The organism is Flavobacterium sp. KY-23415 (assembly GCF_055384985.1).
Window position 1 is genome coordinate 4,415,172 of sequence record NZ_AP044001.1, and the last position, 57,671, is coordinate 4,472,842.

The 57,671-nt window shown below is 30.1% G+C and carries 52 protein-coding genes and 1 CRISPR repeat array (1 of these 53 only partly in view); of the genes, 23 read left to right on the top strand and 29 right to left on the bottom strand.

The annotated features are described in order from the left end of the window. From ACZ49Z_RS19380 to ACZ49Z_RS19410, 7 genes are all read right to left on the bottom strand, one after another. A protein-coding gene (locus ACZ49Z_RS19380; RefSeq protein ID WP_464305941.1) for a DUF6000 family protein crosses the window boundary here: on the bottom strand, positions 1 to 361 show its 5' end (the start). 380 nt of this gene lie to the left of the window's left edge; 361 of the gene's 741 nt are visible here — the first part of the coding sequence; it begins with the start codon at positions 359 to 361; its stop codon lies beyond the left edge, outside the window. 14 nt (positions 362 to 375) lie between these two features. Next, positions 376 to 1,017: a hypothetical protein gene (locus ACZ49Z_RS19385; RefSeq protein WP_464305942.1), complete on the bottom strand. Its 642-nt coding sequence runs from the start codon at positions 1,015 to 1,017 to the stop codon at positions 376 to 378. 10 nt (positions 1,018 to 1,027) lie between these two features. Then, positions 1,028 to 2,023: an SAM-dependent methyltransferase gene (locus tag ACZ49Z_RS19390; protein ID WP_464305943.1), complete on the bottom strand. Its 996-nt coding sequence runs from the start codon at positions 2,021 to 2,023 to the stop codon at positions 1,028 to 1,030. A gap of 108 nt (positions 2,024 to 2,131) precedes the next feature. Beyond that, positions 2,132 to 2,854, bottom strand: a complete 723-nt coding sequence (locus ACZ49Z_RS19395) for a J domain-containing protein (protein WP_464305944.1) — start codon at positions 2,852 to 2,854, stop codon at positions 2,132 to 2,134. A 69-nt stretch (positions 2,855 to 2,923) separates the two neighbouring features. Next, positions 2,924 to 3,502, bottom strand: coding sequence for a hypothetical protein (locus tag ACZ49Z_RS19400; RefSeq protein WP_464305945.1), 579 nt, complete (start codon positions 3,500 to 3,502; stop codon positions 2,924 to 2,926). Positions 3,503 to 3,511: 9 nt separating this feature from the next. Further along, positions 3,512 to 4,003 (bottom strand): hypothetical protein, encoded by a 492-nt coding sequence (locus ACZ49Z_RS19405; RefSeq protein WP_464305946.1) that lies wholly within the window; start codon positions 4,001 to 4,003, stop codon positions 3,512 to 3,514. Then, positions 3,990 to 5,174 (bottom strand): erythromycin esterase family protein, encoded by a 1,185-nt coding sequence (locus ACZ49Z_RS19410; protein WP_464305947.1) that lies wholly within the window; start codon positions 5,172 to 5,174, stop codon positions 3,990 to 3,992. The genes ACZ49Z_RS19405 and ACZ49Z_RS19410 overlap by 14 nt, the downstream gene beginning before the upstream one ends. 241 nt (positions 5,175 to 5,415) lie before the next feature. Here ACZ49Z_RS19410 and ACZ49Z_RS19415 point away from each other — a divergent pair, with 241 nt between their 5' ends. Next, positions 5,416 to 6,381 carry a YheT family hydrolase gene (locus ACZ49Z_RS19415; protein WP_464305948.1) on the top strand — a complete coding sequence of 322 codons (966 nt, stop codon included), beginning with the start codon at positions 5,416 to 5,418 and terminating at the stop codon, positions 6,379 to 6,381. Positions 6,382 to 6,643: 262 nt separating this feature from the next. Continuing rightward, positions 6,644 to 8,680: direct repeats of the CRISPR family, unit length 36 nt; unit sequence ATCTACAATAGTAGAAATTTAAAGTGTTCTTAAAAC. Between the two features lie 427 nt (positions 8,681 to 9,107). Here the strand turns inward: ACZ49Z_RS19415 and cas12a are convergent. Then, entirely contained in the window at positions 9,108 to 12,929 is a 3,822-nt protein-coding gene (gene cas12a / locus ACZ49Z_RS19420) for a type V CRISPR-associated protein Cas12a/Cpf1 (protein WP_464305949.1), read from the bottom strand. Positions 12,930 to 13,322: 393 nt separating this feature from the next. Here cas12a and ACZ49Z_RS19425 point away from each other — a divergent pair, with 393 nt between their 5' ends. Together ACZ49Z_RS19425 and ACZ49Z_RS19430 are read left to right on the top strand one after the other, a co-directional pair. Further along, entirely contained in the window at positions 13,323 to 13,715 is a 393-nt protein-coding gene (locus ACZ49Z_RS19425) for a hypothetical protein (protein ID WP_464305950.1), read from the top strand. Positions 13,716 to 13,821: 106 nt separating this feature from the next. Beyond that, the gene (locus tag ACZ49Z_RS19430) at positions 13,822 to 15,465 is read left to right on the top strand and encodes an acyl-CoA carboxylase subunit beta (protein WP_464305951.1); all 1,644 of its coding nucleotides are present in this window, start codon (positions 13,822 to 13,824) and stop codon (positions 15,463 to 15,465) included. 62 nt (positions 15,466 to 15,527) lie between these two features. On the opposite strand, the gene ACZ49Z_RS19435 is transcribed toward ACZ49Z_RS19430, so the two are convergent. The 6 genes from ACZ49Z_RS19435 to ACZ49Z_RS19460 all read right to left on the bottom strand — a co-directional run bounded on the left by ACZ49Z_RS19435 (position 15,528) and on the right by ACZ49Z_RS19460 (position 19,217). Then, a complete protein-coding gene (locus ACZ49Z_RS19435) occupies positions 15,528 to 16,190 on the bottom strand; it encodes a hypothetical protein (RefSeq protein WP_464305952.1) in 663 nt (220 codons plus the stop codon). Between the two features lie 182 nt (positions 16,191 to 16,372). Beyond that, positions 16,373 to 16,822, bottom strand: a complete 450-nt coding sequence (locus ACZ49Z_RS19440) for a hypothetical protein (RefSeq protein ID WP_464305953.1) — start codon at positions 16,820 to 16,822, stop codon at positions 16,373 to 16,375. A gap of 121 nt (positions 16,823 to 16,943) precedes the next feature. Then, positions 16,944 to 17,183 carry a hypothetical protein gene (locus tag ACZ49Z_RS19445; RefSeq protein WP_464305954.1) on the bottom strand — a complete coding sequence of 80 codons (240 nt, stop codon included), beginning with the start codon at positions 17,181 to 17,183 and terminating at the stop codon, positions 16,944 to 16,946. A 276-nt stretch (positions 17,184 to 17,459) separates the two neighbouring features. Then, positions 17,460 to 18,005 carry a TPM domain-containing protein gene (locus ACZ49Z_RS19450; protein WP_464305955.1) on the bottom strand — a complete coding sequence of 182 codons (546 nt, stop codon included), beginning with the start codon at positions 18,003 to 18,005 and terminating at the stop codon, positions 17,460 to 17,462. 197 nt (positions 18,006 to 18,202) lie between these two features. Next, a complete protein-coding gene (locus tag ACZ49Z_RS19455; RefSeq protein ID WP_464305956.1) occupies positions 18,203 to 18,484 on the bottom strand; it encodes a hypothetical protein in 282 nt (93 codons plus the stop codon). An 82-nt stretch (positions 18,485 to 18,566) separates the two neighbouring features. Next, positions 18,567 to 19,217 (bottom strand): hypothetical protein, encoded by a 651-nt coding sequence (locus ACZ49Z_RS19460; protein WP_464305957.1) that lies wholly within the window; start codon positions 19,215 to 19,217, stop codon positions 18,567 to 18,569. Between the two features lie 366 nt (positions 19,218 to 19,583). On the opposite strand from ACZ49Z_RS19460, the gene ACZ49Z_RS19465 reads away from it, so the two are divergent. Both ACZ49Z_RS19465 and ACZ49Z_RS19470 read left to right on the top strand, forming a co-directional pair. Continuing rightward, positions 19,584 to 20,870 (top strand): alpha/beta fold hydrolase, encoded by a 1,287-nt coding sequence (locus ACZ49Z_RS19465; RefSeq protein WP_464305958.1) that lies wholly within the window; start codon positions 19,584 to 19,586, stop codon positions 20,868 to 20,870. An 84-nt stretch (positions 20,871 to 20,954) separates the two neighbouring features. Then, positions 20,955 to 22,583: a S41 family peptidase gene (locus ACZ49Z_RS19470; protein WP_464305959.1), complete on the top strand. Its 1,629-nt coding sequence runs from the start codon at positions 20,955 to 20,957 to the stop codon at positions 22,581 to 22,583. A 147-nt stretch (positions 22,584 to 22,730) separates the two neighbouring features. Here the strand turns inward: ACZ49Z_RS19470 and ACZ49Z_RS19475 are convergent, their stop codons facing one another. Further along, the gene (locus ACZ49Z_RS19475; protein ID WP_464305960.1) at positions 22,731 to 23,933 is read right to left on the bottom strand and encodes a YncE family protein; all 1,203 of its coding nucleotides are present in this window, start codon (positions 23,931 to 23,933) and stop codon (positions 22,731 to 22,733) included. Between the two features lie 230 nt (positions 23,934 to 24,163). Here ACZ49Z_RS19475 and ACZ49Z_RS19480 point away from each other — a divergent pair, with 230 nt between their 5' ends. Both ACZ49Z_RS19480 and ACZ49Z_RS19485 read left to right on the top strand, forming a co-directional pair. Then, positions 24,164 to 25,831: an RluA family pseudouridine synthase gene (locus ACZ49Z_RS19480; protein WP_464305961.1), complete on the top strand. Its 1,668-nt coding sequence runs from the start codon at positions 24,164 to 24,166 to the stop codon at positions 25,829 to 25,831. A 41-nt stretch (positions 25,832 to 25,872) separates the two neighbouring features. Further along, positions 25,873 to 27,492, top strand: coding sequence for a M1 family metallopeptidase (locus ACZ49Z_RS19485; RefSeq protein WP_464305962.1), 1,620 nt, complete (start codon positions 25,873 to 25,875; stop codon positions 27,490 to 27,492). Between the two features lie 61 nt (positions 27,493 to 27,553). Here the strand turns inward: ACZ49Z_RS19485 and ACZ49Z_RS19490 are convergent, their stop codons facing one another. The 3 genes from ACZ49Z_RS19490 to ACZ49Z_RS19500 all read right to left on the bottom strand — a co-directional run bounded on the left by ACZ49Z_RS19490 (position 27,554) and on the right by ACZ49Z_RS19500 (position 31,265). Beyond that, the gene (locus tag ACZ49Z_RS19490; protein ID WP_464305574.1) at positions 27,554 to 29,224 is read right to left on the bottom strand and encodes an IS1182 family transposase; all 1,671 of its coding nucleotides are present in this window, start codon (positions 29,222 to 29,224) and stop codon (positions 27,554 to 27,556) included. A gap of 67 nt (positions 29,225 to 29,291) precedes the next feature. Beyond that, positions 29,292 to 30,350: an AMP-binding protein gene (locus ACZ49Z_RS19495; protein ID WP_464305963.1), complete on the bottom strand. Its 1,059-nt coding sequence runs from the start codon at positions 30,348 to 30,350 to the stop codon at positions 29,292 to 29,294. A 3-nt stretch (positions 30,351 to 30,353) separates the two neighbouring features. Beyond that, a complete protein-coding gene (locus ACZ49Z_RS19500) occupies positions 30,354 to 31,265 on the bottom strand; it encodes a lysostaphin resistance A-like protein (protein WP_464305964.1) in 912 nt (303 codons plus the stop codon). Positions 31,266 to 31,356: 91 nt separating this feature from the next. Here ACZ49Z_RS19500 and ACZ49Z_RS19505 point away from each other — a divergent pair, with 91 nt between their 5' ends. Both ACZ49Z_RS19505 and ACZ49Z_RS19510 read left to right on the top strand, forming a co-directional pair. Next, positions 31,357 to 31,698, top strand: coding sequence for an ArsC/Spx/MgsR family protein (locus tag ACZ49Z_RS19505; RefSeq protein WP_464305965.1), 342 nt, complete (start codon positions 31,357 to 31,359; stop codon positions 31,696 to 31,698). 79 nt (positions 31,699 to 31,777) lie between these two features. After that, a complete protein-coding gene (locus ACZ49Z_RS19510; protein ID WP_464305966.1) occupies positions 31,778 to 34,246 on the top strand; it encodes a TonB-dependent receptor in 2,469 nt (822 codons plus the stop codon). A 50-nt stretch (positions 34,247 to 34,296) separates the two neighbouring features. Here the strand turns inward: ACZ49Z_RS19510 and ACZ49Z_RS19515 are convergent, their stop codons facing one another. Next, on the bottom strand, positions 34,297 to 34,464 hold the full coding sequence (locus ACZ49Z_RS19515; RefSeq protein WP_236456506.1) for a hypothetical protein: 168 nt from the start codon (positions 34,462 to 34,464) through the stop codon (positions 34,297 to 34,299). 82 nt (positions 34,465 to 34,546) lie between these two features. Then, positions 34,547 to 35,617 carry a magnesium/cobalt transporter CorA gene (corA, locus tag ACZ49Z_RS19520; RefSeq protein ID WP_464305967.1) on the bottom strand — a complete coding sequence of 357 codons (1,071 nt, stop codon included), beginning with the start codon at positions 35,615 to 35,617 and terminating at the stop codon, positions 34,547 to 34,549. A gap of 71 nt (positions 35,618 to 35,688) precedes the next feature. Here corA and hutI point away from each other — a divergent pair, with 71 nt between their 5' ends. Next, positions 35,689 to 36,924, top strand: coding sequence for an imidazolonepropionase (gene hutI, locus ACZ49Z_RS19525; protein WP_464305968.1), 1,236 nt, complete (start codon positions 35,689 to 35,691; stop codon positions 36,922 to 36,924). Positions 36,925 to 37,128: 204 nt separating this feature from the next. Here hutI and ACZ49Z_RS19530 read toward each other — a convergent pair whose 3' ends face one another. Then, a complete protein-coding gene (locus tag ACZ49Z_RS19530; RefSeq protein ID WP_464305969.1) occupies positions 37,129 to 38,436 on the bottom strand; it encodes a glycoside hydrolase family 99 protein in 1,308 nt (435 codons plus the stop codon). Positions 38,437 to 38,665: 229 nt separating this feature from the next. Here ACZ49Z_RS19530 and ACZ49Z_RS19535 point away from each other — a divergent pair, with 229 nt between their 5' ends. The 3 genes from ACZ49Z_RS19535 to ACZ49Z_RS19545 are packed head-to-tail and all read left to right on the top strand — an operon-like array spanning position 38,666 to position 40,456. Next, positions 38,666 to 39,145, top strand: coding sequence for a c-type cytochrome (locus tag ACZ49Z_RS19535; protein ID WP_464305970.1), 480 nt, complete (start codon positions 38,666 to 38,668; stop codon positions 39,143 to 39,145). Position 39,146: 1 nt separating this feature from the next. Continuing rightward, the gene (locus ACZ49Z_RS19540) at positions 39,147 to 39,884 is read left to right on the top strand and encodes a protein phosphatase 2C domain-containing protein (RefSeq protein ID WP_464305971.1); all 738 of its coding nucleotides are present in this window, start codon (positions 39,147 to 39,149) and stop codon (positions 39,882 to 39,884) included. Between the two features lie 2 nt (positions 39,885 to 39,886). Then, a complete protein-coding gene (locus ACZ49Z_RS19545; protein WP_464305972.1) occupies positions 39,887 to 40,456 on the top strand; it encodes a hypothetical protein in 570 nt (189 codons plus the stop codon). Between the two features lie 53 nt (positions 40,457 to 40,509). On the opposite strand, the gene ACZ49Z_RS19550 is transcribed toward ACZ49Z_RS19545, so the two are convergent. Together ACZ49Z_RS19550 and ACZ49Z_RS19555 are read right to left on the bottom strand one after the other, a co-directional pair. Further along, entirely contained in the window at positions 40,510 to 41,547 is a 1,038-nt protein-coding gene (locus ACZ49Z_RS19550; RefSeq protein ID WP_464305973.1) for an RluA family pseudouridine synthase, read from the bottom strand. Between the two features lie 2 nt (positions 41,548 to 41,549). Then, on the bottom strand, positions 41,550 to 42,170 hold the full coding sequence (locus ACZ49Z_RS19555; RefSeq protein WP_464305974.1) for a PASTA domain-containing protein: 621 nt from the start codon (positions 42,168 to 42,170) through the stop codon (positions 41,550 to 41,552). A gap of 95 nt (positions 42,171 to 42,265) precedes the next feature. On the opposite strand from ACZ49Z_RS19555, the gene ACZ49Z_RS19560 reads away from it, so the two are divergent. The 5 genes from ACZ49Z_RS19560 to ACZ49Z_RS19580 all read left to right on the top strand — a co-directional run bounded on the left by ACZ49Z_RS19560 (position 42,266) and on the right by ACZ49Z_RS19580 (position 45,835). Beyond that, positions 42,266 to 43,237 carry a D-alanine--D-alanine ligase gene (locus tag ACZ49Z_RS19560; protein WP_464305975.1) on the top strand — a complete coding sequence of 324 codons (972 nt, stop codon included), beginning with the start codon at positions 42,266 to 42,268 and terminating at the stop codon, positions 43,235 to 43,237. 19 nt (positions 43,238 to 43,256) lie between these two features. Beyond that, the gene (locus ACZ49Z_RS19565) at positions 43,257 to 43,721 is read left to right on the top strand and encodes a hypothetical protein (RefSeq protein ID WP_464305976.1); all 465 of its coding nucleotides are present in this window, start codon (positions 43,257 to 43,259) and stop codon (positions 43,719 to 43,721) included. 8 nt (positions 43,722 to 43,729) lie between these two features. After that, on the top strand, positions 43,730 to 44,188 hold the full coding sequence (gene coaD / locus ACZ49Z_RS19570; RefSeq protein ID WP_464305977.1) for a pantetheine-phosphate adenylyltransferase: 459 nt from the start codon (positions 43,730 to 43,732) through the stop codon (positions 44,186 to 44,188). Positions 44,189 to 44,192: 4 nt separating this feature from the next. Further along, positions 44,193 to 44,963 carry a hypothetical protein gene (locus tag ACZ49Z_RS19575; protein ID WP_464305978.1) on the top strand — a complete coding sequence of 257 codons (771 nt, stop codon included), beginning with the start codon at positions 44,193 to 44,195 and terminating at the stop codon, positions 44,961 to 44,963. Positions 44,964 to 45,121: 158 nt separating this feature from the next. Further along, entirely contained in the window at positions 45,122 to 45,835 is a 714-nt protein-coding gene (locus ACZ49Z_RS19580) for a DUF4197 domain-containing protein (protein ID WP_464305979.1), read from the top strand. Between the two features lie 221 nt (positions 45,836 to 46,056). Here ACZ49Z_RS19580 and ACZ49Z_RS19585 read toward each other — a convergent pair whose 3' ends face one another. From ACZ49Z_RS19585 to prfA, 6 genes are all read right to left on the bottom strand, one after another. Continuing rightward, positions 46,057 to 46,866, bottom strand: a complete 810-nt coding sequence (locus ACZ49Z_RS19585) for an alpha/beta fold hydrolase (protein ID WP_464305980.1) — start codon at positions 46,864 to 46,866, stop codon at positions 46,057 to 46,059. Between the two features lie 71 nt (positions 46,867 to 46,937). Continuing rightward, a complete protein-coding gene (locus ACZ49Z_RS19590) occupies positions 46,938 to 47,735 on the bottom strand; it encodes an ABC transporter substrate-binding protein (RefSeq protein ID WP_464305981.1) in 798 nt (265 codons plus the stop codon). 3 nt (positions 47,736 to 47,738) lie between these two features. Beyond that, entirely contained in the window at positions 47,739 to 48,239 is a 501-nt protein-coding gene (locus ACZ49Z_RS19595; protein WP_464305982.1) for a hypothetical protein, read from the bottom strand. A 4-nt stretch (positions 48,240 to 48,243) separates the two neighbouring features. Next, a complete protein-coding gene (gene pyrF / locus ACZ49Z_RS19600; RefSeq protein ID WP_464305983.1) occupies positions 48,244 to 49,059 on the bottom strand; it encodes an orotidine-5'-phosphate decarboxylase in 816 nt (271 codons plus the stop codon). An 82-nt stretch (positions 49,060 to 49,141) separates the two neighbouring features. After that, positions 49,142 to 50,440 carry a DUF5723 family protein gene (locus ACZ49Z_RS19605; RefSeq protein ID WP_464305984.1) on the bottom strand — a complete coding sequence of 433 codons (1,299 nt, stop codon included), beginning with the start codon at positions 50,438 to 50,440 and terminating at the stop codon, positions 49,142 to 49,144. Positions 50,441 to 50,510: 70 nt separating this feature from the next. Then, positions 50,511 to 51,584 carry a peptide chain release factor 1 gene (gene prfA, locus ACZ49Z_RS19610; protein WP_464305985.1) on the bottom strand — a complete coding sequence of 358 codons (1,074 nt, stop codon included), beginning with the start codon at positions 51,582 to 51,584 and terminating at the stop codon, positions 50,511 to 50,513. A 211-nt stretch (positions 51,585 to 51,795) separates the two neighbouring features. Here prfA and ACZ49Z_RS19615 point away from each other — a divergent pair, with 211 nt between their 5' ends. The 5 genes from ACZ49Z_RS19615 (at position 51,796) to ACZ49Z_RS19635 (ending at position 57,615) form a co-directional block, all read left to right on the top strand. Beyond that, on the top strand, positions 51,796 to 54,165 hold the full coding sequence (locus tag ACZ49Z_RS19615; RefSeq protein ID WP_464305986.1) for a TonB-dependent receptor: 2,370 nt from the start codon (positions 51,796 to 51,798) through the stop codon (positions 54,163 to 54,165). A 17-nt stretch (positions 54,166 to 54,182) separates the two neighbouring features. Next, complete coding sequence (locus tag ACZ49Z_RS19620; RefSeq protein ID WP_464305987.1) at positions 54,183 to 55,418, top strand: DUF4374 domain-containing protein; 1,236 nt, start codon at positions 54,183 to 54,185, stop codon at positions 55,416 to 55,418. A 96-nt stretch (positions 55,419 to 55,514) separates the two neighbouring features. After that, entirely contained in the window at positions 55,515 to 56,636 is a 1,122-nt protein-coding gene (locus ACZ49Z_RS19625; protein ID WP_464305988.1) for a PepSY-associated TM helix domain-containing protein, read from the top strand. 12 nt (positions 56,637 to 56,648) lie between these two features. Beyond that, complete coding sequence (locus tag ACZ49Z_RS19630) at positions 56,649 to 57,194, top strand: PepSY-associated TM helix domain-containing protein (protein ID WP_464305989.1); 546 nt, start codon at positions 56,649 to 56,651, stop codon at positions 57,192 to 57,194. A gap of 52 nt (positions 57,195 to 57,246) precedes the next feature. Further along, positions 57,247 to 57,615 carry a hypothetical protein gene (locus ACZ49Z_RS19635; RefSeq protein WP_464305990.1) on the top strand — a complete coding sequence of 123 codons (369 nt, stop codon included), beginning with the start codon at positions 57,247 to 57,249 and terminating at the stop codon, positions 57,613 to 57,615. Positions 57,616 to 57,671: the final 56 nt, after the last annotated feature.

Sequence of the window (57,671 nt, forward strand, 5' to 3'; positions counted from 1 at the left end):
GTCCCACACAACACACTTCACTCTTCAAAAAATGAGTTCCTATAATATCAATTTGCTCGTCAAATCCTTTTACAGCAGAAAAATAGGCTCCTACTAATCTTGTTCTCCAATTAAAGTCACCTAATAGTTGTAAAGTAATTTCAGGAGTAATCTCTTTCTTTATTTTTTTTATTTCTTCAACCCATGAAAGATCATAATATCTATCTATAGTCATATAAAAAGGAACACACCATTTTTTTATAAATGCTGCTTCTAATTGAGTTGAATTTACATGTGAAACCAATTCGTCAAAAGGTGAATGATTTATTATTGTTGCTCCTGCTGAATGAAGTTTTAATTTTTCTTCCGTTTTTTTATCCATAACTTTTAAATGTATTAATCTATCATCATTCCTTTATTAGCAAGTCTCTTCGTAGTATATTCCGATTCAAAAACTAGATTTTTTTTGTATTCAAAAGTAGTTATTCTTTTTTCATGTAATTTAATTTCGGTAATAATGGGTTTCTTCTCAACTGTATTCTCTAATAAAATAATGGTTGAATCATTTTTCCAAAAAGCTTCTTCAACCCATTGCGATGGTCCTTTGAAATCAATTCTATTCACTGTTTGATTCTTAATATCTACCCAATTAATTTCTTGATCTGGAGAAAACATCACGCCTTTATCATCGTCAATAGACCAATTATAACTATCAAAATCGATATAGGATTGCTTGTTTTTATTGAATACTAAAAATTCTTTATAGATTGTATCGAATTCTTTATCGAAAAGACCATATACGTTTCCTTTGCTTAAAATTAGTGTGTCTGCTCTTAGAAAAACAAATTGCTCAATTGAAAAACTGGTGTCTTTAGTTTTATAATAATTTACCCATTCTTTTAAAACATGATTTTCATCTAGATTTAAAATTTCTTTTAAATTCGCTTCCGTTTTAATAGGATTACTTTCTTTTTGTTTCTTTTTTGAACATGACGAAAGTGCAATTAATAGACAAAAGATGAAGAGTGCTTTTTTCATAAATTTATAATTATGCCATACTACATTTCAATTCTATTTCTGGTGCTATGAAATAGGTGAAAATTATCTCTTTTTTGTCTAATGGTTGTTCCAATACTATTTCAAGAGGTATCGTTAATGAAGATTCATTTCTATACAACCAAATATCATTATAGACATGCACTTTGGTATCGATTATCATTTTTTCGCAATTTGTATTTAATGATGTTAAATCGACTTTCACTTCTGGTAATTGCGAAGGAATGTTTTCTGAATTTGACAATGTGGCTACCGATTCGCGTACGTTTAAGATACTTTTACCTTCATTTTCTTTATAATTGGTACTATTTGCTACTTTGTCTAAAAATGACAAATGCAGTATGACATTTTCTGGGATTAATGTTATGTTTCTATTGAATTGAGGCAGCAAATTAAACAAAATGGGTACATAGCATTCTCGATACAATACTGCATCTAAGGTTTCACTTATTAGTATATGAAAGGAATCTGAATTTGGTACTTGAAATGTAACTGCATCAGCGGTATATATTTCATTAACATAGTTGGATAGTTTTACTCCTTCTATTAGTTTCTTAGCCGATTTTACTGAGTTTTTATTGATTTCTAATACTGTGAACTGAATTTCTTCTGGTTGAAACAAAGGTGCTATTAAAGTAACAAAAGGAGCATATGGTCCGCAGCCAGCATAGCATATTTTTATTAATTCTCCTGGATGTGCTTTTTGTTTTTCTTTAATTGCTGCAACAATTGCTTTTAAAAACTTAGTTGTTCTTTTATAGTCTAATAAACATTGTGCTGCAAAGTTTAACCCTAGTGCTTTTCCTCTGGCTGTTGGAATGGCTGCCATATGCTCAATGACAAAATCGCTTCCTGTAATTTCTGTAATTTGCTGAAAATAACCGTGAATTTCGTCTAAGCTTTTTACGGCTTCAACCTCATCGATTGCATTTTCAAATATGGAAGAAGTAAGTTTTTGAATTGCATTATTAATTATTTTTTCATCCATTGTTTGTTTACTCTTTTTACTTTGTATTCGTTATTTATAAATATAACTTCTCTTTTTTTATAGTTTTTAACTGTTCGTCTTTTGGATAAAATGTTACTTTTGAATCATTTATTTTGTTCTCGTTCGCTTCTTCATTTTGAATATTCTATCGTTAAAATAGGCTTCTAATTCTGTAGCAAAAGACATGGGGTTTTCATAAGTGGTGAGTACTTTATACGTATGTCGTGCTACTAACTCTTCAAGTTGTTTTTCTAAACGAACTATTTCTTTTTTTAAATAGCTGTACTTGTCAACTGTTGGTTTTACTTTTACAGCTCCTTCGCTCAAATTAATCGCTGTATTGCCATGAAAAATATGTGCATGAAAAGCTTGAAGTTCTTCTAAAGTTCCTGTTTTATAAATTTGAATCAGTTTTGATGTAATTTCGGTAGCCATCTCTTGCGAATCTTCTTGCATAGAAAATTTATCGGGATGCACCTGTAGCATTGCCTCTTTATAGAGTCGTTTTTTCTCTTGAATATCTAGTGTGTTCTCTAAGGGTTTGTTTGTATTGCTTTTAGAAACCAAACCAACTGGAGCAACATAATTTTTCCCCTTTCGTTTCTGCGCTAAGCGTTTTTCTTTCTTTGCTGCTTTTTGCTCTTTGTATAACTGTGTTAGCTCTCTTTCTTCTACTAACAAATCGGCTATTTTGTTTCTTAAAGATTGTTCAAAAGGGAATAATAACTGTTCTGCATTGGCTATTTTACATTGCAAATCGGTCATTAAAGCTTCTAAATGTGCTAGTTCTTCTCCAGAATGCTCTTGTATTTCAATTGAATCGGGTGTCATGCTGTAAAAATACTTAATTTAGTAAATGAAATCATTTCAATTATCAAAATAATCTATTTTTTCGCTTTTTTAAGGTATCAACCATTTTCTCCAAAAAGGTCTATTATTTAAATAGGTTTCAAAGTGAGTTCTAAACGAAATAAAAGTATCAGGTAATGGCACATTGTTCTCTTTTGCAAAAACAATATATTTTTCTCTTGTAAATTTCTTTAGTACTTTGGTTTTTAGATTAAAACTGAAATAATCAAACTTGGAGCTTTTGGAAAAATCATGATGGATTTCTGCATAGAGCATCGTGTTTACAATACTATACTTATTGACTACTATCGATGTTGCATTTTCCGTAGGTTGAAAATACGTATTTTCAAAATCTTCATTTTCTATGGTTTGGTCATAACCAATTGGAATGCGATTATTATCTCCTAATCCTGTATCTTGCCAATAGGTAAATCTGAAAGAAAAAAGAAAAACAAAAAGGATTACAAATAGGCTACTCAAGAATTTCGTTTTTTGTTTCAATATCTTTTCTAACCAACTTTTATTTATAAAATAGTGCAATACATTCAAGATTAAAGAAATAAGCAAAGCATAAATAAATGCATAAATTCCTGTTTTAAGAATAACAAAAACGAGTTCTAATAGTGCCATTTGATGTTTTTAATTTGATGAATCAAAAAATTCCTTAGAATGATTATCTAGCATATTGTAAAATTCATTCAAAAATTCTTGACTTATTTCATCTGCTTCTATTCTATTTTTTATTCGAAGTAATGCAACTGAATTACAATTTATATTGCGTTTCAAATCAAAAATAGTCATTTTTTTATTTCTAATTTCAGAGAATACATCTACTATTTTTTCTATTCTATGTTCTTTTATATACAGTTCGTTTAACATTCCAAAAGAAATAACTTCTACTTCAAAAGTTGATTTATTAATAAGAAAACCAGGTGCTCCTACTATTTCTGGTATTTTTCCAGCACTAGAATTGGATTTAAGAATTATAAAATCAAAATAATAAGCATCACAAAACTCTTTACTAGCCTTAAAACCACACTTATAGCAAATTCCATCTATTTCATATAAATTCTCATTATGGGAATCAATATACTTTTGTGCTATTTCAATTATTTTTTTACTTATGTTCATCAATCTCTTTAATTTCAAAAGGCTTCACTTCATGTATCAAAACTAAGCCATCAATTACTTCCCAAAGATATAAAGGAATAAAAGAATGTCCCATAAATCTCGATTCGATTCTACTTTCACTAGGGTAGGTTTTCTGAGTTATATATTTTGCTGTACCATCAAATTCTTGATTTATTTTATATTCAATGCTGTTTGCAATCGCTTCTGGGATTATCTTAGGCTTGCTTTTATTGAGATAGTTATATTTCGTACCAGATAAGGAAGTATAGGCAATATAAAAATAGTCGTCCTTATATTTTTCAAACAACTGATTGGCAAATGTGATTCGGTTATTTTGATAAAAAGGAAGCTGTATTGATTTCGGTTTTTTTAACAAATGAGTGCTCGAACCAAAGAGTACTACTTTTTCTTCTGGATAGTGCGAACGAATGAAATCGAAATTCATACACATTCCTATATCCCTTTTATTAACTGCATAATTGGGGGTGTTTGGTTTCTCTTCAAATAGGAAAATCATATTCTTTAAAGCTTCACAAAAGAAATAATCGTCTTTGTTTTTTGGTTTAAAAGTTGCTAATATCTTCTCGGAATAATCTATAATTTTTCGCTTCACCTTTTTATTGTTTCGAAATAAAGCACTAAGATTCGCGATATTCGCTTTTTCAATATACTTTATAAAATCGTTCTTTTCTTCTTGAGAAAGTGTTGTTACTCGCTCTAAATCTTCGGCTATATTTTTAGCAAATCGAACTCCAGAAAAAGCAGGATCGAAACCTAAAATTTTCACTTCATTTCCTTTTTTATTTTGTTCATAAACAAACGAATACAGCGTTTCCATTTCTTTAGCATTGAGCATGTTATACATGGCTTTTTCGTAGTTCGCAATATCGTTATCTTTAACAAAACGTTGGTGGGCTTTGTACAACTCATACATATTTCCTTCTATTGCGATAATTTTATATTCTTTCGCTACAACCAATTTCTTTATTAAATCGATGCGATAGGTTGTAATAGTACTTTCTTGATGTGTAGGATCTCCTAATCCAACTATAGTAACATGTTCTGGTAGTGTTTTAAGAATCGTATCATTAATACTGTAGTTATCTTCTTGTGCTTCAATACATGTTATGTTTCCTATTAGTATCCCTAAAATTAAGAAAAGATGCTTCATTTACTTTGTTTTTGATTTCGGGTAAATTTAGAGCAAATGAAGTCGTGAGCAAAAATCTTACGAAAACTTTAAGAAATTTGTCTTTCTAAATCACTCATTTATTTCCGCTTATAACCTAAAAAAGATATATTTGCTTAAACCCAAATTATGCAGTAGAATTCTATTACGTATTTTGGGTTAAACAAATTGCTAATCTCAAAATCCTTTTATACTTTCATAATCGCTTTTACTAAAAACAACTATGCCATTTATTCCACATTCCAATTATAATTTTACTGTTCCTTTCTTGCACAAACACAAACATGTTTCAACAATATATGCAGGAATGTTTAGGAGTTTCCCTGTTCCGGAATATGAAACAGAAACGTTGGAACTCGTTGATGGTGATTTTCTAATGGTGGATTATAATTTAAGAAATACTCAAAAAGCAATAATTCTGTGTCATGGTTTGGAAGGCAGCTCTAGACGTCCGTATATGAATAGTTGTGCTGCCTATTTCTTAAAGCGAAATTATGCTGTTTTTGCTTGGAATAATCGCAGTTGTGGTGGCACTATGAATCGTTTACCGCGCATGTATCATCATGCTGCTATTGAAGATTTAGATGCTGTGATTCAATTTGCGCTTACAAAAGTAGAAGAAGTCTATCTCATTGGTTATTCTATGGGTGGAGCACAAGTGTTGAACTATTTTGGAAGAACACCCAATATGAGTGCAAAGGTGAAAGCTGGTATTGCTGTTTCTGTTCCCATAGAAGTTAAATCTAGTGTTGAAGCTTTAAAGACTGGTTTTAACAAAGTCTATATGAAGAATTTCACAAACGATTTGACTAAAAAACTAAAAATTAAAGCGAAGCAATTCCCAAATATGATTGACTTGAAAAAAGTGAATGCTATTAAAAGTTTTGCTGAGCTTGACGATAATTTTACGGCTCCGCTTCATGGTTTTACCGATCGGGAAGATTACTATTTTAGTGTTTCTCCTGCTAGGAATATTGAGAATATTTCCAAACCTGTTTTAATAATTAATGCCTTAGACGATCCTTTTTTAGGCAATGGTTGTTATCCTGTTGATTTGGCTACCGAGCATGAATTTGTTCATTTAGAGACCCCAAAATATGGCGGTCATTGTGCCTATCCTATGAAAAACTCACTACATTCCTATGCCGAAATTAGAGCTTTTTCTTTTATTGAGGAGTTGAAGGATTAAAAACACATAGCCAACAACACACAATAGAAAAATAACTCGCAACCCTGTTGTCCTACAAAACAAATCACCAAAAAAACTAGTGAGTACATTTAAAGTGTTCTCAAAACATATCTTACTATATATAAAGTTAAATCAATCTACAATAGTAGAAATGAACATTCACGAACACAAAAAAAAGCGTAGTGAAACGAAGCACAAAAAAACTAGTGAGTACATTTAAAGTGTTCTTAAAACAAATCTGTAATTTGCTCAATTGATTCGTATCTACAATAGTAGAAACTTAAAGTGTTCTTAAAACATATTAAAAAACGGATTCAACCCTTACATCTACAATAGTAGAAATTTAATGTGTTCTTAAAACGGCACCAGCACCAACATTTATAGCACTAATCTACAATAGTAGAAATTTAAAGTGTTCTTAAAACCTCAAATATTATAAAATGTACGTAACTAATCTACAATAGTAGAAATTTAAAGTGTTCTTAAAACTCTGCATACATCAACATCACATTATCCATCTACAATAGTAGAAATTTAAAGTGTTCTTAAAACATAAGTCAGGAAATAAAAGAAAACTATCTATCTACAATAGTAGAAATTTAAAGTGTTCTTAAAACTAATAGAAAATTAGGAGCGCAACGAAAATCTACAATAGTAGAAATTTAAAGTGTTCTTAAAACAATCTGGAACAGGAATATTTGAACCAAATCTACAATAGTAGAAATTTAAAGTGTTCTTAAAACATGTGTCCAAATTGTAAAAGGCATTCGTATCTACAATAGTAGAAATTTAAAGTGTTCTTAAAACCTCTATAGATGTTAGTTGCTCTTCATTCAATCTACAATAGTAGAAATTTAAAGTGTTCTTAAAACGCATTTTGTGTTTGAACGATGCTTCTCCATCTACAATAGTAGAAATTTAAAGTGTTCTTAAAACAGGTAGAATTACAAAAAAACAATTGCATATCTACAATAGTAGAAATTTAAAGTGTTCTTAAAACATTCTTCAACAGAATAACCTGCTTGCGATCTACAATAGTAGAAATTTAAAGTGTTCTTAAAACCTCAAAGATTTATCTCACTCGGATGCTTTAATCTACAATAGTAGAAATTTAAAGTGTTCTTAAAACTTAACACAAAAGGACATTCTGTGGATAATCTACAATAGTAGAAATTTAAAGTGTTCTTAAAACGGTACATCACGTTTTTTTATAGATGCGAATCTACAATAGTAGAAATTTAAAGTGTTCTTAAAACACACAAAACAATTCACGCTCCTAAAAAAATCTACAATAGTAGAAATTTAAAGTGTTCTTAAAACCTAAATCATGATGGAAAAATACATAGATATCTACAATAGTAGAAATTTAAAGTGTTCTTAAAACTTGAAAAAGAGATTACATCCATTTCTTCATCTACAATAGTAGAAATTTAAAGTGTTCTTAAAACGAACAAATAGCCAATGCTACGCAATATTATCTACAATAGTAGAAATTTAAAGTGTTCTTAAAACTAGGTCGACAATTAGAGCCAGGAGATCATCTACAATAGTAGAAATTTAAAGTGTTCTTAAAACCTGATTTAGAAGCTAAAAAGCTAGAATATCTACAATAGTAGAAATTTAAAGTGTTCTTAAAACGAAGAGGAATGTTGTTGTCATCACAATATTAGCTAAAAAGCTAGAATATCTACAATAGTAGAAATTTAAAGTGTTCTTAAAACCAAGAAACTAATGCATTTAAGTCTTTAAGATCTACAATAGTAGAAATTTAAAGTGTTCTTAAAACTAATTGCTCATGTGATGCTGCATTAGTCAATCTACAATAGTAGAAATTTAAAGTGTTCTTAAAACGTGTAAGAGCCGAACCAGTTGATGTGGCTTATCTACAATAGTAGAAATTTAAAGTGTTCTTAAAACTAAGGCGGTTGTAACTACATCACCCTGATCTACAATAGTAGAAATTTAAAGTGTTCTTAAAACCACTAATGCAGATACTCAGGCTTTATTGGATCTACAATAGTAGAAATTTAAAGTGTTCTCAAAACGTCTTTTAGATGAGCTAGGAATAAGTGCATCTACAATAGTAGAAATTTAAAGTGTTCTCAAAACATTCCAAAGAACATAAATTGTTCTATTATCTACAATAGTAGAAATTTAAAGTGTTCTCAAAACCGCTGGCACCTATGCCTGTTACAAAATATCTACAATAGTAGAAATTTAAAGTGTTCTTAAAACATCAAAAACAGCTCATATAACGATAGATATCTACAATAGTAGAAATTTAAAGTGTTCTTAAAACAGTAAAAATACAAAAAGGTAGTATAAATCAATCTACATTAGTAGAAATGACCACTCACGAACACCAAAAAAAGCGTAGTGAAACGAAGCACTAAAAAAACTAGTGAGTACATTTAAAGTGTTCTCAAAACGCTGAAACTGTCAAAATGACTAAAGCTCTCCTAAAAAGTTAGTAATCTTGTCATTCCTACCACAGAAAAAAATAACACAACACTGATTATGAGACTCCTCCTTGCGTCGGAGTGACAAACAGATGTTGATTTTTACTTTTCGGATAACTTCTTCTTTTACCTCATTCTTGATAAATAATTTCATCACGATTTTGATACATTTGATGATTGTATATAGAACGTGGGCAAAAAATGAAATCGTTTATATAGGAAATGGGTAAATAGTTTTCCATAATGTCAAAGAACTTTTAATACCTACTATTTACTCTTGTTTTGTTGTACATATTGCAACCATTCCCGATTAGAAATAGCTAATTTTATTTTCTTTAAATCGTCAGAAGTTTTGGTTTTGTTAATTTGTTCTAAAATCCAAAGTCCCTTTTTCGCAATGTGATACGCTCCGTTGGCATCGGCATTGTTTGGCAATTCTGCTGAAGCTTTTCTACTATCATAGAATATTCCTTTTTCATTTGCTACAGGAGAAATAAGATAATCTACCTCGGTTTGAATTTCGCTGTTACGCATTTGTAAAACCAATTTGAACAAGTATAATAATTCTTCAAAAAAGCTTTTTTCATTTTCCATTAGAATTTGTGTTTTTAATTCACTAGTACAATCCAAATTGTTTTTGTCAAAAAAGGCTTGTAACTTTTCTGTTATAGCAATAGAATGGCTTACAAAATGATTGTTTTGTTCTTTTTCTCTTTTAGTTTCTATTCTATCACCATAAGAACAAATGACCCAGTCTTGTTTTGTTTCAGCAGCTTTTGCATTAAAATCACTGTATTTCGTTACTACAAACTCAAAGTAGGCTTTCGCTTTATTGTAACGAATACTATCAAATTTGTTAAAGAAAATTTTAGCCTTTTCTATGTTTTCATATTTAGTATAAAAATAATTTACAAAACCAGTAGTAGGGTCTATTTTGCTAGTATTCCAAGCTGGAACATAAAACAAAAAACCAGATTGTTTGCCTATTTTTTGAAAACTTTCAAATTTATTGGTCAATTGCAAAGCATTATAGATGCCACCTAGTTCTTTAGGTTGTTTATTTTTTAAAACCAAATAATTTAATTTATCGATAAGCATTTTTTCAAGTTTCTGATAGATCTGTTTTTCCACTTTAAAACGTCCTCTTTTAAATCCAAAATTCAAATCTTCCATAACTACGATCGCATTGTGCGTTACCATGAGTTGGGTAATTTTATGTACTACCTGACTGATGTAGCCTTCCTTTAACTCTTTAATACTTTCAATACTACCCCAGTTTTTTCTAGCTTTTTCTCTTGCCACTTCTTTATTGTGGAGTAACGTATGATAAGGAGTGTCTTTTTTTTCATCTCGGATGATATTCAAACTTTCCTGTAAATGAATCTTTCCTTCTTGATCAATCAAGGTAAGATATACCAAATGCCTCTCTCCACGATCTAATCCTATAATTTTAACATTGGGATTATTCTTTAAATATTCTAAAACATTTTGATTGATATAACTTCCTCCAGTTGCCTTAAAATTTAGAGTAATAGGCACATGAAATTGAAATTTATCTACTGTATAGCGTTTATCCTTTACTAGATCATAAGTAAATGTATTTTGAGCTGCAGGAGTTAACGGATTTTTTGAAGCAATGGGTTGATTTGCTTTGTGTGTAATTAGATTCTTTTTAATAGAAGCTTCTCTAAAAAAAACTTCCGCTTGCCCATTTAGTTTATACACCACATTTTTTAAATTTTCTTCTTCAAAAAGTGCTTTCCAATATAGCGTATGTAAGTTTGGTTTTCCTTTGGAATAGGGAGAGAAGTCTTTATTGTAAATTTGAAACAAATACATTTTGCCTTCTTCAACTAAGTCATTAATTTGAGTTGCTCCTACATTTTTAAAATCTATTTTATAGCCTTGATGTTCTACTTCTCTGTAAAAACCACTTAAATCTGTATATGTATTAGTATCTGAAAATCTAAAATTGAAATTTTTCCAGTCTTCATGTTTGTGCAATGACTCTTTGAAAAAATCAATTAAACAATGACAATCTTTTAAATTAAAGGTATTTCCCTTTTTATGAGTATCATTCTTATAATTGGAAAGTATTTCATCTGAAGGATTAAAAAAATCTATATTTTTATTTGAGAAAAAAACTTTGGGAAGCATTTTATTAACTCCGGGTAATAATTTGTACACCATTTTTTCATAATTATCATCATTATTCTGTGTTAAATTTTGAAATATTTTATTATGTTTTTTGTCCATTATTGCCAAAAAATAATGTCCATTTTTTCTTAAAATAGTAGTTAAATAATCGGCTTCTTTATTGGCATCCCATCCATTAAGCAATTGGGCATTTTCAAAATTCAATTTTATTTTTTTAGTACTGTAGGGCTTTTGAGTTACATAATTGCGTACCATATTATAAAGCGAAGTAACAAGACTTAAAGCTTCATAATACGTTTCAAATGCATCATAAAACGTAGTATCTTTTTCTGTAATACTATCAGATTTTAAATGCAAGGGTTTAATAAAATGCAATACTTCTAAAATGGCATCTAAAAAGAATTTCAAGTTATCAATTAGTTTTTGATCTTGCTTCAACTCCTCTTTGTAGTTATCTGCATTTTCTAAAATACCTTGTATGCATTGATATTTTGCAGTTATATTGGAAATAAAATCAAATGTTTTATCTGTTTCTTGTTCTTTTTTAGCAATAAAATGATTAGAAAAATAGGAAACCAATAGATCCGATTTATAATTTTGCCTCCATATTGCCGTTTCATCTAAAGTTTCTATATAATTAGAGAGTGTTTCTTGCAAAAAAGCAATTGAAAAATATTCTTGTTTTGTAAACTTGTCTTTTTCTTTATCTAATTTTTCCTGTTTTTTTTCGTTGGCTTTTTGATATTCTTTTAGATAATTTGGATTTATGATTGTCTCATAGTGATATTGTAAAGCTGTTGAAAAAACAGAAAAATCATCAAATAATTGTTGGGAAATAGTAGTTAAACTCGTGTCATTCTTAAGATAGATTTTATTTAAATCATGTGTATTCAATCCCTTTAAAGTAGTATAAATTAATTCTAAAAGATTTTGACTTTCATTTATACCTTCTTGTGTGTAACTTAAAAGATTTACTTTATAAAAATCAAAAACAGCCTTTAAAACTTCTTTCCCATCAGCAAAAGCTTCTGGCAAAAAAGACAAAGAAATGCGATCGCTTAAAATTTGTTTATATAATTGTTTAAACTTTGGCAAACGTTCGTTTTTACTCTTTGTTTGATTATACAAATTGATAATTTCGTTTAGTCCTTGTATTTTTTGTTTTCCTTCACTTTCAGTTCTTCCTCCAATAATATAATTATAAACGGTAATCCCTTTTTGTGTTAATACTTCATTAAAATAATCTAATTCAAATAATTCATCAAGATGATTCACATTTAAATAGGCTTCAAAATCACTATATACTTTTTGTAGTTTAGGCTTTAATGCTTCTATCGTATTAACTTTTTCAAATATTTTTTGATTTTCTATGAATTTTGGTAAATTTTCATGTATCAAACGATAGGCAATAGCAGTAGAGTTTGCCTCTGTCGAATACATGTTTTTTCTGTTTTGATGAAAACCTGTAAAATAGGTAGTAAATGTTTTAAAACTTTCATCTAGATGCACTTCTAAATGGTTTTCATTTTTCCATTTTTCTAACTCAATTGTGATAAGTTCTTTTTTATCTAAAATGGAAAAAATGCTTTTTGCTTCTCCTTCTGAAAAGGAAGAAACAATTTCTTTTCTCAAAAGTTCTTGTACTTTTTTAAAAGCAGTTTTAAAGGCTTCTTCTTTTTTAGTTTCCGTACTTTGATTGTATAAAGAAAGATAATCTTGTAGATTGCTTAGTTTTTTATTACTCAACGCAAGATCAATAAAGTATTTATGAAATTCATCAATAGTTTTTTTCATTTCTTGATAACTTTCTGCTCTTTGCATATCTTTTTTAATTAACCCTTTCTTTTCTATATTCTCAAGAGTTTTCCCAATAGGTTTTAATTCAAATCGCAACGTTTTGCTCAATTGAAAGTTGTTTGTAAAATTTTTCATTTTTTAACTCATTTGTTTGTAATTATTATCCTTTTTAGAAAGATATTCGAAAAAGAAAAAAACACTACTGCTCTCGGTTTTCACAAAAAAAACTTAAAAAGCAATGATGCACTGCTAAACTAGTCATTTTTTTGGGCTTTTCCTTACGGTTTTTCGTAACGGATGAAAAATAATTTCATTTAAAAAAACTACTAACAAACAAAACACTATTTAAAAAAAACATTCTATAGCTTTTTTTACTCAAAATAGAGAAAAATAGGCTAAAAAGAACCGTAAAAAAGGAAAAAACACTTACTTAAAGTAAAGAAAAACTAACTTAAAGTAAAGAAATCTTTATCTTTAGTAAACTTTTTATTACTTTTAGTTAGAATAATAATACTAAAAGTTAGTAATTTGACACAAAAAGTATTATATTTATTACCTAAAGTAAAGAAAAAGAGTCTAAAAGTAATTCATGTTATGAAAAAAGGTAAAAACAACATCCACACAGGTAAGTTATTGAGTGCTATTATCTCAAAAAACAAAGTAAAGAAGTCCACCTTGGGCAAAACCATCAATAGAGATGGTGTTTCCATATTGAAATACACACAAAATAGCAGTATTCAAACAGGTATTTTGATAGAACTTTGTTATGCTTTGAATCATAATTTTTTTCAAGATATAGCCAACCAATTACCTGATTCATTTTCAGTTGAAAATCACCAACAAAGCGAAATAGAAATACTAAAAGAAGAAATTAAAGTATTGAAAATTCAGAATGAATTATTAATGAAGATGAGGTCCTAGTTGAGACTAATCACTAATTACAAAACCCTATTTACTTTTTCTTTTTCTTTTCGTACTTTAGCGAACCAAATGAAAAACCAACTATAAAAAAGCACAAAACAACTACATGGATTTAAATTTCAACAAAAACGAAGACTACAATAAACTTTTAGTATCCGATTTAAAGCAGCGTTTCGCTCAAGTAAGATTGGGAGGTGGACAAAAACGTATTGATAAGCTACATGCGGAAGGAAAAATGACGGCACGTGAACGTATTGATTATTTGCTTGATGAAAAAGCGAAAAGTATAGAAATTGGTGCTTTCGTTGGCGATGGCATGTATGAAGAACATGGCGGTTGTCCTTCTGGTGGAGTGGTTGTAAAAATAGGCTATATTCAAGGTAAACAATGCATTGTTGTTGCCAATGATGCCACAGTAAAAGCAGGAGCTTGGTTTCCTATTACGGGTAAAAAGAACCTAAGAGCGCAAGAAATTGCTATCGAAAACAGATTGCCAATTATTTATTTGGTAGATTCAGCGGGTGTCTATTTACCAATGCAAGATGAAATTTTCCCAGACAAAGAACATTTTGGTCGCATTTTTCGTAATAATGCTATCATGAGTAGCATGGGGATTACTCAAATTGCTGCCGTTATGGGAAGTTGTGTGGCTGGTGGTGCCTATTTGCCTATTATGAGCGATGAAGCACTCATTGTGGACAAAACAGGAAGTATTTTCTTGGCGGGTAGCTATCTTGTGAAAGCAGCTATTGGAGAAAGTATTGATAATGAAACTTTAGGAGGTGCAACTACACATTGTGAGATTTCGGGTGTTACCGATTTTAAAGCGAAAGATGACGCAGCTGCTTTAGACAGAATTAAAAATATTGTAGGCAAAATTGGTGATTTTGATAAAGCAGGTTATAACCGTGTGAAAGCGGCAAAGCCTACATTAGATCCGAAAGAGATTTATGGCATTTTGCCAAAAGCACGAAACGAACAATATGACATGATGGAAATTATTCATCGTTTAGTCGATAATTCGGAGTTTGACGAATACAAAGAGGGTTACGGACAAACCATTATTACAGGATATGCTCGTATTGATGGTTGGGCAGTCGGAATTGTTGCCAACCAACGCAAGATTGTGAAAACAACAGGAGCAAAAACCAAACCTAGTGAAATGCAATTTGGGGGTGTTATCTATTCGGATTCTGCGGATAAAGCAACTCGTTTTATTGCCAATTGTAACCAAAAGAAAATTCCGTTGGTTTTCCTTCAAGATGTGACTGGTTTTATGGTAGGAAGCAAAAGTGAACACGGTGGAATTATTAAAGACGGTGCCAAAATGGTAAATGCTGTTTCTAATTCGGTGGTACCAAAATTCACTGTAGTTATAGGAAACAGTTATGGAGCAGGAAATTATGCGATGTGTGGAAAAGCTTTCGATCCTCGTTTAATTTTTGCATGGCCAAGCGCAGAACTAGCGGTTATGGGTGGTGCGCAAGCCGCAAAAGTGCTACTACAAATTGAAGCAGCTTCTTTAAAGAAAAACGGACAAGTGGTAGATGAACAAGTAGAACAAGAATTGTTCGACAAAATAAAAGCACGCTATGACGACCAGGTTTCTCCTTATTATGCTGCTGCACGTTTATGGACCGATGCTATTATTGATCCTTTAGAAACCCGCACTTGGATTTCTATGGGTATTGAAGCCGCAAACCATGCTCCTATTGCAAAACCGTTTAATCTGGGTGTGATTCAGGTGTAAAAAAGTTGAAGAATAAACTTATATTTCCCCATTATATTGATTTATAATGGGGAATTTTTCTACTATTTTTCAAACTTTTTCAGCTTTTCAAGCTCAGGTTTAAATTCAATTGTCTTTTCTATTTCTGCCATTAATTTTCGAACTCGGGTCAAAGGATGTTCTTCAAAATCTTTGTCATAAATAGGATCTTCCGATTTGTTCATAGGAGTTCCTTCTTTAAAATCACTATCATACGGATCCAAAAACCAGTTAGAAAATCCATTTTCATCAATCTCTATTATTCCGTCTCGCAGTAATTGGCCTGCCACAACAGCATCTCTCATTCCTGTCATTCCTTCTTCTCGTGCAGCTATATTTATTACATAGCTACAATTTTCAAATGGAATTGTCAATGCTCCTGAATATCCCATTCCAGATGTGTCTTGAGGTATTTTATAAATTGTACGGACTGTTGTATACTTTTTTAATTCAAAACTTTCAACTTCTATTAATCCCCCATTCTGTTGAACTACCTGATCTCTATATAGTTTTCTAACCAAATCCATTCTTTTTAAAGAAGGTAAATCGGGTTCTATATCAAAAAAACTTAAGATCATCATCATTCCTTTATCTGGATTAATCCATAGTATTTTATTTCCCATTTGACTGCTTTTTTGCCACCCAAAATCTGGAATGATTATAGAATTTATATCGTTTTTCTTTTTTTTCTTAAAAAAATTTATCATCTTCCTTGGTTTAATTAAATTCGACTTATTTATTTTGTGTAATTTGTTATTTTGATTTTTTAATACGCTTCCCAAGCTACTTCAATATTGTAATCCTTACAATAAACAAAATGCTTTTGAGTGGTTTTTGTTTTTTATTATTAGGCCTCAAGAAGTTTGTTATTTTAAATTAACAGAAACTATTAACCATCAATTGACATATACTTGGGTTGCATTCCTTCAAAATCTATTGTAACAAAATGTCTCATCGATTTAGCTTCATATGTGATTGACCATTCGGTATTTTCATTTTTAATTTCCCCAATTGAAATTGCATCAAAATCAAATTGAGAATCAAAGTTTTCTATTCCCGATTCTTCTAAATTATCTTCTAGTTCTTTCTTTAAAAAAGGAAGGATTATATTTTCTTTAATTATTATGTATTCGCTATCCAGTTTTTTAAAAAATATTTTCTGCTCGTCGGTTGGTCCTTTTTCATCAGCAGTAAGAATTATTCCTATAAAGTTACCTTGAAACTTAACTTGACCTTCATAAAAATTATTTGATGAATCTCTAAAAGTTGTATAGCTTAACTCTCCAAAAAAGTTATCGACGAACTTTGGTTTCTTCTTAAAAATATCAAAAATTCCCATACTGTTTTTTAAAATTTTATACTAATTAGACATTTGAAAATTTGAGTTAATAGCCAATCCAGTTTCCTTAATAATTTAAAATATTAAACTGTAAGGTAATACTATGTATTGCTGGCATTAACTAAGTTTCTTTATTTAAATTATAATTCCAGCCATAATATGCTGTAATAATTCCAAAAACAGACAACCCAACACGTGACATTATTCTATATTGCAAATCTTTATCCGAAATAATTATATCTCCACCAACTTGCGCAGAAAATATCGAAAAAATTGCTTCATACGAAAGTTTTGCTCCAACTGCATGTTGAGTCCCTACTTTCACATATTCAATTCCTGCTCCAACATATTGAACTAACATTGCAAAGCCTCCAAAACCAGGGTCATGTTCTGGAAAAGAAGAAATTATATAAGAAGCTTCAATTTCAAAATTCTTATAATAACTTGGAGCAACACGAAAACCGTTTATATTATCCCAAGGATTTATAATAAACTTTCCTTTTGATTCTAAATTATTACCTGATGTTTGACAATATACTTGCCAAGTAAAAAGAAAAAGAATCTATAAAATTATACTTTTTTTCATTTTTCTGCATTGGAACATAAACTCTTTCAATTCTTTATTGTAAATAGTACTTTACTCCCATTTTGCCATTAATTCTGTTATACCTTTTTCAATTCCGATGTAATAATCTCCATTTTTAAATTCAGGAATAATGATTTGGTCAATTATATTTTTACAAATTTCATCCGTCAGAATTTTTTCAGTTCCAATTCCTGTTGAAATTCTTATTTTTCTTAAGTTCTTGCTAAAAACAATAGAAAGTCCATTATTTTTTTCTTTTAATCCAATAGCGTTATAATTAGATAAATCAACCGAAAACTTATCAAAATCAGTATATTTTCCAATTGAGCTTATAGAAACAATAACTATTTTATTCGTTGTCTTTTTCTCAAATTCTCTAATCATTAAAGTCAATTTTTCCAGTTGCTCAACAGTAAAAATATGGTCAAAATCGTTTACTTCTCTTTTTAATTTGGGTAAATCATTCTCACCTAAATCAAATTTCAAAAATTCAATTTCTGGTGAATTAGTATTTGGCTCTGTTTTTTCAATTTTCACTGTTTTACAACTCTGAATAGTCAAAAAAGCAATGAAAATTATTTTAAATATTAGTTTCATTCGTATTGGTTACAATTAATTTCTCAGAGTGACAACTATCTTTTATATTAATTCTCTCAACAAACCTACTCCATCTTTTTATAACTTACAAATAGGTTTTTTCTATTATTCTGCTTTGGAAAAATTCAACTGTTTCCTAAACATCTTATTTTCTTTGATTGTAAGTAAAGAAAACATTGCTACACTTAGTAATTTGATTAGCTTTTGTTTATATAAAATCCTTTTTCTTTAGTTGCTAAATTTTCAATTATTAGTTTTTTACCGTAACAGAAAATTATTTTTGCTTTTCCTTGATTGGTTTCAATTATTCTATCGCTCACTTTAAAAGCGTTTTTTGTTAACCAATCTCCAATATGAGTTCCTTCTGCATATTTCCAATCTTGATTTTCAATAAAAGATTCCGAATTAAGATAAATACATCCGACAATCGCAAATCCAATTATTGGACTTACTATTTTTAAAATTAGTTTTTTATACATACAAAAAAGATATTCTAATGACTATACTCAATTTGTAAAAAATATAATTTTTAATTAGTACTAAATTTCAAATTCTCTAACGTTACACTCTTTTTAAAACCTTTACAGAATTAGTTACAAACGTTTTTAAATCGTTTGTTTCATAAGTAATTTCTAAGCTTCCACCAGTTGCTTCACCTTCACCTTCTTCTAAACCGCTAATAATCATTAAATAATTACCATTTTCTTTCAATTTGATATCGGTTTCACTTCTGCCAGAAATGTGAGAGAAATTTTTATTTTTTAATTTAATTATGTTTTCCAAACGTAAAGTTTCAGATTCTGTAAGTTTGTCAAAACCATTTCCTAAATCAATGACATTATTATTTTTAATTTGTATTTTTTGATAATGGACACAGCCACCTGTCTCACAAGTTTCCCAATAGAATGAAATTATATTATTTTCAAAACTAGTAATTTCCTTCAGATGATTTTTTTCGCCTTCATCAAACAAATCTGCTTTAAAAATCATGTTTTCTGCAATTTTATTAATAACTTCATCTGTATAATTAGATAGCTCTTTAGAAAAATGATTGTTTTTTAAATTTTCCGAAACCTTTGCAATAGTTATTTCTGTTTCTTTTAAACTATCTTTTTCAGCTTCCATCACTATTTGAGAATTTACTGTTGTCTTTTCTTTTTTACAAGACAAAACTGAAATAGCTAAAAAGCTATATAGAAAAATTTTTTTCATTTTATTTTTTTGTGTTAGTATATTCTGTGAACACAAACCTAAACCATTCCTTCCAAACACACAATACGTATTTATACGTAATTTTAACTGTTTTTTCTACGTAGAAATACGTAACAAAGGAAATTTGTTTGCTTTTTTAAAGATAACATAATGGTTTAACTGATCAATTTGAAAAACCATAGATTAAGAAAATTTTTGTATTTGTGAATATTAGGCACGAAAAATAACGATAACAGAAAGAACTTAATCTCTTAACACAAAGCAGTTAAGTCAATCGTCTTTTTTTATTATTTCGCGTCTGATTAATATCTATAGAGTATTTAAAAAAAACTTACTTTTGGGTTCTAGAAACAAAAAATGACAACCATGAAAAAAATTGTATTACTACTACTTTTTATTTTTAATCTTACTTTTTCGCAAAAAAAAATAACCGAAAAATCGGAAATATTCTATTATAGTCTAGATCTATATAGCGAGCATTATGCAAATAAAGAATTTAAATTATCCGCAGCTGTTCGTATAGAAAACTTTTTGCCCAACTCTAAATTAGATATGGGCTTCATAGAAAAAGATGAAGATAAAAATTATATAAACTATACGAGTTTATACTATGATAATGTTAGAAATACCGATTGGAAAACCTATGAAGTTAAAGGTGTTATTGATCCTAAAGCTAAAAATTTTATTGTAAGTATTATCTGTAGAAACAAAGGTGATTTTTATTTTGATGATTTTAAACTTCAAATAAAAAACGATAAAGGGAAATGGGAAACTATAAAACTTGAAAACCCTGGTTTTGAAGAAGGAATTAATTTAAAACAATGGAATACTATAGTAGATGATGGTACTCAAATTGAACCCGAAAACTTCACCTATACGCATACTACAGAAAAACCATTTAAAGGAAAATCTTGTTTGCATATTAAAGGGACTGATATTTTAGGAAGTTCATCTCATGGAAAATTTGTAGAAGCCAATGGAGTACAATTGTATTATGAAACTTATGGAGAAGGAGAGCCGCTATTACTATTGCATGGAAATGGTCAATCAATCAATGCTTTTAACAAACAAGTAGAAGAATATGCAAAACATTATAAAGTGATTCTAGTAGATTGTCGCGGTAGAGGAAACTCTGGCTATCAAGACGATGTGGAACTTACTTTTGATGTAGAAATTGAAGATTTGAAACAATTTTTAGAGAAAATAAACATAGAGAAAACACATATTGTGGGTTGGAGCGACGGTGGCATTTTAGGTATATTAATGGCTATTAAACATCCAGAAAAAGTAGATAAAATGGTTTCTATGGCTGGGAATATATTTCCAGACGGTATGATTGATAAAGAAGAATTAATGGATTACATTAAACAACTTGAAAAATTAAATGACAAGCATCAATACGACAAAAATATCGATTTCATATACTTAGATTATAAGTATCCAAATCTTGATTATAAAGATTTAAATGTGATAACAAGTAAATGTCTCATTATGGCTGGAGATCGTGATGAAATAAAAACAGAACATACCGTGAAAATTTTTGAAAATATTCCCAATGCACAATTGGCGATTGTTCCAAACGCTACGCATTATCTACCAAGTAAAAATCCAGAATTATTTAATCAAATTGTATTGCGTTTTTTAAAAGAGTAAATAAAAATAAATGGCATTAAAGTTGTAACACAACATACAACTATTTAATAATCGAACTCGTCTATTGAAGTAAAATCGAAAACTATGACTCAACGTTTACACACCCACAGCAACCAACTGCATTGTGAAAAATTATTTAAAACCTGTAGCAAAGGTTTTATGATGTTTTTTCTATCACTGTTTTTAGTGCAATGCACCTCTGTAAAAAAACACAATGCTAGTATAGACAAAGAAATAAGTGTGAAACAACTGCATAAGGATGTTGATTATGCCTATAGAAAATTACAAAAACTGCAACCACAACTCTATCAATATATAAGTAAACCAGCCTTAGATGCTAAATTTGATAGTTTGAAAACTACCATAACAAAGCCATTAACGAGTTATGTTTTTTTTACAAAACTAAGCCCAGTGATAGCCAGTATTGGTCAAGGACACACGTTTACCTATCCTAACATGAAGCGTTTCACCAAAAAAGAAGCCAAACTACTCAAAAAACAAGTTGGTCCATTTAGTCAGTTTGAATTTGAAATTTTTGACAACAAGTTGTATGTAGTCCATAATGAATCCGATTTAAAAGATATTAAAGTGGGTGACGAAGTAACACAAATTAATAATGAACCCGTGCAACCGCTTCTTGCAGAATTCAAGAATTGGATTACCTCCGATGGGTATAACACCACATTTAAAGATAAATTTATCGGGCAACGTTTCGGTACGTTCTATAGTTTTAAATACCAATATCAAGACAGCATTGCCTTCGAATTCAATAATGAAAGTTCTTATTGGGTGAAAAGGAAAGCGCAAGACAGCATCAAACAACCTGTAAAAACCACGAAAGAGAAACTTACAAAAATTCAGAAAGACAGCATTTCAAAAGTAAATAAACGTTTGAGTAAATTAGGCTATAATAAGCTTACTAAAAAATACCATCGTAATTTGTCGTTTACAGCAAAAGACAGTTGCACAGCTATTATGAAAATTAAGAGTTTCACAGTTGGCAATCATTATGCTTTCTATAAAGAATCTTTTGAAACATTAAAACAAACAGGAACACAAAACCTAATTATCGATTTACGCTATAATTTTGGAGGTCGTTTAAATGAGATTGAAGACCTTTATAGCTATTTAGCTCCAGATTCTACCTATACTTTTTCTAGTCCGTCACAAGTGGCAGGAAAAACCAGTATGTTCCAAATGGATTATTTTAAAGGCTCTAAACCCTTACTTTTCACCGTAAAAGCGTTAGTTTCTCCAATTGTTTATGGTTATATTTTTTTTAGAACCAATAAAAAGGACGATGGGAATTATTACATTACCTCATCAAAAGAGAAAAAAGCCAAGGAAAATAAATTTACAGGCAATATATATGTCTTAATTAACGGCGGAAGTTTCTCTGCTTCAAGTATTTTAGCTACAAAACTAAAAGCTAATAAAAGAGCTTTTTTTGTGGGAGAAGAAACAGGAGGCGATTATAATGGTACTGTGGCTGGTTTTATGCCTAAAATTACGCTACCCAACTCAAAAGTAAAAGTACGTTTAGGTTTGATGTATATCAACGCAATTGAAAAAACAGCAGTTATTGGTCATGGAATCTATCCCGATATTGCCATTTCACCCACTATTGATGATAGAATGAAAGATAATGATCCAGAAATGAATTATATTTTAGAAACTATTAAAGCCAAAACCGCAGCAGAAATAACCGAATAGGAAATATTGGTGTTTACATATTTGAGCTTATTACTGGGTTTGTTTTTTTTGATTTATTAAAAACTAGGCAAAACAAATTTGAAGTGGAAAATAATCCTATTTAAAAACCAAAGCAGGGTTGTCAATAAACATCCCTGCATTTCATTATTAATTAGATTCTCCTCCCAATATCGCTATTTTAAATGGCTTATCTCCAACTTTAATCTTTTTAACTATACTTAAATTGGTTGTACTAATTTGCCATACTTCTCCAGTTGTTGGCATAGTAGCATAAATAAACTTTTTTGTCGTTTTAATAGTCGGTTTTGGATTTCCTGCTATCCATTCTGGAAGTACATTTTTCTCTATTTTAATAGTATTGTTGGAAGCTTCATAAACTCTTAATTTCCCATCATTAGTGAGTGCAACCAATATTGTTCCATTCTGATCACTTGCTAAATCTGTTAATTGATTCGTCTCAAGAACAGAATTAATAGCACCTGTATTAGGATTTATTTCAAATATTCCTTTAGCACTTGATCTTCCATAAAATTTGTTGGCTGTATAAAGAAAATATATAGCTCCTAGGATATCTGTAGCAGCAAAATTGTTTGGATAGGGAATTATAGTTTGCTCTCCATTTGCAATAACTTTTAAAATACCGCTATAAGAACCAAATAAAGATACATAGCCATCACTCGCTTCCCCATGAATTCCTCTTGTTGCAACAGTGCTATCGTGTAATAAGCTTCCGTTTTTATCATAAATTTTCACCCTTTCTGGCAAAGACGGACTAGCATTTGCAATGTTATTATCGTCTATAGTGATACCATAATTACCATTATTGAAAATTACCATAGCTCCATGGTGTGGTGTGGCATCTGGGTTGTTTATTTCATTAAACACCGCTATACTATTCCCAGAAAGCTCCTCTTCACTAGTATAACTTACTTTTCCTGTTCCATCATTAAAAACAGCAATATCTCCTGCATTAGCATAAAAATGAATCGGCTTATTAAATGTACCTCCAACGTTTAACATTCTTACGTTGCCTTCAATATGAGCATGATCCCCATGAGATTCAATTCCACAATCTAATACTTTTAATGAATGATTGGTATTGTTTATAATGACACCAAATCTCCCGTTGTTGTTGGCATAAACATAGGACTTTGCAAACGCTGTTTCATAGGTATTCACTTCATTATTACTTGGATTAATGTAGTTAATGGTTGGACTTTCTTCATCGGTCACTAATAGCCTAACATTTGAAAACTCTTTTTCGGTTGCGTCTTGTGTTGCACTTTGATCTTCTTTAGAACAACTAAATAAAACACTAATTAAACTTAGTGCTACAATTAATTTTTTCATTTTTTATTATTTTAATTTTCGCAAATATACCAATCATTCTCTAAAACGCAACAGTGTTGCGTTTTTTTTTGTTTTTAATCTTTATTTAAAAAAAAGTTTTAAGTGCATTAAATAGAAGAAATGTTTCCTGTTTTTTTTAAAATTTACATTACTGTTTATTAGAAACAAATTTCACTTTTCATTTCCAAATACATACTTTTTAAATCGGTAAAATAGCCTATATTTGCTGCATGTTACACGATTTTTTTCAACCTTTCAAAACCGATATTTCAAGTATAGCTTTACCTGAAAAATTCACCTTTCCATTTTATTACAAACCCCATGCACTAAGCGTTCTAGCGGCAAAAGATTTGCAATGCTATCTTGAAGAACAAACTGATTTTACTCATAATTTCGGACTGTTGCCTAATCAGGAAGGTTTAGTAATTGGAAAAATGTTTGGTGTTTTAGTCTGCCAAAATCAAGAAGGTCAGCTAGGCTATTTATGGGGCTATTCTGGCAAATTAGCAGAAAGTAATCACCACAATTATTTTGTGCCTCCTGTTTTCGACATGTTGCAACATGATGGTTTTTTCAGGAAAGAAGAAACAATTCTTAATGCCATTAATCGTAAAATTGAACAACTACAAAATGCTCCCGACTATAAGCTTGCTTTAGAAAAAGAAAGAACAACTCAAGAAAAAGCAACCAATGACATTCTGCAACAAAAAGAACGCATAAAAACGTTGAAAGCTTTTCGTGATGAAAAAAGAAAAGCGCTTTCAAATAGTTTAACAGCAGATGCGTTGGAACAATTAGAATTGGATCTTTCTGAAGAAAGCAAAAAGGAAAGTATTTTGTTAAAAAAAATGACAAAATACTGGAATTATCAAATTGAAGCTGCTAAAAAGGAAATAGCTACTTTTACCAATCAAATTGCAGCACTAAAAAAAGAAAGAAAACTAAAATCTAGTGAATTGCAACAACAACTTTTTGACAGCTATTCCTTTTTAAATGTAGCAAAAAAGCTGAAAAGTGTGGGTCAAATTTTCGATAATAATCCACCCGCTGGAGCAGGAGAATGTGCCGCTCCAAAGCTATTACACTATGCTTTTGAAAATGATTTAAAACCAATAGCAATGGCAGAATTTTGGTGGGGACAATCACCAAAATCGGAAGTGAGAAAACATAAAAATTTCTATCCTGCTTGCCGCAGCAAATGTGAACCAATTTTAGCACACATGTTAGAGGGTATTGTGTTAGAAGACAATCCTTTTTTAGAAAATCCAGCCGTTGGAAAAGACATTACTGTCATTTTTGAAGACGATTATTTAGCTGTTATTAATAAACCACCAGAATTCTTATCAGTACCAGGAAAAAATATAATCGATTCGGTTGCTAAAAGGGTAAAAGATTTATATCCAACTGCAACTGGTCCTTTAATCGTGCATCGTTTGGACATGTCAACGTCTGGTTTGCTATTAATTGCAAAATCGGAAGCCATTTATAAAGAATTACAATTACAGTTTATAAAACGTACGATTAAAAAACGCTATGTTGCAATTTTAGACGGTATTGTTTCTAATGATGAAGGTGTTATCGATTTGCCTTTGCGGGTAGATTTAGACAACAGACCGAACCAATTAGTGTGCTATGAACATGGTAAACAAGCCCGAACGGAATATAGAGTAATGGAAAGAAAAGACGGAAAAACACGCATTCACTTCTTCCCTATTTCGGGTAGAACACATCAGTTGCGTGTGCATGCTTCTCATTCATTAGGACTAAATTGTCCCATTGTGGGTGATGATTTGTATGGTACAAAATCGGACAGATTACACCTTCATGCTGAAGAAATTACTTTTTTTCACCCTATTGTAAAAGAAAATATAACTATTTTTGAAGCTGCTGAGTTTTAGATATTACATTATTTAACTGATAAAAAAATATTCATATAAAAATGAAAAAACTACTAATCATAGGGTTGCTTGCTACTGGAATCCAAAATCTAACTGCGCAAAGTTTTACCCGTAGAGATTCCCTACATGGTGGATTGCGTTTTGAACGCAACTGCTTTGATGTGCAACGCTATGACTTAAACATTAAGATTAATCCAGAAGAAAGAAGCATCGTTGGTTATAACGAAATTACATTTAAAGTAGTTGAACCTACAACAAAAATTCAATTGGATTTGTTTGATAATATGCATGTTGATTCTATTATTTGGAACAATCAAAAATTAACCTACAAAAGAGAATATGACGCAGTTTTTGTAAGTTTCCCAAAGGAATTAGCAAAAGACACCAATGATAAAGTGCGTTTTTATTATTCGGGAAAACCGAAAGTAGCTAAAAATGCTCCTTGGGATGGTGGTTTTGTATTTAAAAAGGATAGCAACGATAAGCATTTTATTGCTGTAGCAGTGCAAGGAACAGGTGCTAGTTTATGGTATCCTGTGAAAGACTCTCAAACAGATGAGCCAGACAATGGTGCTTCAATAAAAGTAGCGGTGCCAAATGGCTTAATGAATGTATCGAACGGTCGTTTTAAAGGTTCTGAAGCTATTGAAAATGGTTATACACGTTGGGATTGGGAAGTAATTAACCCTATAAACAACTATACTATTACTGTGAATATTGCCGATTATGTTCATATTCAGGATAAATTAGACAATCTTGATTTAGATTATTATGTTTTAAGAGAAAATGAAGCGAAAGCGAAACAACATTTTAAAGCGGATGTGAAACCAATGATGGATTGTTTTCAAACCAAATTTGGTCGCTACCCTTTCTGGGAAGATGGTTACAAATTAGTAGAAACGCCTTATTTAGGAATGGAACATCAAAGTGCTGTTGCCTACGGTAATAAATATAGAAAAGGGTATTTAGGAAATGATTTGTCGGGCACAGGAGAAGGAATGAGCTTCGACTTTATTATTATTCATGAAACAGGGCACGAATGGTTTGGGAACAGCGTAACGAGTAAAGACATTGCCGACATGTGGATTCATGAGGCATTCACAACCTATAGTGAAACTGTCTTTCTAGAATGCACCAAAGGATATGATGCTGCCATGAATTATATTAATGGACAATCTCGAAATGTGCAAAATGACCGACCAGTTATTGGACAATATGGTGTGAACAATGAAGGTAGTAGTGACATGTATTATAAAGGTGCGTTGCTTTTAAACACGCTTCGCCATGTGGTTGACAATGACACGAAATGGTGGGCTATTATTTTGAAATATTCTGAGACGTATCGTAAAAAAATTATCGATACTAAAACTGTAGTTGACTTTTTTAATACAGAAACAGGACGTGATTTAACCCCTATATTTGATCAATATTTAAATTATACTACAATTCCAAAATTAGAAATTAAAGCCTATAAAAAACGTTTTCAATACCGTTGGGTTACCGATGTGGCTAATTTCGAAATGCCAGTTGATCTTTTAATTGGAGATAGAAAAATGAGGTTAAATGCAACTAACGAGTGGCAAAAGGCTGGTGAAGTAATTTCAAATTTTAATGATATAAAAGTATTAACCAATCACTTTTTTATTAGAGTGAATGAATAATACTGTTGTTTTTTGAACATACTGAAACAAAACGGGGCTGTCCGAAAAGGACAGCTTTTTTTTATGTAGCTATTTTTAAGCTATTTTGTTTTGAAGAAAAAATAATAGCAAAATAACTTTGAGTTACTTTAACAAGGCAAATTTTAGTTTTAAAATAGGCTAGATAAGTGTGAATTTTGGTTTTGAAAACAAATTTTAGCAAGTCTGCCTTGAATGCATTCATTTTTCTAAAGTTGTGTCCAAGGGCCATTAGTAAAAACTCTAATGTTACTTTTTCTAATCCCTTCATTGTGAATCGATTGAATTTATTATTGCTTTTAAGTTGACCAAAAACCGCTTCTACCTCTATTGGACGTTTACTTCGATGTTCTAGTCCTTTTTCACTCATTAGTAGCTTTCTTGCTTTTTCTTTTAATTCATTTAATCGATGATTGACTGATAAAATTCTATTACCTTTTGATTGATGGCATTGACTTCGTAAAGGACATCCTTGGCATCTTTTGGCTTGATAATATGTAATTTGTGATTCATATCCAGTACTGGTTTCACGTTTTCCTACTCCTGTTTTTTGCATGATTTGACCCATTGGACAAACATAAAAATCGTGTTCTTTGTTGTAAAATAAATTTTGAACAAGAAAAGGATTGTTTTTTATCTTTCTTTTTTGTTCTTGATGAAAATAGTTATATTTCACATAAGCATCAGCTTGTTTTTCTTCCAGCATTTCATAGTTTTCTTCACTTCCATAACCTGCATCTGCAACGATTTCTTTGCTCTGTTTTTGATAGGCTTTTTCAAAACCTTCAAGATGAGAACTTAAGGTTGTAGTGTCATTTGTTGTTTGATGAATAGAAACATGTGTAATAAATTGGTTTTCAGTAGATATTTGCGGATTGTAAGCAGGTTTTAATTGACCGTTTTTCATATGATCTTCTTTCATTCTCATAAAGGTAGCTTCGGGATCTGTTTTACTATAGGAGTTCCTGTTTCCCATTGTAACCAAGTCTTTTTCATATTTTTCAAGCTTTGGAAGATGTTCCTCTTGAAGTTTTTGCAATTCTCTTGCCTGTTTTTTGGTAGGTTCTTTGAGTTTTTTATTAAGAATCGAAAGCTTTTCTTTTAAACTTTCTGAATCAATCGACTTTGGTAATTCTTCTATATTTAGTTCTTGATTATCAGATTGAATACTGTTTTCAATAGTCGATAAAATATGACTAATTTTAATTTCTAGTTTTTCTTTATATTTCTCAACGGAGCCTCTCCATACAAAAGTATATTTATTAGCTTTAGATTCTATCTTTGTACCATCAATATACTGAACATCTAGGCTTACATATTTCATTTCAACCAACATTTTTACCACTTCTGCAAAAAGAGTTTGAATGTGATTTTTTAGAACTTTACCCCTAAAATCGTTTATCGTTCTAAAATCGGGAGTTGAATTACCCGAAATATACATAAAATGAATGTTTTCCTGAAGTGCTTTTGCAATTTTTCTGCAAGAATATACATTAGATAAATAACTATAAAACAATACTTTAACCATCATTCTTGGATGATAAGCAGAAGTACCTCCACCTTTATAGTGTTTTAAAATTTCACTTATATCTAACTGATTAACAACTTGTTCCACTAAGTGAACTGGATGGTTTTGCGGTATTCTATCGAAAATATTGATAGGAAATAACTCTGGAGAATTGCCTGTTTGATTTTTAAAAACTATCTTAGCCATTGTGTATTTTTGTGTCAACTCTAAGATACTAATTTTAGAGATAAAATACAACAAAAAAAGGCTGTCCTTACTTTTTGGACAGCCTCATTTTTTCTAACGTTTCTAATCGGTTAATTTTCCCTGTTGCTGTCGTTATAAATTGTGGCACAAAAACTATTTCTTTTGGTTTTTCATATTTATCTAAAACATCGAATAATGAACTTGAAATTTCTTTCTCCGTAGATTCTATAACTAATATCAATTTTTTTCCAAGTTTTTCATCATCTATTCCAGAAACAAAAAAACGTTCTGTTAGCGTTGTTTGTAATTTTGTTTCAATTTGCTCAGGAAACAATTTCACTCCACCACTATTAATCACATTATCCAAACGGCCTAACCATTTAAATTCTGATTCTGAAATAATTTCAACACTATCATTGGTTACTATTTCATCTTTTAAAATCTTGATAGCATTAATTACTAAACAACCTCTGTCGTCTTTTTTCACAACCACATTTGGCAATGTTTTAAAATTATCTTCTCCAATTTTACGAACAGCTATATGTGTTATTGTTTCAGTCATTCCATAGGTCTCAAAAGCAGCAACAGTTGTTTTTTTTATTTTTTCAGCTAATCTTTTTGGAACAGCAGCTCCTCCTATTATTACTTTTTTTATGAGAACCAATTTATCAATCGAGTTTTCTATTTGTAAAGGCACCATTGCAACAAAATCATACTCTTTTTCTATTAAAGGTTTTCCATCTGTGACAACAATATCAAGTTCTAAACCTAGAATTATAGCACGCACAATCATCATTTTACCAGCAATATATTTTGCAGACAAACATAATAATGCAGTGTTTCCTGGTTGCAAATTGAAAAAATCTCCTGTTGCTAATGCCGATTGAATCATGGCTTGTTTTTCCAATCGAATTAGCTTTGGAGTTCCTGTTGTTCCGGAAGTTTGCACTTCAACATAGGAATTATCATCTAACCAATCTAACAAAAATTCTCCAATATAAATTTCATCTTCATTGCCTTCTTTAATAAATTCATAAGCAATTGTTCGCATATCATCATAACTGTAATGATAGCCATTTAACTTAAATCGATTGTGAACTTTTCTATGTGTTATTTCTTGCGACATTCTCTAATTATAATTTTCATTAGAAGTGCTAATCTCTAATTTCCCTGTTAATTTTTCTTTCCAATTTTTCCATTTATATACTTTAGAAAATAGAAACAACAACAAAGGAAAAATAATCAATACAGGAAGAACAATTTCATATCCAGTAGAAGGATCTGAAATATCTTTAAAAATAGAATGCGTTTGAAAAGCGGTCCAATCTGCTGTAACTAAAATTGCTCCTACCAAATTATTAGCTGCATGAAAGCCAAGAGCCAGCTCTAAACCTTCATCCATTAGGGTTAAAATTCCTAAAAACAAACCTGTACCAATATAATAGACCATTATAACATAACCCACCTTTCCTACTTCTGGATTAGCAATATGCATTAACCCAAATAAAACAGAGGTTACTAATAATGGAATTAATCGACTCTTAGTAACCAAACCTAGTCCTTGCATCATGTTCCCTCTAAAAAGATATTCTTCGAAACTAGTTTGCATCGGGATTAAAACAATGGCTATTACTAAGAAAGTTAGAAATTTTTGAGGTTTAAAATTCCAAACAAAATCTTCAGGAGCAGCATAATAGGCTAATACTGTCATTACTGTAGTAATTGCCCCCCAAAGAAAGAATGAAAAGAAAATACGCTTCCAGTCAACCTTTGCTCTTGAAGTGGTTAAACTTCTTATTGTTTGTCCTTGAATAAATTTTACCCAAAACCAAAGACACAATAACCCAATAGAGAGTGGACCAATTAGCATTACAAAAGCTAGATTAACACCAAAGGTTTCTATAATTTGCTGAATAAGTTCATTGGTATCTACACCTTCACTTGCAACATAATTCATTACCATTAAAGCAATGAAACCAAGTGGAAACACAAAATACAAAATAGGGTTGGCAGTAAATTTTTTAACTTGTTCTAAATACATCTGTTCTGTTTTAATTAATAGGTTATAAAATTAAGTGTTTTGTTACAAAGAATAATATCATTTTCTTTGCAACATAATTTTTTTTAAAACTATGATAACAATATACCACAATCCTAGATGTTCAAAATCCAGAGATGGATTATGCGAAATAGAAAAGTTAGACCAAGCTTATACACTCAGAAAGTATATGGATGAACTTTTTACAAGAGAAGAATTAGAAGATGTGATTCAGAAATTAGGCATTGAACCAATTGCACTCGTGAGAGTAAAAGAAAAAATTTGGATTGAAGAATATAAAGGAAAAACACTTACTAATGCGGAAATTATTGAAGCACTATTACTACACCCAAAACTAATAGAAAGACCTATTATTGTGAATGGAAATAAAGCAGTTATAGCACGCCCTTTAGAAATGATTAACAAAATTCTATAATTATTTTAACAAAGAATTGGCATTTGTAGGCTAAACCTAAGCATAAATTTGCGGTCTTAGTAAAAAAAATAAAAAAATCATGCTAAAAAACTACAACCTAATTCTTTTCTTTTTAGTATCTGCGTTAGCTTTTGGGCAACAAAAACCAGATGCAAAAAGAATCAAAATTACTGGGAAAATTTTTGAAAAAGGAACAACACTTCCGTTAGAGTATGCTACAGTTGTTTTTCAGGACGTTAAAAACCCCGAAAAATTAAGCGGTGCAGTAACCGACTTAAATGGCGATTTCAGCTTCGAAGTTCAATCTGGAACCTATAATGTTCGTTTTGAATTTATTTCTTTTAAAACAGTAGAATTTAAAAATAAGACCTACAATACAAATACCGATTTTGGCACAATCTATCTGGAAGCAGATATTGCTCAACTAAAGGCAGTTGAAGTTGTAGCAGAACGCTCTACTGTAGAAATTAAACTCGACAAGAGAGTTTATAATGTTGGAAAAGACATGATCGTAAAAGGAGGAACTGTTAGCGATGTTCTAGACAATGTTCCTTCTGTAACCGTAGATCCAGAAGGAAATGTTGCACTAAGAGGTAATGAAAATGTGAGAATATTAATAGATGGGAAGCCTTCTGGCTTGGCAGGAATTAATATTGCCGAAGCTTTAAAATTATTGCCCGCAGATGCTGTTGAGAAAGTAGAAGTTGTAACCAATCCATCGGCTCGTTATGATGCTGAAGGAAGTGGTGGTATTATCAATATCATCCTTAAAAAAGGAAAAGCACAAGGTTTAAATGGCTCTTTTGCGGCAACTATTGGAGACCCTGAAAGCTATGGAGGAACTGCAAGTTTAAACTATAGAGGGGAACATTTTAATCTATTCTCGAATACAGGATATAATTACAGAACTTCTTTAGGCAATTCGCTAACAAACGCTACCTATTTTGATAATACTGGTGCTGTTAATAATTATATTGATGAAAGAAGAAACAACGAACGTTTAAACAAAGGATATAACGCCAACTTTGGAGTAGAATTATTCATCGATAAAACAACAAGCTGGACCAACTCATTAACTATTCAAAATAGCAGAGGTGAAAACCCAGATAATGTTTTCTTTTATAATTTTGATAATAACAGAAATGCTACTTTTACAAGAAATCGTTTGAATGATCAAAGGAGTAAAGAATTTACTTTTGAATATGCAACAAATTTTACAAAAAACTTTAAAAAAGAAGATCATAAACTAACAATTGACATGTCTTTTTCTGAAAATAGAGAAAATGACAATTCGATTATTTATGACCAAATTCTAGACGATCCAACAAGTTTTTTTACAGAAAGAACACTAAACCCACAAAATCAAAACAGAAATCTTTTTCAAGCAGATTATGTATTGCCTTTGGGGAAAGACGCTCGATTTGAAGCTGGATATAGAGGTAGTTTTCAAAAGAATCTAACCGACTTTGAAATTAGCGCTTTAGATACTGGTGGAAATTGGATTAGAAATGATATTTATTCTAATTTACTAGAATATAAAGAAAATATTAATGCTTTTTACATGCAATTTGGTTCTAAAATTAATAAATTTTCTTATTTCTTAGGACTACGTTTTGAAGATAGTAATATTGAAGTAAATTCTATTTCTGCAAACGATTATAACACCAAAAACTACAACAACTTCTTCCCTACTGCTACTGTAAATTATGAATTTTCTGAAACAAGTAGTTTGAGTTTAAGTTATAGCAAAAGAATTAACAGACCTAGAGGTCGTTTCTTGAATCCGTTTTCAACTTACTCAAGTAGAATTAACATTTTTAGAGGAAATCCAGATTTAGATCCTGCCTACACTAATTCAATTGATTTAGGTTATTTAAAAAGATGGAACAAAGTTACTTTCAATACTTCTGCCTATGTTAATATTACAGACGGATCTTTTCAATTTATTAGAAGAGAATCTGGGTTAATTGCAGATGGTGTTCCTGTTATAGAATCTACTCCTATTAATCTAGCAACAGAAATTAGAGCTGGTTTTGAATTTAATATTAATTACTCTCCGTTTAAATGGTGGAAATTAAACTCAAATTTTAATCTTTTCAGAAATGAAACACAAGGAGATTACCGCTATATAAATTCTGTAAACACAGAAATAGTACAAAACTTTGATAATACTGCAACAAGTTGGTTTACTAGAATATCTTCTAAAGTAACTTTACCCTATAAAATTGACTGGCAAGTAAATGCAACCTACAATGCTCCTGAAAACAATGCGCAAGGAAGAAGGTATGACATGACAAGTGTTAATCTTGCTTTTAGCAAAGATGTTTTAAAAGACAAAGGAACAATTGCTCTTAATGTTAGCGATTTGTTTAACACAAGAAAAAGACGTTGGGAAACAAACCTGCAAACTATTACAAGTTATTCTGAATTTCAATGGAGACAAAGACAGATTAACCTTTCTTTTACCTATAGATTCAATAAGAAGAAAAACGAAAGAGAAAACAACCGTAGAGAAGACGGTGGCGGTGGAGATGATTTTGTTGGATAATAAAAAAAGGACTGTAAATACAGTCCTTTTTTATTTTGAAGCATAGAATATTATTCTTGTTCTGCTTGCTTTTTTGCCTTTTTCTCTTTGATTAATTCAACAATAGCACCACCTAACCAATAAGGCACGAATGAAGCTAGGAAAATCATTAACCAAAAACCTATAGTTAAAATAGTTAAGAAAAGTAAAAAGCCTAAATACTGATCAAATTCAAACATATTTTCCGGAATTTTAGTGAATTCTTGCCAAAGATAGTTTAACTATTTATGACTAACAAATGAAAAATATTATTTTATCTAATTAAAACCACTTTTTCTTTTTAAAATAAACCAACATTAGTAGTACAATAATAAACATTAGCCCTATTATTGTGTAGTAACCGTATTTATAATTCAATTCTGGCATATTTTTAAAATTCATACCATAGATACCCGCAATAAATGTTAATGGTAAAAACACAGATGAAATTACTGTCAACGTTTTCATAACTTCATTCATTCGATGGTTTTGGGCTGTATAGAAAAAATTACTCGCACTATCCAATGTTGACATATCATACTCAATCTGTTCCAAAAGCTCTAATGTCTTTTGATGTAATCGTCCGAAAAAAATATAATTAGAAGCTTCAATTCCGTTAAACTCATCATCGTCTTTAATCGTTTTAATGGTAAATAAAGCATCTCTTAATGGAGTTATTGAGCGTTTCAATAAATGAAATATCTCGCGCAAACGTTCAATTTCTTCCATAATAGAAGGATTATCAGCTGTTTTAGAAGCCAATAGTAGTGCTTCAATTTTGTTTTCTTTGTTTTCTATAGTAATATAAAAATTCTCAATAACAGCATCCAAAAGTAAATACAATAAATAATCCACTTTTTTCTTTCTAACAATGCCTGTATTTTCTCTTAATCTTTCTCGAATATGCGTAAAAAAATCTCCTCTCTTTTCCTGAAAAGAAACAATCAAATTATCTTGAAGTAAAAAACTAATCTGTTCAATTAAAATAGTATTCTCATTGTCGTTTGGGAGTATAGATTTAATACTAAAAAAAAGAGAATCGTCCAATTCGTCCAAACGAGTTCCTCTAGCAATATTTAAAATATCCGAAACAATTAAATTATTCAAGGTTAAACTATCTGCTAATGACTTAATAACTTCAATATTATTTAAACCATGAATATTTAACCAATTGTTTAATGTTTCACTCTTAGTCTCGTTAAAGTCTTTTACCGTGATTGCTTGGTACTCTCCTACTTCTTTTTCATTATACACAAAAAGTTGCATCTCGGTTTCTTTGTCCTTATAGAACCCTGTATATTCTAAAGGCTGTAAAACAGCTTTTCTACCTTTCTTATATCTTAATTTTCTCAAAAGCTATAGTTTTAAGGATAAAGATAGTAGTTTTTAAAATTTGGTCTTTATTTTTGTAAAAAAAAAACTTCATGCAAAAACTTTTCATAAACATTAAAGAGCTTTTACAAGTACGAACATCTCCAATTGATAAAGTTTCAGGAACTGAAATGGGCAATTTACCAAAAATTGACAATGCCTTTTTACTTATCGAAAATGACACTATTGCAGATTTTGGTCCTATGGCAGAATGTCCACAATTAGAAAATATTGAAACAATAGATGCAAATGGAAAAGTAATTCTTCCAACATGGGTTGATAGTCACACCCATATTGTTTATGCTGGGAATAGAATTCAAGAATTTGTAGATAGAATTAACGGTCTTTCCTATGAAGAAATTGCCAATCGTGGTGGTGGAATTCTAAATTCGGCAAAGAATTTAAATGAAACTTCCGAAGAAGACATTTATGAGCAATCGAAATTGCGATTAGAAGAAGTAATGCATCAAGGAACAGGAGCCGTAGAAATTAAATCGGGCTATGGTTTAACAGTCGAAGGAGAATTGAAAATGCTTCGTGTTATTAAGCGTTTAAAAGAAAACTACAGTCTTCCAATAAAAGCTACTTTTCTTGGAGCACATGCCTTCCCAATAGCCTACAAAGAAAACCATGCAGGGTATATTGATCTTATTATTAACGAAATGCTGCCAAAAATTGCAGCAGAAAACCTTGCTGACTATATTGATGCTTTTTTAGAGACTGGCTATTTTTCTGTAGAAGAAACTACTAAAATAATGAATGCTGGTAAAAAACATGACTTAATTCCAAAAATACACGTTAATCAATTTACAGCAATTGATGGCATTAAAGCATGTGTTGAAGCTGGAGCTCTATCTGTAGATCATTTAGAAATTGTGACCGATGAAGACATTGAAGTTTTAAAAAACAGCAATACCATGCCTGTTGCTTTACCCAGCTGTTCCTATTTTATTAGTATTCCATATACTCCTGCACGAAAAATGATGCAAGCTGGTTTACCAATTGCACTAGCAACGGATTTTAATCCAGGTACAACACCTTCAGGAAACATGAATTTTGTGGTGGCTACTGCTTGTATAAAAATGAAAATGACACCAGAAGAAGCTATTAATGCTGCAACAATAAACGGAGCTTATGCTATGGGCATCAGTGAAACACATGGTTCAATTTCTAAAGGGAAAAAAGCCAACATAATTATGACTAAACCATTAACTTCTTATTATCAAATCCCTTATGAATTTGGAAATAATTTAATTGAAAAAGTAATGATTAATGGTGTGTTTATATAAAACATATATTCAACAGTAATAGAAACAAAAAAGTATATTGAACCCGTTTTCAATATACTTTTTCTAATTAAACAACTATACGTACTGAGTGAAAAAATTATTTATTGCTATTAACCACTATAAAAATAAAAAATAACTACATCATACTTTTTTTTGTTGTTTAACTTCTTTTAGTAGGCCATTTCAATTTATGGTTGAAATATTTTAAATAGGATATGATTTTTTAATTGTATCTAATAATTTTTTTGCATGATAAAGTTCTAGTGTAAAAATAAAAGAATAAACTCTATTTAAAATGACTTGTAATCTATTGTCATTTTTATATTTTTTTCTCAACAAATACAACTCATAAGGTAATTCTAAATCTGAAATTGTATAAGGAACCCCTGTGTATGCCTGTATTTTTTCTAAAAAGGCATAACCAAATTCTAAAGTAGGTTCAATCATTGTACCTTCTCCAAAATCATTCCACGTGATTAACTGTATAAAATCAACTGGAGAATTATTTGCTAATTGTAACGTCTCATCGAGTACTTGTGTCCCATTATGCGGAATTTCCCAATCTAGGTTGGGGTCTGTTCTCCAACCGCCTTCATAATAATAATCATTAAAACCTGAATAGACACCACCAACCGTTTGAATATTATTTTGTGCAGTATACTGATAATAATTTGATAAGGTGCTCATATGATTAGAATCTATCCAACTAAATTCTCCTCCTGCATATTGTCCCACTCTGGGGCTGGCTTTCCAAAGTGTCATTAATGTTGGTGTCGAATTCATTTGCGACATGATTGTTGACCAATCCAATGGTTCCGTAATATAATTAGGTCCGAAAAGAAATAAAAGTTCACTATTGTTATTATTCTTCAAATAATTAGGACTGGTAAAATAAGTATTTTCAATATACTGCAAATCAGTAACCGCAGCAGCAATATTTTCACTTCCTACATTTTGTTTGGAGAGAAATTCTGCCGTCTTATCTTCATACATTATCGCAAATTTTAAACCAACATCTTCAACTTCATTAATAAAAGATTCTGTACTTGTTTTCAGCATATTAAAATCATGAATATTTCTGCTTCCATACCAGTCAAAAATAACACCATCAATTCCAGATAATTTCATCAAAAGTAAATGATATTCTTGTAAATCATTATCATTAGATGAATAAGGTCCTATTAACGGATAATAATGAGATGCAATGTCTCTTTTCCCTTGTGAATCAACATTGTTAGGGTTCTTATTTGTCATTGTCCAATGTTGTCCCCAAAAACCATCCTGTTCTAAACTATAAAACCAAGGCATATAGTGCACATATACTTTTTTAGGATTATTCTTCATAACCACAACCGGAGATGGATAATTTTTCCTGTAAAGTTCTTCTTGATAAATACTTTCAAGATCATCATTTGTTAATTCATCGTTTCTATCAATAATTGAATCCTCAGAACAACTTATTATGATAAAAAAAAGAAAAAACAGGCTCGTAATTTTAATAAATTTCCCCATAATTTCTAATCTTTTTAGTTATATGTAAATTTACGCTTAAAGAATTATCAATTAATTTAAGTTTAGATAACATGCCAATCAACAAAGACGAAATGTATAAAAATATCGACAAAGCGTAATTTTAACAAACAATCTGGCTGTTTTTTTAACACCTAATAAAGAAAAAAACTACATATTTAGTCTTTATTATTCACAATATTCATTTTAGATTATTGATTATTAGGATAAAATGAATAATTTTCACATTTATAACACTCCTTCAAAATCAAAAAATATGCAACAATGGTCAAAAATTAAAATGATTATCCTTTTATCTAGTTTCTTTCTATGTTTTGTTATTCTGCTTTCTTTTTTAGGTATAAAGAAAAAATTCAATACTACTTGTGGAACAAAAGAGCCTCAATTAATTTGTGGCATAACCACTTTAACTAATAATGCAAGAAAAGGCGAAGAGTTATTCAATTCAAACTGTGCTGCTTGTCATCATTTAGAAAAACAGATGACTGGACCTGCATTAAGAGGAATAAAAGACCAAAACACACAATTAAATTCATTTTTTTTATTCCGTTTTGTAACAAAGGAAGATTCATTACTTCTAATGCAAGATACATTGGCAATAAGTTTAAATAAAAAGTCAAATTATAAATTCAATCATACTTTTTCTTTTTCAGAAGAAGAATTTACTTTTTTACTTGACTACTTAGAATAAAATGAATATATATAGCGCATTACAAAGAGGAGCATATCACGAAAATTATTGTGAAGACAGTTTTTATTATGGAAAATATGGGAACAATAAAATGATTTTTGCAATTATGGACGGTTGTACAACAGCTATGGAAAGCCATTTTTCTTCTACCTTAATTTCTAAAATAATAAAGAAGATTTGTATTGAAAAAGGCTATAAAGATTTTGTCATAAAAACTGATGAAACGCTAACTATTGAAGCAGAATTAAAAAGTATTCTATTTGCAATAATGCAAGAATTAAAAAACATTAAAAATTTATTATTACTAGACACAAAAGAACTATTAACAACTTTATTACTTCTTTTAATAGATCGAAACACTAACAAAGGTATTCTTTTAGCAATTGGAGACGGTTTTGTTAACATTAATGGCATAATTACTAATTTTGAACAAGACAACAAGCCAGATTATCTAGGTTTTCATTGTATGGAAGATTTCGAATCTTTTTATGCTTCTCAAAAACAAATTATCTTTATTGATTCTATATTGGATATAACTATTGCAACAGATGGTATTTATACTTTTGAATCTTTTTCAAAAAATAAAACAGCTGAAGATTTTAATTGTATTGACTACTTATCGAAAAACAAAACACAGCATGAAAACAATGAAATGCTAACATTAAAACTAAAATTCATCGAAAATCAAATAGGTAAAAAGCCAACTGATGATTTAGCGATGATAAGAATAATAAAATAACAATGGGAGGCTACTATATACCATTAATTCAAGGGGAAATTTACGGATTTAAAATCGGATTACTCACCGATTTTATGCTATGGGAACATACTCGAAAACTAGATTACACTAAACGAAAGGGAGAATGGCTTGTGGGATATGGTGTTGGTTTTACTAAGGGTCAAAATATTAGAAATTATATAAAAGAAAATTCTAAAGAAGAAAACTTTGAAATACATATCAAAGCGGTTCTATTTTTACAAAAACAAATGCCTAATTATGGAAATTTTAAAAACAAATTAGACGAATATATAAAGAACATAGACAATTGGCAGCATTCAAAAATTGAATTAACAACTATTTCCCAAGCAAACCAATTATTGTTGGAAGGAAAGTTACAAAGAAGTTTGAATTTAATCTCAGATTATTACAAAAGCAATTATATGCTAATTACACAAATGAGTTTTTATCTTTTAGAAAACCAACTTTCTAAAATTAGAGTTGCAAAACAAAAACAAGAAATTGACAGTAGAAATTATTTAATTCAAAAAGCTGAAATTGAAACTAAACTTAAAAATTGGTTACTATCATAATTAACCAATTAAAAAAACCTCTACTCATTTAAAGTAAAGGCTTTCTATTTTTTTTAATCTTCGGTAAATGTTTGTGCTTTTGAATAAACCCTCCATTTTTCTATACATTCTTGCATATCATTTGGAATTTCTGTACTAAAACGCATAAACTCTTTTGTTATTGGATGTTCAAAACCTAATGTTTTTGCATGTAGGGCTTGTCTTGGTAATACTTTGAAACAATTATCTACAAACTGTTTGTATTTGGTGAACGTTGTTCCTTTCAAAATTAAATTACCACCATAGCGCTCATCATTAAAAAGCGTGTGTCCAATATATTTTAAATGCACACGAATTTGGTGTGTTCTTCCTGTTTCTAAGCGACAAGAAATGACCGTTACATAGCCAAATCTTTCCAATACTTTAAAGTGAGTAACAGCATGTTTTCCTTTATCTCCTTCTGGATAAACCGACATCTGCATGCGATTCACAGGATGGCGATCAATATTTCCTTCAATTGTTCCTTCATCTTCTTTAATATCGCCCCAAACAATAGCAATATATTCTCTTTCAGAAGTTTTTGCTGCAAATTGTTTGGTTAAATAATCCATAGCCAATTCTGTTTTAGCCACAACCAAAAGCCCAGAAGTGTCTTTATCAATACGGTGAACCAAACCAGGTCTTTCTGAACTATTCATAGGTAGGTTTTCAAAATGAAAAGCTAGAGCATTAACTAATGTTCCTGAATAATTTCCATGTCCAGGATGCACTACCATTCCTGCTGGTTTGTTAACTACAATAAGTTGGTCGTCTTCAAAAACAATATCCAGAGGAATATTTTCTCCCTTTAATAAATGTTCATAAGGCGGATGTTCTAACATTAGTCTAACAACATCTAAAGGTTTTACCTTATAATTTGATTTTACAGGAATGTCATTCACAAAAATGGCTCCCGTGTCGGCTGCTTTTTGTATTTTACTACGTGTAGCATTCTCAATCAAATTCATTAAAAACTTATCCACACGCAAAGGTTGCTGTCCTTTTGAAACCTCAAAACGATGATGTTCATACAAATCATCATCTAAATCATCAACTACGTTTTCTTTTATCATTATTATATATTTGGGTCTTCTTCAACTGATTCAGTTTCATTAGGTGTTTCTTCTAAATCTGATCCGTCAAAAATTTCTTCTCCATCTCCTAAAATAAAATCTACAGTCGAATTTTTCTTTATTTTATCTCCAGCTTTTAAACTTTTTCCATTTATTGAAAGCCCTAAAACAACATCTTTCGCAATATAGTTTCTATAAGTTTTTTTTCCCTCTTTCAAGCCTAATGATTTTAAATTTGCACTTATTTGACGGTATGTTTTTTCTTTGAAAGGAGGCAAAAGTACATCTGTATAACCCCCTGAATTTATTTTTACATATATTTTTCTTCCATCTTTTACCGTTGTTTTTGCTTTTGGATCTTGTTCCACAATAGAATATGGAGGCATATCTTTTCTAAAATCTACCGTGTCTAATAGTAAAAGTTCAAGTCCTAATTCTTTCAACTTTTCATCGGCAATAACAATTTGCATCTTAGATAAATCTGGAACAGGAATTTCTTCGCCATGATGCGTTTTGATATCTAAGAATTTTACCAATAAAAATCCTAAGACAATTACAATAACAAAAGCAATAGCTAATTGTTTAAAAAAAGTTTTACTTTTCAAAAAATTCAGAACACTCATAATTAACAATATTTCAGCAAATATAAGAAATCGAAAAGATTTTTAGTTTGAATAAATAATGTAATTTTGTGCTAGTTCAATTTAAAAATAGTAAAATGAAAAATGTGGCTATTATAATGGGAGGTTATTCGAGCGAATATAAAATTTCATTAACCAGTGGTAGTGTTGTATGTGAAAATTTAAACAAAGAAAAATATAATATCTATCCTGTTCATATTTTTAAAGAAAAGTGGGTTTGCATACTAAACGATGCAGAATTTCTAATTGATAAGAACGATTTTAGTGTTACTATCAACAATGAAAAGGTAACTTTCGATGTGGTTTTTAATGCTATTCATGGCACACCTGGTGAAGATGGATTAATGCAAGCCTATTTGGAATTACTAAACATTCCTCAAACTTCTTGCGATTACTATCAAGCTGCATTAACATTTAACAAAAGAGATTTACTTTCTGTTTTAAAACCCTATGGAATAAAAACAGCCACATCTCACTATTTAAATTTTGGTGATGAAATAAACGTAGCTGAAATCCTAAAAGTAGTGGGATTACCTTGTTTTGTTAAACCAAACAAATCGGGTTCTAGTTTTGGCATTTCTAAAGTGAAAACCGTTGAAGAATTTTTACCCGCAATAGAAGTAGCATACAAAGAAGACAACGAAATCATTATTGAAAGTTTTTTAGACGGAACCGAGGTTTCTGTAGGCGTTATTAACTATAATGGAGAAACAAAAGTATTACCAATTACGGAAATTGTTTCTGAGAATGATTTCTTTGATTATGAAGCAAAATATTTAGGCAAATCGAAAGAAATTACTCCTGCTAGAATTTCTGAAGAATTAAAGCAAAAAGTTGAAGTTATTGCTAAAAAAGCCTATGAAGTTCTAAAAATGAAAGGTTTTTCTAGAAGCGAATTTATTATTGTAGATAATGAGCCTCACATGCTAGAAATGAATACCGTTCCTGGTTTAACAAACGAAAGTATTTTACCACAACAAGCAAATGAAGCTGGAATTTCTTTACCACAACTTTTTGAAAATGCAATAGAACAAGCTTTGCTACGTTAATATTACAAAAACCATAGTCATGAAAAAATACCATCTTCTTTTACTATTATTTGTTGTACAATTTAGTTTTGCACAAGAGAGAACAATTCCTAAAAAAGATTTAGAAACCATTAAATATGAATATAACTGGAAAAACGAACCATATTTAATTGTGAATTATAGATTTCCAAAAGATTATTGTCCTTATGAAAATTATGGTGAACTAGACAAAAGTTATACCTATTTAAATAATAAGATATATAGTAAGATAGATATGAAAAACTATCGTAATGTTTTTATTTATGCCGATAAGCTAGCCGCAAAAAGCATCTTAGATAACAAAACACATTATGACGATATAGGTTTCTATTTCTTAAAACAACTTTCTGAAAATAAAGGAAGTTGCTATGGTGTTTTAGTCATTAATAAAAACGGACAATATAATTATATTCTAGGTGAATATTCTAGTAAGGATATTGAAAACCTAACAAATTCATTAAAATAATAACTATAATGAAAAAAGCTATTTTCCCAGGCTCTTTTGACCCAATTACCAACGGACATTATGATATTATAAAAAGAGGAGCGTCTCTTTTCGATGAAATTATAGTAGCAATTGGTGTGAATGCAGAAAAGAAATACATGTATACTCTTGAAGAACGTAAACGCTTTATTGAGGAAGCCTTCAAAGACGAACCAAAAGTAAAAGTTATTACCTACAAAGGTTTGACGATTGATTTATGTGAAAAAGAAAAAGCCGATTTCATTTTAAGAGGTCTAAGAAATCCTGCCGATTTTGAATTTGAAAAAGCGATTGCGCACACCAATAGAAGTTTATCAAAAATTGAAACCGTTTTCCTTTTAACAGCGGCAAGAACGTCTTATATTTCTTCAAGTATTGTTAGAGATGTTTTAAGAAATGGTGGAGACATTACGAAACTCGTGCCTGCATCTGTAATGAGTAAAAAATAACTCGATGAACTTTAAAACCTTTTTTTCGTTTCTTATTCTATCCAGTTTAATGGCTTGTAATGATAATGATAAAATAAAAAAATCTGATTATTTAACATTAGAAGAGCAAAAAGTAATTGAGAATAATGATACATTAAACACAATTATTACGAGTACCAACTTAACCACTACAGCCAATAAATTAATTCTTACTGGTTTAGATAGTATTCGTTTGGTATCTATGTATAAAATTAGACCCGAAGCCGACAAAAACATCAATTACTCTGAAGACAGTAGTTATTATGGCTATCATGATAACAATGAAGACAGTTATAATTATTTTATGCCTGGTCTAGATATTATTAGTGGCTACAATTTAATTAATATTGCACATTATAATTTAGGAAACAACAAAACCAGCTTCCTATTCAAAAAACCTGTTTTAATAAAAACAGTCTATTATCCAGGAGTTAAAAAAGATTCATTACTTGAAAAACCAATTTCTCGCAATTATTTTATGGTTTCTGCCTATGATGAAGACACCAATAAGGATACTTTAATCAACAAAAAAGATTTACGTAGATTATATCATTTTGACAAATTAAACACAAAGAAAACGCAATTAATCCCTTCTGATTATGGTGTTATTAAATCATCTTATGATTACAAAAATGACATTATGTATATTTATGCAAAACACGACACTAATAAAAACGGAACTGGTGATAAAAATGAAACAATGCACATTTTTTGGATTGACCTAAAAGATCCAAAAGTAGCTAAGAAAATGTTATAAAAAATATTTTTACCAAGTGTTTACTTACAAAATATTAGATTAAAAAAATATTTTCATCGAAAGTTACATATTATTTTCCCTTGCTTTACAAATCATTTTTTCATTTTAGAATTCCATTTGGCACAAAAATTGTTAAATTTGGATTAAAATATTTTACAATGAAAAAAATAACACTTACACTTTTCGCTTTTACTTTATTCAGCTGTGCAGAATTGCAACAAGTTGTTGATCAATTACCGCAAGGAACGCTTCCAGGTCTAAGTCAAACAGACATTGCAAATGGTTTAAAAGAAGCATTAGACAATGGAATTGAAAAACAAGTCTCCAAATTGACTGCTACTGATGGTTTTTTTAAAAATGAAGCGGTTAAAATTTTACTTCCAGATGAGTTACAAACAGTTGATAAAAAACTAAGACAAGTGGGACTTTCAAAATTAGCAGATGAAGGTTTAAAAGTACTTAACAGAGCTGCTGAAGATGCTGTTAAAGAAGCGACTCCTATATTTGTTGATGCTGTGAAGCAAATGAGTTTCAATGATGCAAAAAATATTTTAATGGGAGATAGTTCGGCTGCTACTTCTTATTTACAAAACACTACATCTACTGCATTGTATGGTAAATTTAATCCTGTGATTAAAAATTCTTTTGCTAAAGTGGGTGCTGATAAAGTTTGGAATAACATAATAACAAAATATAACAACATTCCTTTTGTTACCAAAGTAAATCCAGACTTAACAGATTATACTACTAATAAAGCTATGGATGGTGTATTTAAGATGATTGCTGTTGAAGAACAAAGCATTAGATCTAATTTTAGTTCAAGAACTTCTGATTTATTAAAAAAGGTATTTGCTTTGCAAGACAAAAAATAAGAATTAAAATTTTAATACTCGATAACATATATATAACAAATTATTAACACAAATCGACCTAAAATTGTTAGATATTTGCAATGTAAATAAATGAGATAGTATTTCATATTTATATTTGGTTGGTTAAGGTTAGTTAAAAAAAATACCACATCTTTTTTAGGTGTGGTTTTTTTTATCATTAAATCCTTTTCATTTCTACAAATATTGCAATGTTTACTTTTTTAATTTCTTTGTAAATAAGAAATTACTGTTGTGTTAAAAATCTTAGGCTGTTCAACATTAACAACATGTCCGCAATTTTCTATAATGAAAAGTTCTGCTGTTTTAACATGTTTACTAACAACTTGTCGAACTGCTGGAAGAAACATATAATCTTCTTCTCCCATAATATACAACGTTGGAATATCTAGTTCTACTTGTCGGAACCACTTTAATACAGGATTAATTTCAGCAGTGAGTTTAAACCATTTAATAAACTCTTTTTGATAGAGTTTCTTTGCTTCATTTATAAAAAGCAATCTCGACTTTTTATGATTTTTTTTAGGCATAATCACAAAAGCAAAAAATCTATAGAGCACCAAATAAGGAAGAACATATTTAAAAATGTTCCCTAGTTTCATTAGAATTTGCGAACGGAAATTCATTTTTAAAATTGCTCCACCCAAAATCATGCTTTTCACCTTCTCTGGATTCATTTCTGCCAATTGTCGAATAACTATAGACCCAAGTGAAATACCAACAAAATGAGACGACTCTATTTTTAAATAATCAATAACCTCAACAATATCATTTGCGATAGCTTTAAAGGTATATTTTTGTTTAAATGTATTTTTTATTTTTTGAGCAGAATCGCCATGACCTCTAAGGTCTAGAAGTAGCACATTAAAATGTTTTTGAAAATCTCTTATTTGTTTGAACCATATAGAAGAGCTTCCGCCTGCTCCATGCACAAAAGTCACCCATTCAACTTGAGAATGAATAATAGACTCATTTGAAGCGGAAGTGCACTTATAAATTGTATAGTTAATCAATTTTTACATATTATTTTTGGATTTACAAATATAGTCGTTTGCAAACAAAATAACCGATAAACATTTCTTAATTATATGGTATTATGCATCTTTTTGAAATAATCAAATGCTTTTACCAAACGGCTTCCATACCATGAAAACATTTCTCCATCTACAAAAACAGTTTTTGCATGGTGCGTAAAGCGTCCCACTTCAAAAGCATGTTCATCTTTAAAAGGAAAAGGTTCAGAGGATAACAATACATAATCTGGATCACCTTCTAAACGGATTTTCTTTAATGCTACTTCGGGATACCTTCCTTCTTTGTCTTCGTAGATATTTATAAAATGATTAAGTTTTAATAATTCATTAATAAAATTAGAATTTCCAGCTGCCATATAAGGATTTGCCCAAATAAAATAGGCTACTTTCTTTTTTGGCTTGTCTTTTATGAAGTGCTTGAAATCTTCTAAAGCAAATTTTGTTTTATCTATCCATTTTTGGGCATTCGTTCTTTTATTAAACAACACTCCAAAATCATGAATCATTTGTATATTATCTTCAATTGTGAGAATATCAGTAACCCAAACGGGGCATACTGCACGCAACTCTTCAACAATTTCTTTTGTATTTTCTTCTTTATTACAAATAATAATATCGGGTTGAAGTGCTTTTATCTTGTCGAACTTAATGTTCTTGGTTCCACCCACTCTTGTTTTTGTAGCTTTTAAATGAAACGGATGAATACAAAACTTCGTAATCCCAACTATTTCCTCTTCTAATCCTAAATCGCATAATAATTCTGTTTGTGAAGGCACAAGGGAAATTATCCTTTTTGGAGTTTTCTCGAAGGAGTGTTTATTACCTAATTGATCGGTTAATTCTTTCATTAGTTAATTTTTATCTAATGCTTTTGCTATCTTTTTATTATTCATCAATAATACATAACCAACAATAACACTTAATACTTGAGTAATGAGCGAATAATAATCAATTGGTGAGTTACCTATAACACTATGGCTAATTTCATTTTTAAACAGGTTGACTATTTGAAACAACAAATCTGGAATAGGATTCACGATAAATAATAAAGAAATAATTGAAATAGACAATAAAATTATTGAATAGGAGTTTAAATTTCCAATAATGATTTGATCATCATCAAAGTTTTTATCCAGTTTTAAAACCTCTATAACAAAATCTACATTAAACAATAATACAAACAGAGCGGCAATCATTAATAAAACACTACCTAAGAGCACAAGAAAAGTTGATGCATCAAGTCCTTCTATATAATATGTAGAAAATTGAGGAATAAAATAAAACAAAATAGCTATTAAATTATATAATCCAAAAATCTTAATTGTTACTCTAAAAAAATCTCTTTTCGTCATTATATTATTTATTCATAATTAGTTCCATTTCTTGCTGTAATTTCATGGCCTCTTCTCTTGCTTTTTCTGCAAAATCTGTTCCATTAGAAGCATAAATTATTCCTCTTGAAGAATTAATTAGCAAACCTACGTTCTTATTCATTCCGTATTTACAAACTTCAGATAAACTTCCTCCTTGGGCTCCAACACCTGGAACCAATAAGAAACTATTTGGTACAATTTTTCTAATTTCTGTAAAAAATTCTGCTTTTGTTGCTCCCACAACATACATTAAATTTTCTGCATTTTTCCAAGTTTTAGATGTAGTTAACACCGTTTTATATAGTTCTACCCCATCAACAAATTGTGTTTGAAAATCGAATGCTCCTTCATTTGAAGTTAGAGCTAACATAATAGTATGCTTGTTTTCGAAGGCTAAAAATGGTTCAACAGAATCTTTCCCCATATAGGGTGCAACCGTGACACTATCAAAACTTAAATCTTCAAAGAAAGCTTTTGCATACATTGAAGAAGTATTGCCAATATCTCCTCTTTTCGCATCTGCTATGGTAAAAATATCAGGATATTTTTCGTTTATATAATTAATTGTCTTTTCAAGCGATTGCCAACCTTTAATCCCATAAGCTTCATAGAAAGCAGTATTAGGCTTGTAGGAAACGCACAAATCGTGTGTGGCATCAATTATCGCTTTATTGAATTCGAAAATTGGATCTTCTGTTTGTAATAAATAGCTTGGTATCTTATTCAAATCGACATCTAGTCCAATACATAGAAAAGATTTTTTAATTTGAATTTGTTCTGTTAATTGTTGTGTTGTCATGAAAAATTATTGTTGTGCTGCAAATTTACGAACAAGATTATAAATCCTTAGCTTTTATGTGATGAAAACTATTTTTAATTTTTCATTTATTGCCTTTATAAATAGGAATTTTTAGTCCAACATGAACATCAATTGCATCTATTTCTCCAAACATTGCAGACACAATAGAACCAGAACCAATGAATAATGGCCCCGCTCTAAACCCAAAACCAGCCTGAAAACCAGAATATTGAATCATGCTTAAGGGTGCATATATGCTTAACCATTTCGTTTCATATCTAGGTGTTAGAGAAACGGTATTATTCACAAAATTGGAATTTTCTTTTTTAATATCCGCTACGTTCAAATCTGTATTAAAATTCAAATATAGCTTTTTATGAAAATTCCAGTCTGCATTTAAATGCAAAGCTGTGGGCAAAGAAACATTAAACGACTTATTTTCACTAATTCTAGTATAATACGAATCAAAATCATCATTTATTGCATATTCTGCATCTGTATAAGAAGCATTTGCATCATACAATACTTTTTCCCCATCTTTAAACTTTATTGAACCTAAATCTGTAAGAGATAGTCCAATTTTTAACAAATAATCATCTGTATCAGTAACTCTAGATTTTAATTCATAGGTAAAGCCAAGATCCATTCCAAAGCCAACTCCAGAGTTATTTAAAGGATCATCAAAATTCTCTAAACTACGAATATTTCCTGTTTCAATATTTCCTGTTGTGGTTGTCCTGTTTGTTATATCTAAACCTGTATAATCATAACTTACAGACAAATTTCTAGCTTTTACATATCCAGAATGTATTCCTCCTAAATATTTTAAGCTTATCCCTCCTTTTAACGAATACACTTCATTGTCTTTTAAAATTCGAGCGAAAGAAGCACCATACTCTATCCAAGCATTAGAAGCCATGCTGAAATTTTGATTATTGAACGAAAAATCCTGAGTAACTTCGTCTTGAATTTGGTTTAAAAACAAACCGCTAATTTCAGTCACATGAGTGATTGCCCGCACTCTTGTAAAAACGGCAATTGCGTTTTTTTCTCCTAAATTCATCATAAAAGAAGGACCTAGTACATCAATATTAGAATACAAATTATTATTGGGCTTTGGATTTGTGTTTGCATTTTTTTCAAAACTGTAATCATTTTTAAATAGATCTCCTAATTTAACAGTATAATAATCGTTCCCAACAAACAAACTACCAGATGCCAAGTTTATATCTGTTCTAAATCGAGAACCAACAATATTTGCAGGGTTAGAAATCACTGTATTAACACCTGAATAATTATCATATTGGCTTCCAAAAAACGACTGAGAATACATTTCGAATCCAGAAATCAGTCCTAATAAAGCAATTAAAATCTTCTTCATAGTATGTTATTTTAAATTAAAAAAAGGCTATAGATAATTCCATAGCCTTTCAAAGTTATTCATTTTTTTATTAAAAAACTTCTGATTCTTTTAATTTTTCTGTATTTGAAACTAATTGTAATTCATCTACAATTTTTTGAATATCACCATTCATAATGTTCCCTAAATCATACAAAGTTAAACCAATTCTATGATCGGTTACACGACCTTGAGCATAATTATAGGTTCTAATTTTTGCAGAACGGTCACCAGAACTCACTTGAGAAGTACGCTTTGTTGCATCTTCTGCTTCTTTCTTCGCTAACTCCATTTCATACAAACGAGAACGCAATACATTCAATGCTTTATCCTTGTTTTTATGCTGTGATTTTTGATCTTGACATTGTGCCACTAAACCTGTTGGAATGTGCGTTAAACGTACTGCAGATTTTGTAGTATTTACTGATTGCCCCCCAGGACCAGACGAACAGAAAAAATCTACACGAACATCGTTCATGTCAATTTGCACATCAAATTCTTCTGCCTCTGGCAAAACCATAACTGTTGCCGCAGAAGTATGAACACGTCCTTGTGTTTCCGTCTGAGGAACACGTTGCACGCGATGAACACCCGCTTCAAATTTTAAAGTTCCATATACATCTTCTCCTGTAACTTCAAAAATTACCTCTTTAAATCCTCCCGAAGTACCTTCATTCATATCTACTACTGAAGTTCTCCAATTACGAGATTCACAATATTTAGTGTACATTCTATATAAATCTCCTGCAAAAATAGAAGCTTCATCACCACCAGTACCCGCACGAATTTCTACCATTACATTTTTAGCATCTTCAGGGTCTTTAGGAATCAACATGAACTTGATTTCTTCTTCTAATTGAGGTAAACGCTCTTTAGCTTCATCTAATTGCATTTTAGCCATTTCAACCATTTCAGCATCTGAACCATCTGCTATAATTTCATTGGCTTCTTTAATGTTTCCATCAATTATAATATATTCCTCACGCTTTTCTACTAAAGCTTTAAGGTCTTTATATTCTTTATTTAATTGCACATAACGCTTCTGATCTGCAATAACATCTGGTTGTATAATTAAATCCGATATCTCATCGAAACGTTGTTTTACATACTGTAATCTATCTAACATAGCTACTATTAATTTTGGACTGCAAAGTTAAGAAAAAAAACAATCAATTTTGAAGCATAATTTTGGAGTTTTTTTTAATTGAAAACCAAGCGCTTAAATTATATTATTTAAAATAAGTCTAAATAAATTTTGTGGTTTGACTTAACAATAATATTTTTGTAACATTATTTTAATTAAATCTAAATAAAAAACAATAATCTAAAAACATCCGATGATTAATTCTATCAATAATCTAAAAATATATAAAGCTTTTTTTTATTTACTAATCGTTTTAAGTGGAGTAAATGCGAGAGGACAACAAAAAGTAACAGGAATAATTCTTGACGATGCTTTGATACCAATAATGGATGCTACTGTTTATGTTAAAGAGATAAACAGTATGACTATCACAGATGAATTAGGAAAATTCAGTTTAGAATTACCGTCTGGTGAATGGATTTTGAATGTTAGTTATTTTGGCTATGAAAACTATACCGAGAAAATTAACACTAATGATAATAAAGTCTTAAAAATACAATTACAAAAAAAATCTTACCAACTAGCAGAAGTAATCATTCAAGGTAAAACAAAAACTAGCGAATTAAAAGACACCGGTTTTAATATAGAGGTAATTGAAACCAAGGAATTACAAAATTTAACGTTAGATGCCAATCAAGTTCTAAAAACTAAATCAGGAATAAACATAAGAGAATCTGGAGGCTTGGGTTCTAGTTTTAATCTATCTTTAAATGGTTTGACAGGCAATCAAATACGTTATTTCATAGACGGAGTACCCATGGAAAACTTTGGAACTTCTTTAACGTTAAACAATTTCCCTATTCTTCTCTTGGAATCTATTGAAGTATATAAAGGTGTAGTTCCTATTCATTTTGGAGGTGATGCTTTAGGAGGCGTTATCAATATGAAAACTGAAAATAGAAGAGAATCATTTTTAGATGCTTCCTATACTTATGGTTCTTTCAATACAAATAGATTTGCACTGAACACAAAATATTTTAATGATAAAAGAAAACATTACTTCAAAATAAACTCGTTTTTTAACTATTCAGATAATAATTACAATACAGATGATGTGCCTGTATATGACGAGTTAGGAAACATAACAAGAACAACTACTGTCAAAAGATTTCATAATCAATACCAATCTGCAATGGTTTCAGGTGAATTTGGCTTAGTAGATAAATCATTTGCAGATTTAGTAAACATTAAACTTACTTATGCTGAAAACAAAAAAAACATGCAGCATCCAGATTTTAATATCTTGAGACCTTTTGGAGAATTCAATACTAAAAACAAAACACACTTATTTTCTTCTAATTACAAAAAAACATTTCAAAAACTTAAAATTAATGCTAATATAGTTGGAGGTAGAATTCAAGAAACTATAGATGATACTAGTGACAAAAGATACAACTGGTTGAATGAAGTTATTGAAGTTAGAGATCCTAATGATATTAAAGGAGAACTTTTTGAGAGAAGATCTTTATTTACACTTACAGATCTAGTATTCAATTCTCAAGTTTATGCAAAATATCCTTTCAATAAAAATCATGATATATCGATTAACCTTGTACAAAATTATTTAAAAAGAGAAGGAAAAGACACTGTTGACGATCTTAATAACGCTTTCAAAACACCAAGCAAACTACAAAAATACATAACCAGCATTGCTTATACATTTAAAGATAACAATGATAAAATTGATTTTTGTGCGTTTGCAAAAAGGTATCAATTATTTGCATCAATAGCCTTAGATGACCCTTTAGACAATATGGATGAAATTGTACTTTCTGAGCCCAATTTTTCAAATATTGGATTTGGATCTTCTTTAGCTGTACATCCTTTTGATTTCTTAACGATGAAGTTATCCTATGAAAAAGCAAATAGACTTCCTGAGTCCTATGAAATATTAGGAAACGGTGTGAGCCAAAGGCCAAATATTAATTTAAGACCAGAAACTAGCGATAATTTTAATATTGGTACGATTCTACAAAAAAAATTCTCAAACTTTGAATTTCACTATGAGGCAAATATATTTTTCAGAAAATCAATTGATTTTGTCCGCTTTAACCCGCAAGGACCATTTGGTACATTTATAAACTTAGGAAAAGTATTCAGTAGAGGATTTGAAAATAGTATTAGCATAGACTACAAAAAGATAATTAACTTTTCTACAAATGTTACTTATCAAAACATCACAGAGGAAAATCGTTTCAATGAAGGTTTGCCTAATAGTAATTATAAAGGAAAAGTAGCCAATATTCCAACTTTATTTATGAATGCAACTATCTCTGTAAAACCTTTCTATAAAAAATTAGACAATAGATGCACATTATACTGGAGCACTCATTTTGTTGATGAATTTTTCTTAAAAGAAGAAAACGGAGGAAATAGAGGCGATAAAAACATTATCCCTTCACAATTGACGCATGGAATTGATTTAGAATATATTCTTAAAAATAAAAAGTTTAGTGTTTCTGCATCACTAACAAACCTTACAGATGCAAAAATCTACGACAACTTTAGAATTCAAAAACCTGGAAGAGCAGTCTATTTAAAATTGCGCTATTCCTTTAAATAACTTAAATACTATTATCTATGAAAAGTTTTAAAAACTTAAATTATTTTTTAGCAATAGCATTGCTAACATTAGGGTCTTGTAATAATGATGACAATGATTCTAATACAACCGAACAAAAATCCTCAGGAATTACAATGTCATTAAAAAATTCTGGAACCGTAGAAACCGAATATATTGTAAGTAAACAAGATATTATGTCTGGCGAAATTTCGTCAGAAGGAACAGGAATAGAACAAACAGGATGGCGATTTTATTATCCTGTAGGCAAAACGCTATTTGCATCTGGATATAGCGATGACAATCAATGTGCTGGCTATGCTGCAAACAATGATGGTTTTATTCAGCTAAAAGGGCAATTCATATTTGAAAATGCTTTAGAAATGTTCGGAAAATCTAATGATGACAAAACCTTCTTAGCAATGGATATTCCAAGAGTTGGTTATGCAAACAGAAGATTACATTTTATTGATGTTGAAAGTGTATTTGTAAAGAAAATTGTAGGAACAAAAATTTTCGCTAATGAACAAAACAATCAAGTAGCATGGCCTACCGCTTTAGAGGTAAGAGGCGATAAATTATTCATACCTTACCAAGTATTAGATTCAGAAGGTAACTTCACAACACCAGATGCAAACAAAGCCTATGTAGCTATCTATTCCTATCCAAATGTAGGAACAGAACCAGAAAAAATAATAAGCGACGATAGAACTTCTAATATTGGAGTTAATGGAGCAACAACTGGGTTAATTGAAACAGAAAATGGCGATTTATATTCATTTTCTTGTGGAACTGTTAATGCTGGCTTTAATCCTGCATCAACAAAACCTTCTGGAATTTTGAAAATTAAAGCACAAACAACAGAATTTGACAATGATTATTTCTTCAATATCGAAACCGCAACAAATGGAGGAAAAATATTTTGGTTTGATTATATTGGAGGAAATAAAGCTATAGCCAGAATATTAACTAACGATACTGCTATTCCATGGGATGCTTTTACAAGAAGCCAAACAGCTTTTAATCAGAAGTTAGTCATTATAGATTTAGTAGCAAAAACAGTTACAGATGTAGCAAATGTTCCTCTTCATGCTAAAAGATATTCTTCACCCGTATATATTGAAAATGGAAAAATATACGAAAGTATAGAAACAGCAACAGATGCTTATGTATATGAAATTGATATTGCAACCGCAACAGGCAAAAGAGGAGCTAAAATTAATGGTAAAACCATTAAAGGTTTTTATAAATTATAATCTAAAAAAAACTATATAATTTATAACGATTAATCTTTTAACACTTCAAAAGAATGAAAATTTTGAAGTGTTAATCATTTATATGCTATTTACATAATGAAAAAAGATAATTTTAAAAAAACAATTCGTCAAATACATCTTTGGCTAGGATTAAGCACTGGTTTAGTTGTTTTTATAGTATCCATAACAGGTTGCTTGTGGGTTTTTAAGTCTGAAATTGAAAGTCTCTATTCTGACTATAAAAATATTAATCCTATTAACCAAGATTTTATAACAGCTTCAAAAGTTAAAGAAATTGCTAGTAAAGAAAATCCAAACCGTGTTATTCATGGCGTACTATTTGGACAAGCAGACGAAGCATTAGAGGTAATATACTATGAAGCTGAACCTGAATTATTTTATCAAACTTTATATCTAAACCCTTATACTGGAGAAGTCATCAAACAAATAGATAATGCAAATGGTTTTTTTGGATTTATTTTAAAAGGACACGTTCACTTATGGTTACCAAAAGAAATTGGCTCTTTAGTTGTTTCCTACTCTGTTTTACTATTCTTTGTTCTAATAATTACTGGATTAATACTTTGGTGGCCCAAAAAAAGAAAAAATATTGGTCAAAGATTAAAATTTGATTGGAATAGTAAAACACGCTGGAAACGTAAAAATTTCGACCTACATACTGTTCTTGGTTTCTACACATCTGCATTAGCTTTAATACTAACTTTTACTGGTTGCGTAATGGCTTTTGGTTGGTTCTATTATATTGCCTATATAGCTACTGGAGGAGATAAAAACCCAAGATTTGTGCACCCTCAAAATGAAAAAATTAGCACACAAGCGAATGCCGATAATCAACTTGATGTTTTAATCCCAAACTTAAAAAAAGAGTATCAAAATGCTAAGAGTTTTGAATTACATTTTCCTGAAAACAACTCTAGTTCTATATTAGTTGAAATTTGCAATACTGAAGGATTACATTACGATATGGATTATCTCTTCTTCGATCAATATACTTTAAAAGAACTAGAACCTAATAGTATTTACAGTTCATATAAAAAAGCTAATTTTGCCGACAAAGTTATTAGAATGAATTATGACATTCATATTGGAGCCATTGGAGGAATAGTGGGCAAAATAATTGCTTTCATTGCTAGTTTACTTTGTGCATCATTACCAATAACTGGTTTTTTACTTTGGTGGGGAAGAAAATATAAATAGTTTACATTAAAAATGAAAAAATTACAATTAAGAAATCTACATCGTGATTTTGGTTACTTTTATTTAGGATTAATCATATCATTTGCATTTTCAGGAATATTGATGAATCATAGAGAAAATTGGCATCCTGAAGAATATGACGTTCAAACTAAAGAGATAAAAGTTCAACTGCCTGAAAAAGATAAAATAACAGATGAATACGCTCAAAATTTCCTAAAACCCTATGGTATTAATGACACTTACAGACGACATAGAGTCCGAAATGGAGCACTCCGAATTGCTTTTAAAAACACCGATGTGGAAGTAGCTCTGGAGGACGGAAAAGGTGAAATTGTTACCTATAAAAGAACACCAATAATCAGTCAAATGATGAAACTTCATAAAAACACTTCCAACTGGTGGATTTATTTTTCAGATATATTTGGACTATCGCTAATTTTTATTGCCATTTCTGGAGCAATGATAACAAAACATGGTAAACACACTTTCAAAAGAAGAGGTTGGAAATTGGCACTCGGTGGTATTATTTTTCCAATCTTGTTTCTATTATTTGCCTAAAACAAAGAAGAAACTATGATTAAACGCTCTTTTATATTTCATAAAAGGGTTAATGTATTTATTAATAATAATGAAGCTCCTAAAAATAAAGTTGCAATTAATAAATCAATTTAAGGCAATACAAATAACTGCCTTACTTTGCATATTGGTAATAGGCACTTACCTTCTATATACTATTATTGCTTATTTTAAAATAAAAAACAGCCTTCAAAACCCACTAATTCCTGAATATTTAATTCATTATGTAGCTTCTTATTCTCTAAATAAAGGAATTTTCTTGTTGATTGGATTATCCATTCTTTTATTTTTTAAAATTGCAAAGCAAAATCTATTAATTATTATCACAACTATTCTAATGCTAATACTAATTTCCCTAGTCAATCATCAAATAATTGGAAATTGGAATTCCCAAATTAATTAGTCCAAAGAATACAATAATTTCGTTAGATATTCACTAATTTATCACAAAACATATTC

Coding starts and splice junctions, on each gene's coding strand:
- hutI (WP_464305968.1), top strand. CDS start 35,689: ATGCAAAAACTTTTCATAAACATTAAAGAGCTTTTACAAGTACGAACA.
- ACZ49Z_RS19485 (WP_464305962.1), top strand. CDS start 25,873: ATGAAAAAACTACTAATCATAGGGTTGCTTGCTACTGGAATCCAAAAT.
- ACZ49Z_RS19410 (WP_464305947.1), bottom strand. CDS start 5,174: ATGAAGCATCTTTTCTTAATTTTAGGGATACTAATAGGAAACATAACA.
- ACZ49Z_RS19505 (WP_464305965.1), top strand. CDS start 31,357: ATGATAACAATATACCACAATCCTAGATGTTCAAAATCCAGAGATGGA.
- ACZ49Z_RS19565 (WP_464305976.1), top strand. CDS start 43,257: ATGAAAAAATACCATCTTCTTTTACTATTATTTGTTGTACAATTTAGT.
- ACZ49Z_RS19460 (WP_464305957.1), bottom strand. CDS start 19,217: ATGAAAAAAATTTTTCTATATAGCTTTTTAGCTATTTCAGTTTTGTCT.
- pyrF (WP_464305983.1), bottom strand. CDS start 49,059: ATGACAACACAACAATTAACAGAACAAATTCAAATTAAAAAATCTTTT.
- ACZ49Z_RS19470 (WP_464305959.1), top strand. CDS start 20,955: ATGACTCAACGTTTACACACCCACAGCAACCAACTGCATTGTGAAAAA.
- prfA (WP_464305985.1), bottom strand. CDS start 51,584: ATGTTAGATAGATTACAGTATGTAAAACAACGTTTCGATGAGATATCG.
- ACZ49Z_RS19495 (WP_464305963.1), bottom strand. CDS start 30,350: ATGTCGCAAGAAATAACACATAGAAAAGTTCACAATCGATTTAAGTTA.
- ACZ49Z_RS19540 (WP_464305971.1), top strand. CDS start 39,147: ATGAATATATATAGCGCATTACAAAGAGGAGCATATCACGAAAATTAT.
- ACZ49Z_RS19605 (WP_464305984.1), bottom strand. CDS start 50,440: ATGAAGAAGATTTTAATTGCTTTATTAGGACTGATTTCTGGATTCGAA.
- ACZ49Z_RS19635 (WP_464305990.1), top strand. CDS start 57,247: ATGTATTTATTAATAATAATGAAGCTCCTAAAAATAAAGTTGCAATTA.
- ACZ49Z_RS19435 (WP_464305952.1), bottom strand. CDS start 16,190: ATGATAAATTTTTTTAAGAAAAAAAAGAAAAACGATATAAATTCTATA.
- ACZ49Z_RS19630 (WP_464305989.1), top strand. CDS start 56,649: ATGAAAAAATTACAATTAAGAAATCTACATCGTGATTTTGGTTACTTT.
- ACZ49Z_RS19555 (WP_464305974.1), bottom strand. CDS start 42,170: ATGAGTGTTCTGAATTTTTTGAAAAGTAAAACTTTTTTTAAACAATTA.
- ACZ49Z_RS19415 (WP_464305948.1), top strand. CDS start 5,416: ATGCCATTTATTCCACATTCCAATTATAATTTTACTGTTCCTTTCTTG.
- ACZ49Z_RS19385 (WP_464305942.1), bottom strand. CDS start 1,017: ATGAAAAAAGCACTCTTCATCTTTTGTCTATTAATTGCACTTTCGTCA.
- ACZ49Z_RS19545 (WP_464305972.1), top strand. CDS start 39,887: ATGGGAGGCTACTATATACCATTAATTCAAGGGGAAATTTACGGATTT.
- ACZ49Z_RS19595 (WP_464305982.1), bottom strand. CDS start 48,239: ATGACGAAAAGAGATTTTTTTAGAGTAACAATTAAGATTTTTGGATTA.
- ACZ49Z_RS19490 (WP_464305574.1), bottom strand. CDS start 29,224: ATGGCTAAGATAGTTTTTAAAAATCAAACAGGCAATTCTCCAGAGTTA.
- ACZ49Z_RS19625 (WP_464305988.1), top strand. CDS start 55,515: ATGAAAAAAGATAATTTTAAAAAAACAATTCGTCAAATACATCTTTGG.
- ACZ49Z_RS19590 (WP_464305981.1), bottom strand. CDS start 47,735: ATGAAAGAATTAACCGATCAATTAGGTAATAAACACTCCTTCGAGAAA.
- ACZ49Z_RS19535 (WP_464305970.1), top strand. CDS start 38,666: ATGAATAATTTTCACATTTATAACACTCCTTCAAAATCAAAAAATATG.
- ACZ49Z_RS19455 (WP_464305956.1), bottom strand. CDS start 18,484: ATGTATAAAAAACTAATTTTAAAAATAGTAAGTCCAATAATTGGATTT.
- ACZ49Z_RS19530 (WP_464305969.1), bottom strand. CDS start 38,436: ATGGGGAAATTTATTAAAATTACGAGCCTGTTTTTTCTTTTTTTTATC.
- ACZ49Z_RS19510 (WP_464305966.1), top strand. CDS start 31,778: ATGCTAAAAAACTACAACCTAATTCTTTTCTTTTTAGTATCTGCGTTA.
- ACZ49Z_RS19575 (WP_464305978.1), top strand. CDS start 44,193: ATGAACTTTAAAACCTTTTTTTCGTTTCTTATTCTATCCAGTTTAATG.
- ACZ49Z_RS19515 (WP_236456506.1), bottom strand. CDS start 34,464: ATGTTTGAATTTGATCAGTATTTAGGCTTTTTACTTTTCTTAACTATT.
- ACZ49Z_RS19400 (WP_464305945.1), bottom strand. CDS start 3,502: ATGGCACTATTAGAACTCGTTTTTGTTATTCTTAAAACAGGAATTTAT.
- ACZ49Z_RS19445 (WP_464305954.1), bottom strand. CDS start 17,183: ATGTTAGTTCAATATGTTGGAGCAGGAATTGAATATGTGAAAGTAGGG.
- ACZ49Z_RS19450 (WP_464305955.1), bottom strand. CDS start 18,005: ATGAAACTAATATTTAAAATAATTTTCATTGCTTTTTTGACTATTCAG.
- ACZ49Z_RS19620 (WP_464305987.1), top strand. CDS start 54,183: ATGAAAAGTTTTAAAAACTTAAATTATTTTTTAGCAATAGCATTGCTA.
- ACZ49Z_RS19560 (WP_464305975.1), top strand. CDS start 42,266: ATGAAAAATGTGGCTATTATAATGGGAGGTTATTCGAGCGAATATAAA.
- ACZ49Z_RS19500 (WP_464305964.1), bottom strand. CDS start 31,265: ATGTATTTAGAACAAGTTAAAAAATTTACTGCCAACCCTATTTTGTAT.
- ACZ49Z_RS19390 (WP_464305943.1), bottom strand. CDS start 2,023: ATGGATGAAAAAATAATTAATAATGCAATTCAAAAACTTACTTCTTCC.
- ACZ49Z_RS19475 (WP_464305960.1), bottom strand. CDS start 23,933: ATGAAAAAATTAATTGTAGCACTAAGTTTAATTAGTGTTTTATTTAGT.
- ACZ49Z_RS19395 (WP_464305944.1), bottom strand. CDS start 2,854: ATGACACCCGATTCAATTGAAATACAAGAGCATTCTGGAGAAGAACTA.
- coaD (WP_464305977.1), top strand. CDS start 43,730: ATGAAAAAAGCTATTTTCCCAGGCTCTTTTGACCCAATTACCAACGGA.
- ACZ49Z_RS19440 (WP_464305953.1), bottom strand. CDS start 16,822: ATGGGAATTTTTGATATTTTTAAGAAGAAACCAAAGTTCGTCGATAAC.
- ACZ49Z_RS19430 (WP_464305951.1), top strand. CDS start 13,822: ATGGATTTAAATTTCAACAAAAACGAAGACTACAATAAACTTTTAGTA.
- ACZ49Z_RS19405 (WP_464305946.1), bottom strand. CDS start 4,003: ATGAACATAAGTAAAAAAATAATTGAAATAGCACAAAAGTATATTGAT.
- ACZ49Z_RS19550 (WP_464305973.1), bottom strand. CDS start 41,547: ATGATAAAAGAAAACGTAGTTGATGATTTAGATGATGATTTGTATGAA.
- ACZ49Z_RS19465 (WP_464305958.1), top strand. CDS start 19,584: ATGAAAAAAATTGTATTACTACTACTTTTTATTTTTAATCTTACTTTT.
- ACZ49Z_RS19580 (WP_464305979.1), top strand. CDS start 45,122: ATGAAAAAAATAACACTTACACTTTTCGCTTTTACTTTATTCAGCTGT.
- ACZ49Z_RS19480 (WP_464305961.1), top strand. CDS start 24,164: ATGTTACACGATTTTTTTCAACCTTTCAAAACCGATATTTCAAGTATA.
- ACZ49Z_RS19615 (WP_464305986.1), top strand. CDS start 51,796: ATGATTAATTCTATCAATAATCTAAAAATATATAAAGCTTTTTTTTAT.
- cas12a (WP_464305949.1), bottom strand. CDS start 12,929: ATGAAAAATTTTACAAACAACTTTCAATTGAGCAAAACGTTGCGATTT.